Origin of the sequence: Pedobacter africanus (assembly GCF_900176535.1) — a bacterium.
GTDB classification, from domain to species: Bacteria; Bacteroidota; Bacteroidia; order Sphingobacteriales; family Sphingobacteriaceae; genus Pedobacter; species Pedobacter africanus.
The window spans coordinates 1-57671 of the sequence record NZ_FWXT01000003.1; the positions used below are offsets into that span (position 1 = coordinate 1).

Consider the following 57671-nt stretch of genomic DNA (forward strand, 5'->3'; position numbering starts at 1 on the left):
TATGCAGACGACCGCAACATCAAAATGGAGCAGGACAAGATCCACTATTCTGAAATACTGAAACGCAAGACTGACGATCTGGGTTACTGGAACCTTGATTTTCAGGCTACAAAATACGGGTCAAATGCCCAGCCTTTATATGTGCTGGCCGGACATGACCTGGTTCCCCTGGTAAAACCACAGGGCGCCATATTCGATGCCAAAGAATATGCTGCTTACCTGCAAAGTGGTGTAGATGCCTATAAAAAGGGGAAATAAAGAGCCTATTCATAAAAAAACGAAAATAGGTAGTTAATAATTAAACTTAGGTCGGTGGATGCCGACCTTGTTTATTTTATGTGACTGAGGCTTAGGGGTTTGATGTAGATTGACATCATCAGTTGGACTGATGTTTAAAATGTTTGACAGTTAAATAGAGTTTTAGTCGGTAAACTATGTTATTTTTGGCTTTTAATCGCATAAATTAGGAAATAGTTGACAACAAATATGAAAAGAGTAGTAGTAACAGGTTTAGGCGCTATAACCCCATTGGGGAATACGGTAAGTGAATTTTGGAATAATATTGTAGCGGGCAAAAGCGGTGCTGCGGCAATTACAAAATTCGATGCTTCCAAATTCAAAACCAATTTTGCTGCTGAAGTGAAAGACTTTAATGTTGAAGCTTATATTGACAAAAAAGAAATAAAAAAATATGACCTGTATACCCAATATGCGGTTGCTGCGAGCGATCAGGCCATAAAAGATGCCGGGCTTGATTTTCAAAATATGCCTGAAAACGAACGTTACGAGGTGGGCGTAATCTGGGCATCCGGCAATGGCGGTATCGGTACTTTTGAGCAGCAGCTTAAAGAATACCACCTGGGCGATGGAACGCCAAGGTTCAGTCCATATTTTATTCCTAAAATGATTGTTGATATTGCTGCAGGCGTGATCTCTATCCGTCATAAATTGCATGGCCCTAATTATGCCACAGTTTCTGCCTGTGCTTCATCAAATACCGCCATCATCAGTGCTTTTGATACCATTCGTTTGGGTAAGGCCACCATTATGGTGGCCGGAGGTTCAGAAGCAGCCATTACAGAATCATCTGTAGGCGGTTTCAACTCTGCACATGCTTTATCTAAAAACAATGATAACCCGGCCGGCGCTTCGAGGCCTTTTGATAAAGACCGCGATGGCTTTGTGATTGGTGAGGGTGCAGGGGCTCTGATCCTTGAAGAACTGGAGCATGCCATTGCCAGAGGTGCCACCATTTATGCTGAGCTGGTAGGTGGTGGTATGGCTGCAGATGCCTACCACTTAACGGGTACCCCGCCGGACGGGCTGGGTGCATCCTTAGGTATTGCCAAGGCACTGGCCGATGCAGGTATCGGGCCTGAAAAAATTGATTATATCAATGCGCATGCTACTTCTACCGGATTGGGCGACATTGGAGAGCTTCAGGGAATTAAAAAAATATTTAAGGATTTGCCTGTTGCCATCAGTGCCACCAAATCCATGACCGGGCATTTACTGGGTGGTGCAGGGGCGATTGAAAGTATCATCAGTGTGATGGCGATCAGGGATGGCGTTATTCCGGGAACGATCAATACGGAAAATGTTGATCCGGAAATCCCTGCAGGAATGAACCTGGTTATCGGTAAATCAATCCAGCAGCCGGTAAACTATGTATTGAACAATACTTTTGGTTTTGGCGGTCATACGGCAACGTCGATCTTTAAAAAATATACGGCAGAATAAACGTTGCCGGAATGATACGAAGGGCCCGGCTGTTTTTTAACCGCCGGGCTTTTGTTTATGATGCTGCTATACCAAAGCCCGAATTGGACTTTTGCTCTCCATAAAAATAAAATCTAACTTGCCGATATGAACATAGAATTCAATAAGAACGAGGACGTTAACAAGCAGTCTGTTTATGAATTAAAAACACGGCTGAAAAAAATATTTGCAGGCGGAGGAGAGAAAAGCGCAGCCAAACAAAAAGAAAAAGGTAAGCTGCTGGCGCGCGAACGGATTGCCTACCTGATCGACAAAGAAACCCAATTCCTGGAAATAGGGGCATTTGCCGCCGATGGAATGTATGCCGAACAGGGGGGATGTCCTTCCGCCGGTGTGATTTGCGGTATAGGCTATGTTTCGGGCAGGCAATGTATGATTGTGGCCAATGATGCTACGGTCAAAGCGGGAGCTTGGTTTCCGATGACGGCGAAAAAGAACCTTAGGGCCCAGGAAATTGCCATGGAAAACAGACTGCCGGTAATTTACCTGGTAGACAGTGCAGGGGTTTACCTGCCCATGCAGGATGAGATCTTTCCAGATAAGGAACACTTTGGCAGGATGTTCAGGAACAATGCCATCATGTCTTCTGAAGGTATTGTGCAGATTGCTGCCATTATGGGTTCATGCGTTGCCGGAGGGGCCTACCTGCCCATCATGAGTGATGAGGCTATGATCGTTGACGGAACAGGATCTGTATTTCTGGCTGGTTCTTACCTGGTGAAATCGGCTATAGGGGAAGATGTAGACAATGAAACACTTGGCGGTGCCACCACACATTGCGAGATATCGGGGGTGACCGACTATAAACATCCCAATGACCAGGCCTGTTTAGATAGCATCCGTAACATCATCAGTAAAATGGGGGCGCCAGAGGTGGCTGGTTTCGACAGGATCAAACCTGCTCTGCCCAAACTTGATGAGGAAGAACTTTATGGCATTTTGCCTGAAAACAGGGAAAAACCTTATGATATGCTGGATGTCATCCATCGCCTTGTTGATGATTCTGATTTTGAAGAATATAAAAAACTGTATGGGCAAAGCATTATATGCGGACTGGCAAGGATAGATGGCTGGGCAGTTGGCATTGTGGCCAACCAGCGCAAAGTAGTGAAATCTAAAAAAGGGGAGATGCAGTTTGGCGGGGTAATTTATTCCGACAGTGCCGATAAGGCCACGCGTTTTATCATGAACTGCAACCAGAAAAAGATACCGCTGGTATTTTTACAGGATGTGACCGGCTTTATGGTGGGCAGCAGGTCTGAGCAGGGGGGGATTATTAAAGATGGGGCCAAAATGGTAAATGCTGTAGCCAATTCCGTAGTACCTAAATTTACCATAGTGCTGGGGAACTCTTATGGGGCAGGTAACTATGCCATGTGCGGCAAGGCCTATGATCCGAGGTTGATTTTTGCCTGGCCAAGTGCTAAAATAGCTGTAATGGGCGGTGCGCAGGCTGCAAAGGTTTTGCTGCAGATCCAGGAGGCATCACTTAAAGCCAAAGGGGAAACGATCAGCCCTGAAAAAGAGGCTGCGTTGCTGGCTGAAATTACCGACAGGTACAACAGCCAAACTACCCCATATTACGCCGCTGCCCGCCTTTGGGTAGACGGGATCATAGATCCAAAAGATACGCGTAAAGTGATTTCTATGGGCATAGAGGCGGCAAACCAGTCGCCCATAAAAAAGCAGTTTAACGTTGGGGTAATCCAGACCTGATTGGAATTATAATCTATACATCACAATGTTGCATTTGTTACATCAATGTTGTTTGTGTATAGCGGGATAAAGCGTAATTTTGTATAACAATAGATAAATATATGTCACAAGAACAAGAAACAGAACACGTTCAATGTTTAATTATAGGTTCAGGACCTGCAGGATATACTGCTGCGATCTATGCAGCAAGGGCAGATCTGAAACCAGTTATGTATACAGGTATGGAGCCTGGTGGACAGTTGACACAAACTACTGATGTGGACAACTTCCCTGGTTACCCGACCGGGATTATGGGCCCGGAAATGATGGAAGATTTTCGCAAACAGGCGGAGCGTTTTGGTACCGATATCCGTTTTGGTTACGTTAGTGCGGTCGATTTCTCTTCATTGCCCCATAAAGTAGTGGTAGATGACATCAAAACCATTACTGCTGATACTGTGATCATTTCTACAGGTGCTACTGCAAAATGGCTTGGGCTGCCAAGTGAGCAAAAATACAATGGCTTTGGGGTTTCTGCCTGTGCTGTTTGTGACGGGTTTTTCTTTAAAGGACAGGATGTGGCCATTGTTGGTGCCGGCGATACAGCTGCTGAAGAGGCTACCTACCTGGCTAAACTGTGCAAAAAAGTATATATGCTGGTGCGCAGGGACGAGTTCAGGGCTTCAAAAGCAATGGTACACAGGGTATTGAATACACCAAACATCGAGGTGATCTACAATACAGAAACCAAAGAAATATTGGGCAATGGCAAAAACGTAACTGCAGTGCGGGTGGTGAACAACCAGACCGGGGCAGAGACAGACCTGCCTGTTGAGGGCTTCTTTGTAGCCATTGGTCATAAACCAAATACGGATATTTTTAAAGGACAGTTGGATATGGACGAAACCGGTTACCTGAAAACCATTCCCGGATCAACAAAAACAAATATTGAAGGTGTTTTTGCGAGCGGTGATGTTCAGGATAGCTATTACCGCCAGGCGGTAACTGCAGCAGGATCGGGCTGTATGGCTGCATTGGATGCAGAACGTTATTTAGCGGCCAAAGAGCATGTTTTGAAGTCCGTTTAATAATTAATAACAAATTATAAAAAGGGATAGGGTCTTTTACAGATTCTGTCCCTTTTTTTTTACCTTAGGCATAAAATCAATCTAATATATCAATCACACGGATGAAAAAACTACTATCTATTGTTTTGCTTGCATTTTTATATGTAAACGCTGATGCACAAAGCGACAGCAACATGGGAATTATTCCTGTACCGGTATCCGTTAAAAAGGGAAACGGAACTTTTAAACTTGATAAAACAGTTGTGCTGGTTTCAAACGACCAGAAAAACGCCAAATCGGCAGATCTTTTGAATGCTTTTATAACCCGTCATGGCGGCTTCGCTTTACGTACAGTTAAAGCTGCAGGTGCCAATGAACGTGCCATTATTCTAAATAGCGAAGGAGCAGAAAAACTTCCGGCCGAGGGGTATACGATTGCCATTACGCCAAAAAATATTACCATCACCGGTAAAGATGCAGGGCTGTTTTATGGAGTACAGTCGGTCATACAGCTGATGCCTGAAAAGCGCAACAATGAGATCCTGATCAGCACTGCTGAAATCAACGATTACCCAAGGTTTAAATACAGGGGAATGCACCTTGACGTGTCGCGTCATTTTTTTCCTGTAGCTTTTGTTAAAAAATACATCGACTTGCTGGCCCAGTATAAGATCAATAACTTTCACTGGCATTTAACCGACGATCAGGGCTGGAGGATAGAAATTAAAAAATATCCTAAGCTGACTACAATAGGCGCATCCCGGAACGGAACGATTATTGGTCACCACCCAGGTGTAAATACCGATGGAGAGGAGTATAAAGGCTTTTATACACAGAATGAAGTAAAGGAAGTGGTTGCCTACGCTGCAGCCAGGTTCATCAATGTTGTACCCGAAATAGAATTACCAGGACATGCTTCAGCAGCTATTGCCGCTTATCCAGAGCTCAGCTGTTTTCCCGATCGCGATACTTTTGTAGATGCCAAAACACCATGGTCGGGTTCGCGTAAAGGCAAGCAGGTACAGCAAACCTGGGGCGTATTTGACGATGTGTTTGTGCCCAGCGAGAATACTTTCAAATTCTTAGAAAATGTTTTTGATGAAGTGATCGCACTTTTCCCTTCCAAATATATCCACGTTGGCGGTGATGAATGTCCTAAAGAATACTGGAAACAAAGTGAGTTCTGCCAGAACCTGATGAAAAAGTTGAATTTAAAGGACGAGCATGAGCTACAGAGTTATTTCATTCAGCGCATGGAAAAATACATCAACTCGAAAGGACGCAGGATCATTGGCTGGGACGAGATCCTGGAAGGAGGACTGGCACCGGATGCAACAGTGATGTCTTGGAGGGGCACACAGGGGGGGATTGCTGCTGCCCAGCAGAATCACGATGTGATCATGACCCCTGGCGGTCCTGTTGGTCTGTATTTCGACCATAAACAATCCAATTCGGCAGATGAGCCCACCAATATCGGCGGACTGGCCCCTTATTCCCTGGCTTATGCTTACGATCCGATGCCGAAAGAGTTGAATGCCGATCAGCAGAAATACGTAATCGGTGTACAGGCAAATCTGTGGACGGAATACATACAGTCTACAGAAAAAGTGGAATACATGGTTCTTCCAAGGATGTATGCCTTGGCTGAAATTGCCTGGAGCCCCGTGGCGCGTAAAGACTTTAAAAACTTTTCTGAAGAACGCCTGCCCCTGCACCTGGCGAGGTTAGATCAGACCAATACAAATTACTGGGTACCTACTCCGCTGGGTCTGGACCAGAAGGTGATAAATGGAGAAGATTTTAACATCACTTTAAAAGAGCCGGTACCGGGATCGAAAATTTATTATACGTTTGACCTTACCCGTCCTTCTGAACTCGCCGAACTTTATACCAAACCTATTAAGATTAAAGTGGCGAAAGGGCAAAAACAGGTGTTGAAAACAATTGTTGTAACCAAAAGCGGCAAAAGCAGTGTAGTAACTGAAACTATATTAAACAACGGTAATCCCGACGTAAAAACCAAATAAAGGGGAAGCCTGAAAATAAACAGATAAAGCAATGAGATATTTAACAAAGTTGGCCTTCCTGCTTGGCGGAGTTATTTTAATGGCTTCCTGCAGCGAAAACAAAGAAGAAAAAACCGTAGTGAAACAGCAGAGGGCAACTGCTGAAAAAAAGAGCGGACAATTTCCTTTTTATAAGGACATTAATGTAAAACCAGGACTGAATTTTGAGGTGGTAAGCTGGGGAAAAGGGGTAGACAGCATAGGCGGCTACCTTATCCTGATGTCTGATTCGGTAAGAAACAATTACAATTCTTTCTCCAACGAACGCAAAGGGATCATTACCGATGCATGGAACATGGATATGGACAACGACGGTAATCCGGAGATTTATATTGAACTGCTAAGCAAGAAAAACGTGCTTGACCTGAATGTTTATGAATATTCGGGCGGCGACTTCCGGAAAATTACTTTTCCGCCGTTGAGCAGCAACATGAAAAAGAGCTATGCGGGAAATGATAAATTCATTATCAAAAATGGCGACCTGTTCCGTTCTTTCCCTGTAGTGAACCCTAAAGACACTACAGTTAAAGCGGGGGAAGTAAAAATGATCCAGTATAGCTTAAACGGTAACAGTTTCTCTGTAAATGAAGTAAAACAGGAATAATAAATTTATACCAGACGATTGCTTTTGGCAACTTTTATAGCATCTGCCTTGGAGTTCACATTGAGCTTCAGGTAGATGTTTTTTATATGCGTTTTAACGGTCTCTATTTCTATAAACAGCTCCGTCGCAATCTGGGACCGGTCTTTGCCCCTGGTGATTAAGCTCAGGATTTGTGTTTCCCTTTTTGTAAGTGGTGAATCGGGGTTCTTTTGCAGGGAAATGATCACTTTTTTTGCCACATTGGGGCTCATCGGGCCGCCACCCTGCAATACCTCTCTAATGGCCTCGATCACTTTTGCCGAAGGGGTATTTTTAGTGAAATAGCCGGAAGCCCCGTTGGCCAGTGCCTCGAGAATTATTTTTTCCGTTTCATGCACCGTAAGCATGATAATATAAACCTCGGGCAATAATTTCTTCAAAACAGGAAGTGCATCTATACCGTTGGTCCCGGGCATTTGTATATCCAGGATAATGACATCCGGATTGTCTTTAACGATCTTCTGTCGGGCGGCGTCAAAAGAGGGGTAAGTATTCACTACCTGGTAGGGAGAGGTATTGTTGATCAGGTAGCTGTAGCCTTCCCTGATGGTCTGGTCATCCTCTATAATGACCACCCTGGCTTCTGTCTGGTTATGCATCTTTTGACGGTTTAGATTTAGAGAGCGTATTCAGAGCGAGCATTTTAACAGAGAGCGCTATAATTGTACCTTTTTGATTTGAACTGATGTCTAATTTGCCGTTGATCCGGGCCGCGCGCACATTCATGTTGTTGATGCCATGCCCATTGCCTGCAGATTCGAGATCAAAACCTGCCCCATTGTCTTCAAGCTGAATCTCCAATGTATCCTTATTGATTTTTGCAATGAACTGAACATGATCGGCTTTTGAATGTTTTAAAGCATTGTGTACCGCCTCTTTAAATATCATTAAAATATTCCGGCTAAGCTCTAAAGGAAGTCTTTTGTCCATATCTTCCAGGGGAAGATCTTCCTCAAAAAAGATGTTGGTTTCGTTAAACATCTCATATCCAAATTCCTTTATGCGGCTCAGCAGCTCGTATAAAGTATCATGTTTCGGGTTTAAAGACCATAATATGTCCTTTGTACCGGTATACAGTTCATTCACATTGGTTTTTATTTTTTGAATGATCGCCTTTTTTTCGGTGTCGTTGCTATCCATCATACTGTTCAGTACTTCTGATAAGACTGATATCCGGGTAAGTTTGTTACCCAGATCGTCATGAAAATCTTCGGCGGTTTGTTTTCTGATCTTAAATTGCTCTTCCAGCTTTATTTTTAGCCTCAGTTTACGTTGTCTTTCATTTAGGTTAATGATAACGTATACAGAAAGTATGATCATCAAAACAATAATAGAAAGTATAAAGATCTTGAAAATGGTGGTCTGATAATAAGGCGGTGTAATTTCGAAACTGAAGGCGGCGACATTTGCTGAACTTATACCGTAAGGGGTGACTGCCTTTACCTGGAAAGTATATTTGCCGGGAGGCAGGGCCGTATAATTGACGGATGAATTGCTGGTGGGATGGCCAAACTTGGTGTCGAGCCCTATGAGCCGGTACTGATAGAGTACCGCTTTTGGATTGCTGAAATAAATGCCGGTGAAATTGATGTTGAGGTGATTGCGGTTGTAAGGCAGGGAGATGGTGTTGCGGAGCTCATTTTCGTTATAGGTGGCCTGAAGGTTGTTTTGCCCCCCTTTTTTGTTCTGGGACAATACGCCTGCAGAATTGATGAAAACATAGGGCCTGCTGCTTGCTGAAGGGCTGGCTGTATTGTCGTAAACGATGGCCCCTTTGGTGGTACCTATCCATATGTTGTTCTGATGTTCCAGAATGGCATTCTGGTTGCATTCTACCACGAGCGCATTCTCGTTGCTGTTTCTCATCAGGCTGAAATCTTTTGAATTGAGGCGGTTTATACCCCTGCCTGTTCCTACCCAGATCACCCCTTTGCTGTCGGTCAGCAATGCATAAATATGGTCGGAAAACAGACCGTCGTTTGTACTCAGTTGTTTAACAGCATTGTTTGTCCGGTTCCAGATAACCAACCCGTTGTCGGCCGTTCCAAAAAGTATATATGGTCCCCGTTTGAGCATAGACAGGATGCTTGAACCGGAAAGGGATTTGGGTTTTAAAGGGAGTACATCCTTTTTGTTGCGGATGAGGTAAACCCCATTCTGGGTGCCGCTGAGTACAGAATCCCTACCAATCTCCAACAGGCTGCTGGCAAAATGCCCGGTAATGCGGCTAATTTTATTGGTCTGATGCTCCATTATAAAACAACCATAATTGGTAGATAGCCAGATGTTCCGGCTACTGTCTTCCATAATGCTGTTGCAGGCGACTCCGCGACTCCCGTTGTCTATGCGCCTGAAGCGTTTATTGCTGTATATCCAGAGCCCCCCGCCAACGGTGCCTATCCAGATGCTGCCCTGGCTGTCTTTAAGCAAAAAGTTGATGCGCCGGGTGTCTTCATTATCAGAAGGGATGACTATCCTTTTGATCTGATCGTTTTTATGTACAAAAAGCCCGTCATAGGTCCCCAGCCAGATCTCATCAGGGTTGGGGCCGCTTATGATGCTCATGACAATGCTGTTTTGCAGACCTTGAGACTCGTCATAGGAGACATAACCTCCACTGTTAAACTTAAAAATGCCCGAGCCATCGGTACCCAGCCAGATGTTATTTTCGGCATCTTTAAAAATGTGTTTGACTTCATTATCGGTAAAGCCATTTTTTGCGTTGAAATGGATTTGCAGGTTCTTGCTGAGGTACCAGGCCCCTTTGTTAGTGCCCAGCCAGATATTTCCCCTGGCATCCTGGGCAATTGCAGTAGCCTTTTTGATGATGTCAGCATAAACCCTGCTGAGCTTTCCTTTTTCGGCAATGAATATACCGTCTGTAGTCAACAGCCAGATTTTGTCTTCTGCCAGTCGGTCAACCAGGAAACCGGTGATGATCAGGTTATTTACCTGTTTGTTTAATGATTTCGCATGCCATTTGTGGTTTTTCAAATAAAACAATCCACGCTGGTATACGGCGGCCCACACATTTCCGGAGCCATCGGTGCCCAATGCGGTTACCATTTCTGCACTGTCGGCAGTAATCCTTACCTGCTGAGTCTTTAAGCCGCTTGTTTTAAAAATCCGTCTTTCAGATATACCATAGATCTCACCTGAAGCGCTGCTGACCAGGTCGCCCGTCCAGTTTTTGTTGCCCCTATAATTGTAAAAATTACCATTATTGTAATATGACAGTCCCCGGTCGGAACCTATAAATAAATTGTCTTGTTTGCTGAGGGCCAGGGAAAGGATGAAATTGCTGTTCATTCCGTTGGTTTTGCCCAGGTTAACAAAGCTGCTGCCATTGAAACAGCTGAGTCCGCCCAGGGTGGCTATCCACAATCTTCTTTTCTGATCTTGCACAATGGAAGTGACCTGCGACTGTATCAGTCCGTCCTTAATGTCGTATTGCTCAAAATTATACCTTTGACCAAGGCCTTGCAGGCCAAAGCCAGAGCAGAAAAGGGCAATGAAAACTATTTTGACGAAATGCACGGTTTAAAGGTAAGCGGTTTTATACAACTGTAAATATATTTATCAGGACACAGATAAAAATAACCCTTTAAGGGGTGGTTTTTGTAACAAATTTGTTTGAGTTCAAGTCAAATCTATAATCACTTACGAAAAAAAGATAATCAGCTAAAAATAAAAATACCCCTTAAAGGGTTAGTGTTTTGTACCTGGATTCCATTAAATTTGTTTAATGTTCAGTTAGTTGTAGGGGCTAGCATATATTTAAAGATATGGACTTTAATAAAGGGTATAGGGTAGTTTTTGTTAAGTGTAAAGAAACTTCATTGTCTTTCTTTATGAATGTTCCTGGCTTTGCCTTTTATGAGAACATCGAGATACAGGGTAAAGAATGTCCGATTTTAAAACTAAGCAATGATGATTTTGTGATGCTTGTTGAAAAGGATTGTGCAGAGAAGGAGACTATAGTTTTAAAAACAGATGACTGCCTGAGGGACTACTATTTGTTTAAACAGAAAAGTATAACCAGCCTGACGAAACCAAGGTATGTGGCTAAAGGGCTTGAACTTTGCTTTGCAGATCCAAACGGCAACCAGTTTATCATGCTCGAAGAACGTGACTATACAGATGCCTGAACCATTTTTTAGAAGGGATAAATTAAATGAAGTACAACAGGATATTGGTAAATAAGAACGAGATCATAAGCGAGGTTACTTATGGTGCTTATTATCCAATGCTTACCGGTAAGTACGCATTTAATGCAGTTTTTACAGGAGAGGTGGATTACACCATCGAGAAACGCGCTGTAACGCTGGTTCCGGGAAGCTTTATTTTTCTGAACCACGATACCTGTTACTCCAGCAGGATCGATTCGCCGGTAGAGGTAAATACTTTTTCGGTTTGGTTTGATCCTGAGTTTGTACGGGATTTTGAATACACCAACTTTTCGGATGAAAGAACTTTATTGGATTGCCCGGAAGTATTTAAGCAGCAACAGCCGCGTTTTATAGAATCTATTTACACCCTCAACGGTGACGTTAAATTCAATCTGCTGCACCTGGCCAGGCACCTTGAAAAAGGTACCAACGACCAACTCCTGTTAAATGAATACCTTAACCATTGCCTGATCAATTATTATAGTCTCTACCACTCTGAAATCATCCGAAGGGAAGATGCCCTGAAATTTCTGAGCTGTGCCACAAAAACCGAGATCTTAAGGCGTTTGTCGCTTGCACGGGATTACATGATCAGCAATTACAATAAGAACATACGCCTGGACGACATTGCGCAAATGGCCTGTTTATCAGTAAATCATTTGCTGCGTACTTTTAAACAGGCCTATCAGCAGTCACCCCATCAGTTTTTAACAAAAGTAAGGCTCCAGCAGGCCAAGCACCTGCTGAAGAATACGGACTATCCTGTAAATGAAATTGTAGACATTGTAGGTTTTGAATGCCCAAGTTCTTTCATCCGGCTTTTCAGAAATTCTTTTAACATCACCCCAGGTCAATACAGATAGCTTAATGTATTGATTTTCTTACATTTAAAAGTGTTATCGGCATATCGTTTCTTATCGGATTCCTGGAAATTTAATAAAAAAAGAAACCATGAGAACAACGATTTTAATGAGTCTGGCTGTACTGGGTATAGTCGCATTCACCTCATCAATTGATCCTGTTAAAGGCCTTAATGCAAAACCTGACCTGGTTATTGGTGCCTTTATTGATGCGCAAATGCACAATGATGCAAAACTGATCAAGGTGATCCTGGATGATGATGCGGTGATCAACGTGAGCAGGGGCAAAACAATCATAAAGCATACTAAAAACGAACTGCTGAGTTTTTATAAGAAAATCGGTTATGTGACCCTTAACTGTAAAGCCAGCTACGAAATCCTTTCAGAAAGTGAAAGTGTGATCGTATCGAGGGTCGATTTTAAATTTGACCATTTTACACAGCAGAATTTTTTGACCATTCAGAAGGATAAAGACAATAATTGGAAAGTCGTAAATGTCAACAGATTTAATGTTTAATTAACAATATGGTGATTTTCGCTTATTGGCAAATGACCTGTTACCTTAAATTTGAAACCAGGAAGCCCATTATATAAATTTGGATGAATTTAATTTGGGTTAGTTAATAATAAGGTCATCCGATGAGTCCGGATGACTTTTTTTATTTTAGTGGGAGCTAAACTGCTCTCTCAGACGTTCAAATTTTTCAATCAGCAAGGCAATCCGCTCTTTTTCTTTTTTCATCACCGCTCTCCGCACCAGTGTAGAGCAGAAAATCATCCAGCCAAAGGTCAGGAATATAATTAGATATTGCAGCCAGCTATCGAAATAAGCAAGAATTTCAAAAAAGTAGAGCACGATACCCAGACTTAAGCCAATTGCATATACCCAGTACATTTTATTGTAAAGGTTAAAACGGCTGATCTGGTAGAGTTTTAAACTGACAAGAAACTCATTGGGATGGGTAGTGAAGTCGTTATCCGCTAGGAGTCTGTGGCTCCGGTACAGCATAAAAACCGAGATGGCGATGGCCAGCAGGAACAAGGTGATGCCGGCATGGGTAGTCCAGGAACTGAAATCGAAAAACAACCATAAGCTGGCTACGGCTACAAAAGATATGGCCATGCCAGCAATGTTCAATATGGATTTGCTGCGAATGGCGCTTACTTCTTTTTTTGCCTGTTTCAGCATTTCATCCGACGAGATTTTAACCTCAACAGTATGTGCTTGCCAAAGCGATTGTATGTGATCAAATTCTTGCATGCTGATTGTATAATTCTGTAAGTTTTAATTTAATGCGGTGGATCTTTACCCGGAGATTACCTTCACTGATACCCGAAATGTCTGCGATTTCATTGTAAGGCAACTCATCGAGCACCATCGTAATGATCAGGCGGTCGTTCTCTTCCAGTTTGGATATGGATTTGTAAAGCAATGCAATCTGTTCATTTTTCTCTGAAAGTTCTTCCGGCCTGTTCTCTATGATATTATCCGTAAGTTCGTCTTTTGCCTGTCTTTTCTCTGATCTTAAATAAGTTAAGCAGGTATTTACCGCAATTCTATAGATCCATGTTGAGATCAGGGATTTGTTCCTGAATTTGTCCAGGTTTTGCCAGACCTTTAAAAAGGTTTCCTGCAAAAGATCATTGGCAGCATCTTCGTCTCCCGTATAGCCATAACACAAATGGAATATCTTTTTAGAATTTGTATCGAAAATTTGTTTAAATAACTGATCCTTTTTTTCCATTAATTAAAGGCTAATGGTGGTTAGATAGCTGCGGTTTAAAAATGTTACAGCGTTAATAAGGGCAAAAATAATAAATGTTTGCGGGCTTGGCGCAATTAATTACTTTTGTTGCAAATCAAACAAACCTTGTATATGAAACAAAACCGGGCCGGGTTAATCACTTTGTCGTTTATCACCATTGCAGCATTGTTAGGTGTGCTAAAGGACTTTAACATAGTTAATGTTCCGGAAAATGTAATGATGGCAACCCGCTGGCTGCTGGCCATTGAGCTGGTAGCTTACGCAATAATAAGGAAGAACCTGACTACCTGGATACTGGTATGCATGGTGCTGGGCGTATTTGTGGGGATCGATTATCCGCATGTAGCCGTAGCCTTGCAGCCTTTGAGTAAAGGCTTTATCAAACTGGTTAAAACCATTGTAGGTCCTATTCTCTTTGGTACCCTGGTGTATGGTATTGCCGGTCATTCCGACCTGAAGCAGGTAGGGCGTATGGCCTGGAAATCGATGTTGTATTTCTATTTTGCCACTACAATAGCCCTGTTTATCGGATTGGCTGCCATCAACCTTACCCAGGCTGGTGTTGGTGTAGACATCCAGAATATGCCACATAATGAGCTGCCAAAACCTGTAAAAGATGCGGCAGATGAAAGCATACTGAGCACATTGCCTGAAGGGGTGCACTGGCTGTATAAGACCCTGGCCTTTTTCAGGAATATTTTCCCGGAGAATATTGTGAAGTCTGTTTACGATGCGCAGATCCTGCAGATCGTAATCTTTTCGGTTATTTTTGGTGTTGGTCTGGCGATGGTTGATGAAAAGAAACGCAAGCCTATGGTTGATTTCTGTGAAAGCCTGTCGGAAACCATGTTTAAGTTTACCAATGTCATCATGTATTTTGCCCCAATTGGGGTAGGTGCAGCTATGGCCTATACGGTGGGGCATATGGGAGTAGATATCCTGAAGCACCTCTTTATGCTGGTCGCTACATTGTATATGGCTTTAATAGCCTTTATACTTATTGTATTACTGCCAATCGCCCTGTACATCAAGCTTCCGATAATGAAATTTATCAGTGCCATTAAGGAGCCGGTTTCCATTGCTTTTGCCACCACGAGTTCTGATGCCGCACTGCCTAAGGCCATGAGCCAAATGGAAAAATTTGGTGTGCCCCGTAAAATCGTATCATTTGTAATTCCTACTGGGTATAGCTTTAACCTGGATGGAACCACACTTTACTTATCGCTTGCTTCTATATTTGTGGCGCAGGCTGCAGGGATGCACCTGAGTTTTGGTGAGCAGCTGCTGATTGTATTTACATTGATGATCACCAGCAAAGGCGTGGCTGCCATACCAAGGGCATCATTAATTATTTTGATTGCAACTGCAGACCAGTTTGGCCTGCCAACATTTATCATCGCCGCCATTCTGGGGATTGATGAGCTGATGGATATGGGACGGACCTCTTTAAACGTTATAGGAAATTGTCTGGCCACGGTAGTGATTGCCAAATGGGAGGGTGAGTACAACCCGGATCAGGTTGAAATTAAAGAAGCATAATATATGAGTACCAAAGCAAAAAAAATATTTTTAGCACTAACTATTATTGTCCCTTTTCTGGCTTATTGCATCATTTATTATGTGCCAATGTTCAGGAATGCGCCGTTTAAATTGAAGGAATTTGAGTCTATTGAATTTAAGTGGGGGTTGGGAAACAATCTCGAAAATTCCTACAATTCGGCTACTGGTGACTATCAATATGTAAATGCCCAGGATTCACTGATCAAAACCAATGTAAAACTCAGAAAAGATGATATCCTCTACTTACATTCTAAGGCAAGTGAATTGGGCTTTTGGAACTTTCCGGACCTGATAGCCAATGCGGGTACCAATCTGGACTCTTCTAAGGTATTGCGCTATGTGATGGTGTTCAATTACAAAACCAAGTCTAAAAAGGTAATATATCTTACCGATTATACCGAAATACAAAAGCTGAAGGGGCTGGCCGAGCAGATGAAAACGCTGTTGATGCAGAGCATTAATGATGCAGAAGAACGCTACGGAAAGAAAGAAGCTTTAAAAAACTAAATGAGTTGTGTATTTAGAAAATAAAGTTCTATATTTGCACCTCGATAAAAATAAACAATTTAAAAATAATAATTAATTAACAATGTACGCAATAGTAAATATAGCAGGACAGCAATTCAAAGTTGCAAAAGACCAGCACCTTTTTGTACACCGTTTACAAGGGGATGAAGGCGCTAGTATTGAATTTGACAATGTATTGTTGGTTGAAGACGGTGGTAAAATCTCTGTAGGAGCTCCTGCATTGAAAGGCGCAACAGTTTCAGCTAAAATCGTGTCTCATTTAAAAGGTGATAAAGTAATCGTTTTCAAAAAGAAACGCAGAAAAGGTTACAAGAAGAAAAATGGTCACCGTCAGTATTTCACTAAGATCCAGATCTCTGGTATCAGTTTATAATTATTGTTAAACATAAGGTTACCTGCATTAGGTAGTTGATAAAATATAAAACAAGATGGCACATAAAAAAGGAGCCGGTAGTTCGAGAAACGGACGTGAATCGCATAGCAAACGTTTAGGTATCAAAATCTTTGGTGGTCAGGAAGCTATCGCCGGAAACATTTTGGTACGTCAGCGTGGTACAAAACATCATCCTGATAAAGGAGTAGGTATTGGCAAAGACCATACTTTATTCGCTTTAGTTGATGGTACTGTAATTTTCAAAAAGAAACAAGACAATAAATCATATGTTTCTGTATTACCTGCAGCTGTAGCTGCTCCGGTTGCAGAGAAAAAAGCCCCTGCTGCTAAAGCTGCAAAAGCTGCTGCTCCTGTTAAGGAAGCTAAAGCTGAAAGCGCACCTGCTAAAAAAGCACCTGCAAAGAAAGCTGTTAAAGCTGAAACTGAAGGTACTGAAGCAGAAGCAACTCCTGCAGAATAGTAACTGGCATTTAGTCATAAAAAAGGGTCATAACATTTGTGTTATGACCCTTTTTTATGACTAAATGTTCAGGCCCTTACTTTGGCCCTTCTTGATTTAATGTGGTTTAGTTCCTGCTCCAGCCTTTTTAAAGACATGGTAAAACTCCTGAATGACGTTTCCAGATCATTTATAATAAGGTCTATTTTCGCAGGATGCTCAGCGGCAGTCTTTGCAGGTTCTTCGCCATGCAGCAACCAGTCATAAGTTTTGCTATAATACCTGGCAATTTCATGTAGCGTGTTGAATGTAGGGTACTGATTGCCAAGCTCTATCTGTGAATAATTACTTCTTGATAAATTCAGGATATTGGCAATGAATGCCTGCGAAAGGCCATTTGTTAACCGCAGAACCCTAATGCGTTCCCCGATGTCTTTCTTGGATAGAATTTCTTCCATAAGTAATAATTTATTTGCTCCCATATTCGTCTCGCAATTATGGCTCCATAAAATCTATCATCTATCCGTGTATTGGTGAAAAGTGCAATATATTGTCAAATACTCCATCTTTTTTGAAGAAATGCCGTTGCTACGAAATGTACTGTGCGGCCTGGTTCAACAAAAAAGCCCGCAATTGGGGCATCAATTGTGGAAATCATTGCACAGAATAACAAGCAAAATTAGTGTTCCCTGCTCATCAGTAGGTCTGCAAGTTCATATAACTGAGACTTTCTGTCTTCCTCCACATCCAGATTGTTTAGTGCATTAAATGCCAGATCAGAGTAGTTTCGCATCTCTATGCTGGCCAGTTCCCGGATGTTATACCTGTCGTAAAGTGCTGTGATATTGTTTATCTTCTCTGCATGGTTTTTATTCCTGCTTTGACCTTCCAGTTCAGACAGATCTGCAGGACTGGCAAGCTCTTTGAGTTTTAGGAGCATCAGCGTTTTTTTATTGGCTATGATATCCCCACCAACCTGTTTGCCAAATTTTTCCGGATCGCCATATACATCCAGGATGTCGTCCTGCAGCTGAAAGGCGATTCCGAGATTGACCCCGAACTCGTACAGCTGACTGGCTTGCGCACTGCTGGCTCCAGCCACCTGGGCGCCTAACTTCATGGCCCCACCCAATAGCACTGCGGTTTTAAGGCGGATCATGTTGATGTAGTCGGGGATACTTACTGTTTGCAGTTCTTCAAATTCCATATCCAGCTGCTGTCCTTCGCAAACGCCCTGTGCAGTGGTATTGAAGGTTTCCAATGCGTCTTTCAATACTGTGCTCTCCAACATCGACAGGTGTTTATTGGCTTCTACCATCATTACATCGCCACTGAGGATCGCATTGTTTACGCCCCATTTTTCATGAACGGTCTGTTTGCCCCTGCGCAGAGGTGCATTGTCCATAATGTCATCATGGATCAGCGTAAAATTATGGAAGGTTTCAATGGCCAGGGCAGCAGGCATTGCTTTTTCTATAGCTGCTCCAAACAGATCAGCTGCCATTAAGGTTAATGCCGGCCTTATCCTTTTACCGCCCAGGCTCATAATGTAGCGTATGGGCTGATAAAGTCTTTCCGGTTGGGCCGGGTACCGGATGTTCTGAATAGCGTTTTCTATATTTTCCTGCAATTGGTTTGGAGTATACATTTGCTTAAAAAGGGTTTGCCCTGGGCGGTTTTTATTATTGAATTAAAGAGAAATCAATCTGACGTTTGGAGAGATCTACTTTCTTTACTTTTACCTGTACTTCGTCACCAAGCTGGTATTTTTTCTGTTTGCGCTGACCAACAATGCAGTAGTTTTTCTCATCAAGTACATAAAAATCATCCGTGATGTCCCTTAACCTGATCATGCCTTCGCACTTGTTTTCGGTCAGTTCTACATACATTCCCCATTCGGTAACTCCAGATATGATGCCGGAATAGATATTACCGACATTTTCTTCGAGGTACTCGGCCTGTTTGTATTTAATGGATGCCCGTTCTGCATCAGCAGCGCGTTTTTCCATAGCTGAAGAATGTGAGGCAGCTACTTCGTATTCTTCCTGATTGGCTGATTTCTCGTTGTTCAGGTATGCAGCAAGCAGGCGGTGCACCATTACATCCGGGTACCTGCGAATAGGTGAGGTGAAATGAGTGTAGTGGTCGAAGGCCAGACCATAATGGCTTGTTTTCTTGGTGGTATAAATGGCTTTGGCCATAGATCTGATGGCCAGCTGGGTCAGTACGTTCTGTTCTTTTTTGCCTTCCACATCTTCCATCAGGTAGTTTAAGGATTTTGCAATCTCCTTATCCGACTTCATATTGATCTTGTAACCAAAGCGTGCGGCAAATAAGGCAAAGCTACCCAGATTTTCCAGGTTTGGTGAATCGTGGGAGCGATAAACGAAAGTATATTTCTGTTTGCCTTTGCCTTTTTTAGCGATGAATTCAGCTACTTTTTTATTGGCCAGTAACATAAAATCCTCTATCAGCTTATGGGCGTCTTTACGTTCTTTTACATATACACCAGTGGGTTTGCCATGCTCGTCAAGCTTAAATTTCACTTCGGTGCTTTCAAAACTGATCGCACCGTTTTTGAATTTCCTGTCTCGTAGTATATAGGCCAGCTCATTGAGTTTAAGAATTTCAGGAGCATAATCCCCGGTTTTGGTTTCTATAACCTCCTGAGCTTCTTCATAGCTAAAACGGCGGTCGGAATGGATCACTGTGCGGCCAAACCACTCAGTTATTACATTTGCCTTATCGTCAAGTTCAAATACAGCTGCGAAACAAAGTTTGTCTTCATTTGGCCTTAAAGAACAGACCCCATTGCTTAAACGCTCAGGCAGCATCGGGATTACGCGGTCTACCAGGTATACCGAGGTGGCCCTGGCATAGGCCTCTTTATCCAGGCTGCTGTTAGGCTTTACGTAGTGCGAAACATCGGCAATGTGCACACCTACCTCGTAATTGCCGTTGTCAAGGATTTTAAAGGAAATGGCATCATCAAAATCTTTGGCATCTGCCGGATCTATCGTAAAGGTAACGGTATTTCTGAAATCCCTGCGACCCCTGATTTCGGCTTCACTTACCTGCTCCGGAATGGCATTGGCCTCGTTTTCCACTTCGGCCGGGAAGCTAAGCGGAAAGCCGTACTGGGCCAGGATGGCATTCATCTCGGTATTGTTCTCGCCTTGCTCGCCCAGGATGTGCATGATCCTGCCGATTGGGTTTTTGGCGCCTTCCGGCCATTCGGCAATGCTCACCTGTACTTTCTGCCCGTTCTTCGCCCCGTTTAGATCGCTTAACGGAACAAATATATCGTGCAGCATTTTGCGGTCGTCTATGTTTACAAAAGCATAACGTTCCGATATGCGGATAACCCCTATGAAATCGGTTTTTGCGCGTTCAATGATCTCTACAACTTCGCCTTCATTTTTTCGCCCACTTTTCTTGGCGTAGATATATACTTTTACCCTGTCGCCATGTAGCGCAGTGTGGAGTTTTCGTGCCGAAACAAATATATCTTTTTCAAACTCATCATCAGGAATCACAAATGCAGAACCATCAGTTGTCATATCTACTTTCCCGGTGAGGAATGTTTTGAGGTCTTTTAACCTGTATTTACCTTTCTCCGGTTCAGCAAACACACCTTTCCGGGCTTGTGCCTTAAGTATCTCCTGTATGGTTTCCCTGGATTCAGCATCGGTGATGTTTAATTTCGCCGAAACCTGTTTGTAATTCAGGGCTTCTTTATTGCTTTTCTGCAGTACATCGCTAATCAGTTGGATTAAAACGACTTCCAGATGAGAGGATTTCTTTTTTGCCATAATCTATTTATGAATCTCCCGAAGGTAACAATTTGAAGCGAGTATTGTTGTATTTTGTACCTTTGATTACCTGCATATGGTTTAACTTAAAACGATTAAAAATGATTGAAGACAGAGAAAGAAAAACAGGCAAGGAGCTTTTGATGATTTTTATTAAGGCTGTTGTTTATTTGTTTCTGGTCTATTTTTATATCCACAAGCCGTTGTTATACTTTAATTATCCAAGAGTTGAAAAGGTTGCGGGAGCTTTGATGGTTTTCCTTGGGCCAAGTCTCATTATATCGGTTGTTAGATTGACGATCATTTACTGGTATATCCGCAAGCATAAATTTAAAAGCAATGTGAAGGATAATTTTATACTGGGAATCAACCGCATCGAATCTATATTGAATACTGTGTTTATGGTTGTTGCCGCCGTCACTTTATTTGATATCACCCTTGATCGGTTTATCTTTAGCGTTTCCATAGTTGCGGCTGCTATTGCCGTTACTTTTAAAGAGTACATCAACAATATGATCAATGGATTGATCATTATGTTCTCTGACCGGCTTTCTCTGGGTGACCACATCAGGATAGGGGACCATGAGGGAAAAATCCTGGACATTACGCTGATCAACATGATCCTGCAGAACGAGGACAGCGACATGGTCATTATTCCCAATTCACTGGCCTTTAGTTCGGTGATTGTAAACCAATCTAAGCAAAATACCAAAAAACTGAGCATAGAGTTCGATATGTCGCTCGCCAATGGCTTTACACCGGAATACCTGGAAAACCATTTAAATAAGGTGATCAGCAGTTATTCGGAAAATGTGGTGGAAGGAGGGCTGACCGTAAAAACAATTGCCATCAACAAAGATGTGGTGATATTTAAGGCGATGATCCTGCTCAAAAGGTACGATAAGGTGAAGGAGCGAGAGATCAGGAGGGCCATCAATACTGCTTTGATCAGGTTGTCTGCCACACTTCATGGCACAAAAGAAAACAAACTATCCTAAAGCCCGGTTTCCCGGGATGGCGGCAATCAGACGCTTGGTGTAATCTGCCAGCGGATTATGGTAAATATCTTCGGGAAAGCCTTGTTCTTCTATCTTGCCTTTGTTCATCACCAGCATACGGTCTGAAATGTGTTTTACCACAGCCAGGTCGTGTGAAATAAAAATATAGGTAAGTCCGAATTCCTGCTGTAGTTCTCTGAGCAGGTTGAGCACCTGGGCCTGAACTGAAACATCAAGGGCAGATACAGACTCATCACAAATGATAAACCGGGGTTGTAAAGCCAGCGCGCGTGCAATCACAATACGCTGGCGTTGTCCGCCCGAAAATTCATGCGGGTACCTGTTAAAATATTCGGGCTTCAGATCTACACGCTTCAGTAAATTCAATACATGTGCCCTTCGCTGCTCATTATTTTCGAACATTCCATGCACCTGTAAGGGTTCCATGAGCGCATTACCCACTGTTAAGCGGGGATTAAGCGAGGAATAGGGATCCTGAAAAATGATCTGTATATCTTTTCTCATTTTTCGGAGTGTTGTTGTATTCAGCGAGCCCAGGTCGGTCCCGTCAAACAGCAGCTGGCCGGAGGTAGGCTCCACGAGTCGCAATATACTGCGGCCCAAAGTTGTTTTTCCACATCCGGATTCTCCCACAAGGCCCAAAGTCTCTCCTGGGAATACATCAAAACTGATGTCGTCTACTGCTTTCACATAACTGTTTGTTTTTCCAAACAAGCCTTTATTTACCGGGTACCAGGTACAGAGCTGTTTTACCTGCAACAAAGGGGGCTGGCTGTAAAGTTGGTCCCGTCGTTGGGCAATTTCTGCTGAGGTATAGCTGTTTACTTCCAGCAGGTGGGCAAGGGCAGTGTCTTTGTTATCGTTCAGGAAATCTGCCACTACAGGCAGTTTTTTCAATAGGCGTTGTGGCGAAGGTCTGCAGGCCAGCAAGCCTTTAGTGTAGGGGTGCTGGGGGGTGTTGAATAAGGTTGCAGCAGCCCCTTGTTCAACAATTTGTCCTTTATACATTACAGCTACTTCATCAGCAATTTCGCTGATCACCGCCAGGTCGTGCGAGATAAAGATCATGGCCATTCCGCGCTCTTCCTTAAGTTTTAGCAGTAGTTGCAAGATAGTTTGCTGTACGGTCACATCCAGGGCTGTGGTCGGTTCATCGGCAATCAGCAATTCGGGGTTGCAGCTCAGGGCCATGGCAATCATTACCCTTTGTTTTTGCCCGCCTGAAAGCTGGTGCGGATAACTGTCAAATATCTGTTCCGGTCTTGGCAATTGTACCTCTTTAAACAAGGCAATGGTCTTTTCCTTTGCGATGTGTTTGTTTACATTCTGGTGCAGCATGATGGCTTCTTTAACCTGGTAACCGCATGTAAAAACTGGGTTCAGGGAGGTCATGGGCTCCTGGAAGATCATGGCAATTTTATTACCCCTGTACTTCCTGATCTCTTCGGCAGATAAACTGAGCAGGTTGATGTGCTCAAAATCAATATTGCCCTCAATTTTTGTTCCCTGAGGATCGTGCAGGCGCATGATGGAGAAGGAGGTGACAGATTTTCCCGAGCCCGATTCGCCTACTATACCCAGCACCTTGCCTTTTTCAATTCCGAAATTTACATTACTAACCGCTTTAAACCAGGATTTGTCTTCCTTGTTTAAGAATTGTATGTCCAGATTTTTAACCTTTAGCATCTGAGAACCAAGGTAGTGATTTAGTATGAAACCCGCCGAATTTAAGAAAGCAAAATTCATCGCTGAAATCCGGCCCGTTTGCTTAATTTTGCAGTATGGAAAGAGAAATCCTTGATACCAAGCGCAAAGCTTTAAAGATTAACTTAAACCCCAAGATTTACGGAACCTTTGCAGAGATTGGCGCGGGGCAGGAGGTAGCCCGTAATTTTTTTACAGCTGGTGCTGCATCAGGTACGGTCGCTAAAACCATGTCGGCCTACGACATGACTTTTAGTGATGCGATTTATGGTGTGGAACCTTCGGGAAGGTACGTAAGCCAGTCGAGGTTGTTAAAGATGCTCAGCCATGAATTTAGCCTGCTTACCGAGCGTTTAAATACAGAAAAGTACGAGGAACGTGCATTTTTTGCTTTTGCTGATACGGTTACCACCCTAAACTACAACAAATCCAACGATCCGCATGGCTGGATCGGCATCCGCTTTCAGGCCGAACCGGGCGGGGAACCGAACGAGATCTTTTTTCATGTCCGGCTACTGGATACCGATGCTGCCCTGCAGCAGAATGTCCTGGGAATCATAGGCGTAAACCTCGTCTATGCAGCTTATTATTATAACCACGACCGCAAAGCGATGATTGAATCGCTGGCTGATAATTTAACGGTTGGTTCGGTTGAGATTGACCTGATCTCTGTAAATGGCCCTATATTTAAGGATGCAGATAACATCCTGCTCAACCTATACCTGATCGTTAAGGATTTTTCGGATGCGGCGATATTTGATGCCAATGGCAAGCCGTGTTTACCCAAAGATCTGCTGTACAAGAAGGACATCATGATTTTGCGCACCAAGTATGCACAGAAATCCAATCCTAACTTCAGCATGTTGAACAAGGCGGTGGACCAGTTTGTACGTACCGAAAATGTGCAGGAAGATAACCTGAGCGTACTGATCGAGGTATTGATGTCGAATGTATTATCTGCCGGCGAAGAACTGCACGACATAGACCTGCGCGCTGTTGCCAAGCGGGCCGAGGAAATGTGTAAAACGGGAAACAAGGTTATCGTATCCAATTTTGCACGACACAACAAGCTGGCAAAATATCTGGACCGCTGCAGGCCAAAAAGTGTGGGGATATCGACCAATATCAACAACCTAAAGTTTGTGTTCAATTCCAGCAATTTCGGTGAAAATTATTCCAGTCAGCTGCTGAGTTATGTAAGCGATATGTTCAGTAAAAATGTGAAATTGTTTGCCTATCCTTTCCTCGATAAAAAGACCAATGCCGTAATTACCAGTACCAATATGCCGGTAACACCAGATGCAAAACCCCTGTTCGATTTCTTAATCCTGAACGGCTATATCACAGATATTGAAGACTACAGCGAAAGTGATGTAAAGACCGTCTAGTAGCTGTATAGCAATTGGGTCAGTTTTAAACAAAACTGTCTGTGTAATTATTTTTTTACTTAAGAGTTAAACCCAGTACCAGGTTGCTGTTAGGGTTTTAGTTACGCATATTGATGAACTGTAAAGGCTGACCAAAGTCTTCCTGTCTGCAAAGCGAAATAACCTTCTGTAGCTCGTCGATACTTTTGCTTTGCACACGTACCTGGTCTTCCATCATGGAGGCCTGAACTTTTAGTCCGCTGGCCTTAATTTTTGCTACAATTTTTTTAGCTGTTTCTTTGTCTATGCCTTCTTTTACGGAGATTTCTTTACGGATCATATTACCGGATGCGTATTGCTCCTTGCCGAAGTCCAGGCTTTTGGCATCCAGGTTTTGTTTGATCATCCTGGAGATGATGGCATCCTGAATGGCTTTTAAACGCATGTCATCTTCCGTTACTATGGTAATCACATTGGTCTTCTTATCGTGGTCAATAGTACTTTTTGAAGTGCTGAAATCGTAACGGTTGAGGATCTCCTTTTTGGCATTGTTCATCGCGTTATCAAATGTTTGCGCGTCTACTTTGCTTACAATATCGAAAGTGGGCATGATTATTATAGCTTTAGGGTAAAAAGAACAAATATATAAAAAACAAATTCATAAAACCCCTGTTAGCTTAAGCACTAACAAACTAAAAACCTGTAATTATGAAAACCAAAAAAGCCAAGGCACAAAAAGAAGCAGCACAAAAATCTGCGAAGAAGCAATTGGAGAAAAGTTTAACAGAAAAGATCATGGAAACTGTTAAAAATTTAGGACAGGACGCAGAGAAGATAGGAGAGGATATTGCTATAGTAAGTAAGTTTGTTGCCAAGAAGTTGAGTAAGAAGTTTAAAAGCGTTAAAGCTGCAGTTAACGATAAGATAGATGAGGCCAAGACAGCAAATAAAAAGAGTGTAAAAAAAGCAGAAAAGAAAGTTGCATCGGTTAAAAAAGTAGTGGCTAAGGATGCGAAGAAAGCACAAAAAACTGTAAAAGCTGCGGTAGCCAAAGTTAAACCCGTAGTCCAAAGTGTTAAGGTTGCGGCCATTGCCACAGAAGAGAAAGCGGCCAGCGCCATTGCAAAACCGGTAGCCAAAGTAGCAGCCAAAGCTAAAACAGCGGTCTCTGCAGTGGCAGCAAAAGCTGCAACAGTTAAAAAAGAAGTCAGCGATGCGGTGAAAGCCCCGGTTAAGCCTGCAGCCAAACCCCTTGCAAAAGCACCTGTTAAAAAAGCAGTAACAGCAGCAAAACCAGCAGTTAAAGCAGCAGCCAAGCCAGCTGTAGCTAAATCAGCTGCAACAAAAGCACCTGTTAAAAAAGCAAGTCCGGCGGTGAGCAAACCTGCAGCTGCTAAGCCATCAGCCGCTTCGGCACCGGCAGCAAAACCTGCTCCTGAAAAAGCATCCGCACCAGCGGCCACTGTTCCTGCTTCCAATGGAGCCGTTGCAGCAGCTCCAGCAAAGACTGAAGCAGAAAAGAAATAGCAGATGTTAGTTAAGAATTGCATAATTACTTGATAATTAACAATTACTTAACAATAGAATTCGCAGTTTTGAGCATCCCTGTTTTTAACAGGGATTTTTTTGATTTTTTAAATGACGAAGAAGAAGGCTCCATTTCTAAACAGAGAGATTAGTTGGTTGTATTTTAATGAGCGCGTTTTACAGGAAGCAGCGGATGAAACCGTTCCTCTGATAGAGCGTATAAAATTCTTGTCTATTTTTTCTTCTAATCTGGAAGAGTTTTACCGGGTAAGGGTGGCTACTTTGAGCAGGCTGAGCAATCTGAATGATAAGTCGAAAGCGCTATTGGGCTTCAACCCAAAAAAGATCTTAAATGAAATCAAAAACATTGTTGTAAAACAGGAACGGAAATTTGAGCAGTTGTTTAAAGCCACGCTGATTAATGAGCTTGCCCAAAACCGCATCTTTATTTTAAACGATACCCAGTTAAACGTTTCCAGGGGAGAGTTTGTCAGAAACCATTTCAGGGATAGGATTTTGTCTAACCTGGTGCCCATTATGATTGATCTGGATACGCCCTTTCCGGAGCTTAAGGATCGTTACCTGTATTTTTTTGTACGCATGTCCAAAACATCCGGGGGTAAAACAAAGAGTGAAAAATATGCGCTGGTAGAGCTTCCACCCGATCTTCCCCGTTTCCTGGTCCTGCCTGAAACCAATGGGCTAAAGTTTATCATCCTTGCAGAAGATATCATTAAATATTGTATGGACGATATTTTTTATGTTTTCAATTATGATAACCTGGATGCCTTTTCCATACAGCTTACCCGGGATGCCGAGTTGGATATCGATAAAAACATCAGTGATAAGTTTATTGAAGAGCTGAAGGCCAGTCTGGACAAACGCAAAAAAGGAAAGCCGATGCGTTTGCTGTACGATACGGAAATGCCTTTTGAAATGCTTACCGTGCTGATCAGTAAAATGAAAATAGAGGCCGAGGGCCTTATTCCGGGAAACAGGTACCATCGTTTTGGTGATTTTATAGCTTTTCCGAATGTGGGGAGCAAAGACCTGGAATACAAACCGAATGTACCCCTTAAAGTGCATGGATTGCACCGTACTGAAAGTATTTTTAATAAGCTACAGGGTAAGGATTACCTGATCAATTTGCCCTACCAGTCGTACGACTACATTATCCTTTTCCTGCGAGAGGCGGCCATCGATCCTAAAGTAACCGAGATCAATATTACCCTTTATCGGCTTGCCGAAAATTCGAGGGTCATCAATGCCCTGATCAATGCGGCCAAGAATGGCAAAACAGTAAACTGTCTGGTTGAATTAAAGGCCAGGTTTGATGAACAGGCCAATATATTCTGGACCAACCGTTTGCAGGAAGAGGGAGTAAACGTAAACTACGGACTTACAGATTACAAAGTGCATTCTAAAATATGCCTGGTGAAAAGGATGGAAAAAGGCAGGGCGGTATATTATGCAAACCTGGCCACGGGGAATTTTAATGAAAAGACCGCCAAACTTTATTGCGACCACAGTATTTTTACTTCCAGAAAAGAAATTACCACAGATCTGATCAAGCTCTTTAAGGCGCTGAATAAAAAAACAGTCACCAAAGATTTTAAACATCTGATCGTTTCCCCTCTGGAATCGAGAAGTAGGTTCTATCACCTGGTTGACCGGGAAATTAAGATAGCCAGGCAGGGCAAGCCTGCATACATGATCCTGAAAGTCAATAGTCTGGCCGATGAGGGCATAGTGGAAAAATTATACGAGGCCAGTAATGCAGGGGTTAAGGTAAAGTTAATTGTTCGTGGCATCTGCACGCTTGTACCTGGCGTGCCCGATTTCAGCGCGAACATTACGGTGATCAGTATCATTGATAAATTCCTGGAACATGCCAGGGTATTTATTTTCGGAAATAACGGCAAGGAAGAGATGTTTTTGTCTTCAGCCGATCTGATGAGCCGGAATTTTGAACATAGGGTGGAGGTAGGCTTCCCGGTGCTGGATGAAGAGGTGAAACAGGAGATCAGGGATATCATAGAGTTTCAGCTGCAGGACAACGTTAAGGCGAGGGACATTACCCGTCTGAACAACAATAAATACCATAAAAACAATTTAAAAACGAAAATTAGGGCGCAGGTGCAGACCTATAATTACTTAAAAAACAAACATCAATAAAGCCAATGCTAAGATATGCTGCCATAGATATAGGTTCAAATGCCGTCAGGTTATTAATTGCTGATATTTCCAAAACTGAGAACGGTTATGGATTTAAGAAAAACACCCTGGTAAGGGTTCCGCTGCGTTTGGGGGATGATGCTTTTCTTGACCATCGCATATCAGACCGTAAGGTTGAGGAATTGCTGAAAACCATGACGGCCTTTAAAAACCTGATGGAGGTATATCATGTATCTGCGTACCTGGCCTGCGCTACTTCTGCCATGCGTGAGGCACAGAATGGAGCAGAGATCATTAAAAAGATCAAAAAGCTAACAGATGTAGACCTGGAAATCATAGAAGGGCAGCGCGAAGCCAATATCATCTATGCCAATCATATTGAAGAAAACCTGGACATTAAAAAAAGCTATCTGTATATTGATGTAGGTGGGGGAAGTACAGAACTTTCTGTTTTTGTAAACCGGGTTCCGGTAGCCTCTAAGTCATTTGATATCGGTACTATCCGTATACTGGACAACCAGGATAAAGAGGAAACCTGGGAGGAAATGAAGAGCTGGGTTAAGGAGCATACGAAATCGCTCAAAAACCTGGCGGGTATAGGCACAGGCGGTAACATCAATAAGCTGTTCCGCATGTCGGACGAAAAGGAAGGCATGCCGCTTACCTTTCTCAAACTGAAAGCACTTTACAATCAGCTGAATTCGCATTCACTTAAAGAACGGATCAGTGTATTTGGCTTAAACCCCGACCGGGCCGACGTAATTATCCCCGCTTGTGAGATCTACATCACCTTGTTGAAATGGACAGGCATCAAACAGATTTATGTGCCAAAGGTTGGTCTGGTAGACGGCATCATCAGCCTGCTGATCGAAGAGAACCTGGTAAACGCAGATTAGGGATAGATAAGTGCCAGGTAATTGCCGTGATGGCTTACACAGGCAGGATTGGTGTTTTTATAGTCGATATTTGAGGGGTCATAAGGCTTAATCCGGACGCTGGCTTTCTTAATAGCTGTCTTGTGCTGTGCCGCTATCGTATGAATGTAATTTTCATGGATACTACTTGCTGTAAAATAGGTCCGGTCGTCGTAGCTTACTTTTCCGGTAGCAGTTTCGGATAGCAGAACAAGGTTGCAGCAGGCAATGCTGGCCGGTGTGAAGGTTCTGATTTTAGTTTCCCGGCTATGCACTTTATAAGCAGACTCTTTCATGGTCCAAAGCAGCCATACCATGAGCTCAGGATCTGCTGCCGTACTGATCAGAAGGGCTTCGTCTGTAGTAAAAATCTTTTCAAGATAGCCCTTTCTTTGCCAGTTGCTTTCCTTTCTGGCCCGGTCTAAATCTACGATGTCGTTACCTATCAAGTGCTTTCAGTTTAGCCTCAATAATTTCCAGGGTTGCTGTTACATTCAGCATGCGTGCCATTTCAAGGTTATCGATCTCGATATCGAATTCCTCTTCCACATCCAGCACTACATCTACGAGGTTGGCAGAATTGATTTTAAGGTCTTTAATAAAATCGGTATCGGGGCCAATGTTTGCCAGAGCGGCTGCATCATGGGTGTAAGGCGCAACAATAGCTTTAAGCCTTACGATGAGTTCTTCTCTCTCCATTTTTAGTACTTTTTAAAGATGATACAAGCGTTTACATCACCAAACCCGAAGCTTGCCTTAGCTAATATATCAATGTTTTTGTAAAGAATTTGCTGCGGCACCTTATTTTTATCTATTAAAGCGGTGATTTCTGGATGCAGGTCTTCACAGTTAACGGAGGGGAAAATAAAACCCTGTTGTAATTGTAATACTGAAGCCAGACATTCTATACTTCCTGAAGCACTCAGGCAATGTCCTGTCATGGCTTTCAGACTATTGATGTAAGGGAAATCGCTACCTTTCCTGTTCAGTGCAATGCACCAGTTCTGTATTTCCAGTGCATCTTTTGCTGTGGCGGTTAAATGCCCGTTAATGGCATCAACATCATTGGCATGGATGCCCGCGTTTTGAATGGCAGTTTGTATGCAGCGCTGTACGGCCAGGCTGTTGGGGGCGGTCATACTACCAGTACCTCTTTGCCCTCCTGAGTTGATGTTGCCACCCAGTATTTCTGCATAAATAAAAGCGTCCCTTTCCAATGCACTTTCCAGGCTTTCCAGTAGCAGGGCTGCCGCACCACTGCCAGGTACAAAGCCACTGGCACTGGCACTCATGGGCCTGGACCCATTTTCGGGATCCTGGTTGTGCTTAAAAGTGCAAACCTTCATGGCATCAAAACCGGCCCATATATAGGGGCCGCTATCGCTTGTACTGCCTGCAAGCATCCTTGTCGCCTGCCCGCTTTTGATGCGCTCATAAGCCATTATAATGCTTTCCGTGCCCGTTGTACATGCGGAAGAATTGCTGCTCACCTGATTGCCCAGTCCGAGTTTTCCGCCCAGCCAGGCACTGATGCCGCTGGCCATGGTTTGTGCTACTACACTGCTGCCCAGCTTGCGCACCTGCAGGTCATCCACTTTGTAGATGGATTCCCTGAATTTATCGATACCAGAGGTGCCCATACCAAATATAGTCCCGCTTTCCCAGTCAGGTTCTTCGTTATTTTCTATGGGCAGTTTGGCATCTGCCCAGGCATCCATACCGGCAATAGTGCCATACAGGATGCCAGTACTGTTAAAGTTTTTAAGTTCCAGATCGGTCATGTACCTTGCTATCAGCGCTTGGGGTAATTCAGGTTTTCCTGCAATCTGGCAGGAGAACTGTAGTCGCTCCAGTTCCGGATCGTGCCTGATGCCAGAGGTACCATTTTTAATGGCTTCGGTAAATGCGGTTAAGGAAACCCCATTTGGTGCAACAACACCCAAGCCGGTTATGACCACACGTTTAGCCATTCATCCTGGTGGTTACCATGCCGGCTATGGTCCCTTTACAAACCACTTCGCCGGCAGCATTGGTCATTTGTACGGTACAGTTTAGCTTTTTAAAGCGGAAGTATACTTTCTGGGCAGTTACGGTTACTTTTTCTCCGGGAAAAACCGGCTTCATGAAATCAATGGCGGTAGAGGTCAGCATGACATGCCCCGGCAATCCACCTTCTGCAGTTCCGGATAAGTACGTACCAAGACAAACCAGGCCAATCTGCGCCATCGTTTCGGTTAAAATCACTCCGGGCGTAACAGGGTTGTCTTTAAAGTGGCCTTTATAAAAATCAAGCCCTGCGTCAAATGTATAGGAACCCTTAACGTCATTCTCGTCAATTTCTTCCAGCTCGTCTACAAATAAAAAGGGTTTGGAATAGGGCAGGTGTGCTAAAATCTCTTGTTTGTTCATGTTTTTTTTACCATTTTAATAATATTCTTTGCGCCGAAAAGCCCGGGCCAAAGCTGAGCATCAGGCCAGTGTCACCAGTCTTTGCTGCTCCAAGCATATATCTTTCCAATACATACAATACTGTGGCGCTCGACATATTTCCGTATTCGCGTAAAATATTTTTAGTCTCGTTTATATTTTTGCCTAATTTACCAAATAAGGCTTCAACTGTCTGAATAATTTTCTTTCCTCCCGGATGAAATATCAGGTGGTCAATGTTTTCTATTTTTAAATTATTTTTTGCCAGAAAGGGATGAATGATATCCGGGAAATGTTTTTCAATGTTTTCAGGGACGGTGACGTCCAGCACCATTTTTAAACCCGTATGGCTAAGGTCGAAACCCATCATTTGTGTGGCATTGTAAAAATGGTACATTTCATCGTCAATAATTTCAGGGCCGTTTTCATTTTCATGTGAAGACAGCAATACGCAGGCCGCCCCATCGCCAAAAATTGCAGCGCTTACAATATTGGCCATAGAAAAATCGTTCAGCTGGAAGGTAGCAGTGGGCGACTCGATTGCAATTACAGCAGCCCGGCTGCCTGGATTGGCTTTTAAGAAATTCCTTGCGTAAATGATTCCGGAAACCCCGGCTGCACAGCCCATTTCAGTTACGGGCAGGCGCACAATGTCTTGTTTTAGCTTAAGTTCATTGATGAGGTATGCGTCTATAGAGGGAATCATGATGCCTGTACAACTTACCGTAATGATATAATCCAGGTCTTGGGGCAACCAGCCGGCTTTGTTTAACGCTTGCGCTAAACAATTCTTAGCCAGTGCAATCCCTTCCCTGATGTAGATCCGGTTCCTTTCTTCAAAAGGTGTATTGCTGAAAACCTCTTCGGGCGACATGATGGAGTATCGCCTGTCTACTTCTGCATTTTCAAAGAGCTTCTTTACTTTTCGGATGAAACGCTGGTCCTGCCCTACAAGCCAGCCCTCCAGAAAAGGCAGGATCTCTGCTGTTGTCCTGGAGTATTGTGGGCTCAGGCAGCTCACTGTTTTAATTTTTACCTTCATATAGTTGCAATTACCCATTGGTAGCGGAAAGCCCAGCACCAGCGGAGCGTATAATTTTTGAGGTTTAACTGCTTAGAATAGGAAAGCAGTTCCCCTTTTTTAAAACCCCTTAAAATAGATGTCAGCCCGTCATCTCTTGACATTTTATTGAGCCTGAACACAAAACAAATGGCACTAAACAAGTAGTAGGCTGCGGCACTTCTGTGCAGGTCGTTAACCACTATGCCCATATTTGCTTTGGTTTTGAACACAGCCATCAACTGCAGCAGTTCAGCGTTTTTGAAATGGTGCAGGGTTAATGTACATAGTATAACATCATAAGCCTGGTCTTGTTTAAGTTCCTCAAATATATCTGCACAGCGATAGCTGATATTGGCATAGTCTGCAGACAATTTCCGGGCGTAGCCAATGGTAAATGCATTGGCATCTATTCCTGTTAATTTAAAATTCAGGTGATTTCTGTTTGCATAGTCAGCCAGGAACCTGAGCATATCGCCATTGCCACAACCTACATCCAGAATGCTTATTTCGCGTTCTATTTTGTGTTTATTTATCAGTTGTTTAAGTCCGTTCAGGGTTATGTTATTTCCACCTAACAGCTGGTTTATCCCGGCAATTTTATCAAGGGCATCTTTCAGTATTTCTCCTTCCATGGAAAAATCGTCCATTGTCTCTGCAGCTTCGCTTCTGTTGGTAGTATCTATCATTATCTAATAAATAGGCTTTCCATGTGTACGTTTAACAATTGAAGGCAGTAAAGTAGGAAATGTGTTGAGTACACCTTGCATGGGTTTGAATAAACTGTCCTTTTGCATAATCCCAGACAAAATCCTGCCCATCAGCATGCGGTTTTTAAAGTTGTGGTTCCAGCGGCTAATGTACTGTTGTTCCATATCATGCCTGCAGCTGAGGTAACCTTTCATGTAAGCGACGCTGAGTTCAGCACAAATTTTTGCACTGTGTATGGCCATGGCCATACCGTTACCGCAAAGCGGATGGATGAGCCCTGCGGTATCACCAATCATGAGGATATGCTCACATATCAGTTCTTTTTTTTCGAAAGAAAGCTGGCTGATGCTCATCGGTTGCTCAAAGAGCATCGTGCTTTCTTCAAAAATCTTTTTCAGGCGAGGATTGGCGTACAGGACTTTTTGCTGGAAATCCGAAATGTTTTTGTGTTGCTTAAAGCTTTGGTAAGCTGCAAGATAGCATACGTTGATGCGATTACCTTCTACTAGCGAAACCCCGCAATAGCCACCGGTAAAATTGTGGAGCTGTACCAGGTCAGACGGAATTATTCCGCTGTAATGGGCTTTAACAGCCAGCCAGGGAGATTTCCGTTGTATAAAGCTCCGGGAAAGTTTCTGGTCTAAGGCCGAACGTTTGCCGAAGGCACCAATCACGAGGCTTGTTTTTAAGGTGCCATTGCTGGCTGTTGATATTTCAAATTCGTTGTGCCGAAAGACAACGTCGGTTACCTGATCTTTTACCAGCTTGCATCCCCTTTGTACCGCTTTTTCATATAAAAAGTTATCAAGGGCGAAACGGCTCAGTCCGAAGCCTCCAAGCGGCAGTGCGCTGCCAATAACTTTTCCGTTAAGGGAAGAAACGGAAAGCCGGGTGATGGGAGCAGGATTAAGTGTAATGGGATCTGCATCCAGCCATTGCAGATAGGGTAGTACCTCATTGGAGATATACTCGCCGCAGACCTTGTGGTGGGGATAGCTGTGCTTTTCAATCACAGTGACTTCAAAGCCTTCTTTAAGCAAGTGCAGGGCACAGGCTAGGCCGGCAAGGCCGCCGCCAATGATAATAATGCTGCTTTGGGGTTTTGCGGGCATTGTTTAAAGCTATATCTGTTTAAATATACAATATAGCCGCCCAATAGTTTTACAAAGGCCTAAAACTTATAACATCTCAGCTGTCTGTCGCTGCTGCTGTTTCGCCGGTTGATATAAAAGCCGGCAGATATTTCGTGACTGCCGTAGTTGTAGCTGCGCAGCTTGTTGAGGGAATAATCGTAGGAATAACCGATTCTGAGGTTCTGCGAAGCAAAAACTTCAACAATAGCGCCAATGGCATTTTGCCTGGAAAGATCGGTTTGCTGGTAGTTCTTTTTGTAGAGATCAAAAGATGTCCTGTAAAAACCGCCTATCCAAAAGCTTTCTTTAAATAGAAAAAATGCATTTAAGTCGATAGCGGAAGGCCCTTTGGTATCGTCTTTAATTAAAATGACAGGCTTAAAGCGGATGTCTTCGTTCAGGTCCAGCATGGTTCCGGCGGTAAGGTAAAAATGTGGCTGTGGCACGGGTACCATTCTGTTTTCGGTGTTTTTTTTAGACATATACCTGGCCAGGACATTGGTGGCAGAAAAGCCCGCAAAGAACTTTTCGCTGGCATAATAAACCCCAAAACGTGCATCAGGTACAGTATTGGTTTGCGCGCCAAAAGGGATCAGCCCATCGCCTGTATCGTAGTTGTCGAGCTTGTTGCCATCCATTCCCAGTTGCATCAGGCCGGCAGCAATTCCAAAGGCAAGTCTGGAAGAACCATCGTCGTTCAACCGGATCCGGTAGGCATAATTGGCATATGCGGTAAGGTAACTTTGTGCGCCTACCTGGTCGTTGGAAAGAATGATACCAAGGCCCACATTGCCATCATGAAATGCGCCATCAGCAGCAAGTGAAAAACTTTTCGGAGCGCCCTTAACACCTTCCCACTGTGAGCGGTAGAAGGACTGTACATAGATGTCTTCCTTATAACCTGCATAGGCCGGATTGATGTGGAGCCCGTTGAATACATATTGTGTAAACTGGCTGTCCTGCTGGGCATTGGTGTTAAGCGCCATGCAAATGACAATTATTGACAGGATCAGCTGTTTGATCTTATTTGTTGCGGAGTATCGTAACATAACCTTTATAAACTTCCCATTTATTTGTTGCTGTTTTCACCTTCAGCAGGTAGAAATATGTTCCTTCATTTAAGCCGGTTGCGGCCCAGTCGTTGGTGTATCCTTTTTTATCGTACACCGTACCTCCCCAACGGTTTACTATGGTCAGTTCATTCGCTTCATAGAGTTCCAGACCTGGAATTTTGAAGGTATCGTTCAGCCCGTCGCCGTTTGGTGTAAAAACATTAGGGATGATTATTCCTGCTATAGGCTTATTGTCTGTTGCACTGTTGTTCTGGGGATCGGGGTCGGTTTCGAATGCGGTTACTGTAGCTGTATTTTTGATGATACCAGGTTTGGCGGCTTTTACTTTTATCCTCAGGTCGGCCATCTGTCCATTATCCAGTTTACTGATTTCCCACAAAATGGTACGGTTGCCGGGCGTGTAATTGGCAAAGCCCAGCATGGGGGTAATGAGTTGCTGGAAAATGAGTTCCTCGGGCAGGATATCCCTTATCTTAACCTGGGTGGCATCGGCATTTCCATTGTTTTTAACCTGTATGAGGTATTCAAAAGTATCGTTGATGGTAACAGCTCTTGATTCGGCATTTTTGCTGATCATCAGATCGGCAGTAAGCACCGGGGCAGGACCTATGTTGACCACTACGGGATCGGAGATGTCGGACGCGCAGCCCTGGGCGTTGAAGGAAACGACGTTATATTTGCCACCTTCTAAAACTGTATAATCTGCTGCTGTAGCACCAGCAATAGCTGCACCATCTTTGATCCACTGGAAGGTAGCTGCATTAACAGAATTGGCTTTCAGCTTTACAGACGATCCCTGAGGGACAGTTACTGTTTGCTGGCCACCAGATTGCGCAAAGCCTGCCGTTGCACTAAGCAACAGCAGACTTGACACAAAATTGGTTTTTCTGTTAAACATTTCAGCAATTATGAACTGTGTAAATTAGTTTCCTGCAATGGTAATGGTAGGTCGTGTAGGGCCGTTGGTAACTGTAACTGTTTTTTTATCAGAAGTAACCAGGTCGCAGCTTTTTAAAGCATAAGTTGTTTTAACATATACTTCATAGGTTTCTGCTGTGGTTGGCGAAGTAAGGGCCAGTGTTGATGAAGTACCGCCCGTAGCTACAGCAGTTTCGGTTCCTGCGCTAGCTTTGGTAAACCATTGATAAGTTACCGGGAAAGTTAATCCACCCACTGTGTTATTGGTTACGTTAGATGTGAAATTGAAGGTTTCTGAAACATTGTTACAGGCGGCAACATCAGAAGGAGCAGTAACAGTTACGGTTTGTTCAGGGAGTACAAATACCAGCTGATCGTAAATTTCAGAACAGCCTGTCGATGTGTTGGTTGCTTTTAATTTGTAGGTGTAATATCCGGCTGCAAGTGCTGCTGGTTCGTCAAACGTTCCTGTATTGGCGGCAAGTGCTGTACCTGTTCCACTTCCATCAGCTGAAGCAAAGCGTGTTTCCCATACATAAGTTGTACCGGCAAGGGCAGGAACCTCCAGGTGTATTTTTTTTCCAGTACAGATGACCTGATTTACACTGGTCATATTACCATTTACAGCAGTAAAGTCTCCAATTGTACTAATGGATTGGGCGGATGCATCAATTGTAAATGCAGAGAAAAGGCAGATGATTGCAGTTTTCAAAATTGTCGATTTAGTGTTCATAATAATTTGTTTAAGAGATTTAATGTTTATGATGTATTAATTTAATTTGAACTTATGCTTGTTATTGGATGTAAGGGTTTAGGGTTAATTACCACTGTTGCTGTCCCTGTCTGGCTGTTGCTGCATTGGGTAGCTGAACTTTCCTTCACACTGACCAGGTTATAGTTAAATGTTCCGGCAGTGGCGGTTGGAACCGAAAGGGTGACGGTATTTCCTGTTATAGTTGTAATTGTGGTATTGCTGCCCCCGTTTATGTTATAGGTAAAGGTGTAAGGTGCTGTTCCATTTGCACCGGTAAACGTGATGTTGGGCGAGGTTGCACTCTGGCAAACTGAGGTAGTGCCAGAAATGCCTGCGGTTGGAAGCGGGTTAACAGTTACAGTTGCCGGTACCCTTTCAGATTCTGCTGTGCAGCCCGTTTTTGCAGTTGCCACGTAATAAGTGGTAGTGGCAGTTAAGTTTGGAGTTGGCGTGTAAGTACTGGTGTTGGTTAACGATGTTGTTGAAGTTAAAGAATTATACCACCGTAATTCATTACCAGAGGCAGGAGCAACCGGGCTAAGCGTTACGGGACTGCCAGAGCATATGATAGGGTTTTGCAAAATTGGCGCACTGAATGTTGGTTTTGGTGGGGTTCTTTGAACCTCATGCAAATTCAGAGAACCTAAAACACTGGCCACCGAACTTGTGGAAATTTCAATCCTGTCAAAAACACCTGAGGGTACAAACGATCCTGTATATCTGCTGCCTCCGCCCAGAAATAAGAGGTCCAAAGACAGCAACGAACTAAAAGCTATGGGTGTCCCAACTTGGGTAGGGCCATTGTATGCAGTAAGTGTTATCCCATCAAAAAGTCCCAATGTCAATAATCCAGGTGGAACTGAAAAAGTTACAGTAGCTGCATCTCCAAGGTTTGATTGGCTGGAAAAATAGACCATTTGTTTAATAGAAGCGGCTACGCCTAAAAGACCTACAGAAAGTGTGGAATAGGTAGAGAGATCGTTGTCTATCGCGTTGTTTGGTGAGGTGACTGCACCCCCAAGTGCAATGCCGGTAACACTAACAGATGTAGCCAAAGCCAGGCTGCAACTGGTTGAAGGTTGTTCATAATAACCATAGTAAATGTCTATTGTATTTGTTCCAAGGGCTATAGGCGACCTCAAGGTAACTTTAACAGAATTGACACTAGAGACAGGTGTAACCAATATATATTGATCACCATTGGGGGCCGTAAGAATGGGGGTGGCTGTAGAAGCAACTAACGTTCCTTCTATACCAGGGCTGCCACCGGTACTGCCCGAATAAGCTGCGACGGTAACCTCGCTGCCTAATAATGCTGAGGTAATTACATTTAGTTTAATATATACTGTACCGTTGGCAGGAATGGTTGAACCAAAGATAAGTTGCTCCCAAGCTGTGCTTACCCCAAGCGTACTACTAGCATTTAATCGTGTTGCATTTGTATAATCTCCATCAGTAGCATTATTTGGCGCTGTTACGGTACCTATAGCTGTCCCCAAGCCTCCGTCAGTTTTTCCAGACCTGTTAGTTGTAGCATAGGATCTTTGCCCCTTAACCTCAACCACACCACCTACCGCTACCATTAAAACCAATAGTAAAAGCGAGTATTTTGTTATGATCTTTAGTTTAAGTGAGAGCATGAACCTTTTTCTTTTTAGTCCCATCCCTGATACAATTAGGACAGTTTTTTTCGTCCTTTCAAAATTAGCCCATAAAGGGGGCTTAATCCTTGTTCATGTTGTTCAGTTTAGCGCTGTAAGAAGGGGGCTGGTGTCGTTATAAAACGAGTGGTGTGTTGATAAGAGGCTGTAAGCTAATGAGTTTTGTTAATGTGTGGTTTTTGTTCATTCTGTTCAGTGTGCGCTGTTGCACAGAACTGAAATAAAATGAGGTGTTGTTGAATCCTGAACACATGACTTGCATACTATATTTTATCACAAACCGTTGGCTGGTGCGTCGCAAAAAGAAGTGCCTGTAGCTATGGCATTTTATTTATTTTTGAGCTGGATCTTGAAAACAAAATGAGATGAGAGAAAATAAATACGATGACCCGGCTTTTTTTCAGCAGTACTCAAAAATGAGCCGTTCCCAAAAAGGATTGGAAGGCGCGGGGGAGTGGTATGTTTTGAGAACTATGCTTCCCGGCCTTCGTGAAAAAGCAGTGCTTGACCTGGGCTGCGGTTTCGGATGGCATTGCAGGTATGCCATGGAAAATGGGGCCAGATCTGTGGTAGGTGTAGATATTTCTCACAGAATGTTGGAAAAGGCGAAGCAGATCAACAACATGGAAGGAATGGAGTACGAACGGACAGCTCTGGAAGACCTCAGCTATCCTGCAGAGACTTTTGACCTGGTATTTAGCTCACTCACCTTTCATTATATCCAATCTTTTGACAAGCTCATTCACAATATATATAAATGGCTTAAACCCGGAGGTTCGTTGGTTTTTTCAGTTGAGCACCCCATTTTTACTGCAGAGGGAAAACAGGATTGGGCTTATGATGAATCTGGGCAGAAACTTCATTGGCCGGTCGATAATTACTTTAACGAAGGAAAAAGAGATACCGCATTTTTAGGAGAACAAATCATAAAATACCATAGGACTTGTGCCAGCTACCTGAATGTGCTTATCAGCGAGCAGTTCAAAATTGTGGAAGTTAAAGAACCTATGCCTGATGAGCAAATGTTAAAGGACGTTCCGGAAATGAAAGATGAGCTTCGAAGACCAATGATGCTGTTAATCTCGGCCCGGAAATAGAGGTTGAATCTGATCGGTTTGCATGGGACTTCAAAAACTGTTTACCTGGATATGTGCCAGGTAAACAGTAATCCGTTTATTCTGCTGCAGCCTGTTCGTTAACAGCATTAACTGCAATTTCGGTCAGGGCCACATCTGTAGCTTTTTCATTGTCGAGCGTAAATTGCAATAGCTCTGCCACATCGGTATGTCCCATGTTTTGCGCAAAAACTACGAGTGTGCCATAGGTGGCAATTTCATAGTGCTCAACTTTCTGGGCCGCCAGTATCAGACCTGCATCGCGGATCAATGTCCCCGAATCTGTATCTTCAATGATACTCTCTGCCTCTTTTACCAGGCCTTCCATTGCATCACATTTTTTTGCCTGGGCTTTTTCATCCAGCAGCTGAAAAACCTGCTCCAAAGTAGCAATGTGGTCATTGGTCTCCTGAGCATGCTTTTCAAAAGCGTCAGCAAGCTCTGAGCTGGTAGCTGCTTTTTTCATTTTAGGGAGCGCTTTAGAAAGGTGTTTCTCTGCCCAATAAATGTCTTTCAGTTCGTCCACAAAGAATTCATGGAATTCTGAATTCTCCATTTTTCCGGTTCTTGATTTGCTGGCGCCTTTTGCGCTTGTTTTTGTTGTAGTTGCCATAATTTTAGTTTTTCATGAGTTAAACAATTCGCGTTTTCAGTAGCATTTATTTCTAGCGGTTGTCCGCTATATCCTCGCCACGGGCTAATTAACCAGCAACTGCAAGATTTTGTTTAGACTTTATCAAAAGATTAAAAGAAAAGTTTTTGCTAAAAACAAAGCAGAAGCTTTTTAATTCGCCGAGTATGGATACAACAGTAAAGTGATAAAATTGTTTAAGAAAATATAATAAAAAATTAAACAAAATAAAAGTTAAACAATCTCTATTTCAATATGTTGAATTAGGACTGCATTAATTTTTACCACTTTTTAAATTTATTTCAATGGCAAAAAAAGATACTCAGGTACAACCTGGAACCCAACCTGAAAATGAAAAAACCAGATCCCTGGAGGTGCATACCGCGGATGCAGCTGGGAAACCGATGACAACTGATCACGGTGTGAAGATTAATGACGATCAGCATTCCCTTAAAGCGGGAGAGCGCGGCGCTACCTTACTCGAGGATTTTATCCTCAGAGAAAAGATTACGCACTTTGATCACGAACGTATTCCGGAACGCATTGTACACGCCAGAGGATCCGGTGCCCACGGTGTGTTTAAACTGTATAAATCCCTTGGAAGCGTTACCAAAGCCGGCTTTTTAAATGATACAGAAACCGAAACGCCGGTATTCGTGCGTTTTTCTACAGTTGCGGGTTCCAGAGGATCTACAGATCTTGCAAGGGATGTGCGGGGCTTTGCGGTTAAATTTTATACCAAACAGGGGAATTTTGATCTGGTTGGCAACAATATGCCCGTGTTTTTTATTCAGGATGCGATGAAATTTCCTGATCTGGTTCATGCGGTTAAACCTGAACCTGACAATGAAATACCGCAAGCCGCATCTGCACATGATACTTTTTGGGATTTCATTTCGCTAATGCCTGAATCTACGCACATGATCATGTGGCTAATGAGCGACCGGGCCATTCCCCGCAGTTTGCGTATGATGGAAGGGTTTGGAGTGCATACTTTTCGTTTTATTAATGACAAGGGGGAAGCAAGTTTCGTGAAATTTCACTGGAAACCACTGCTTGGGGTGCATTCCGTTGCCTGGGACGAGGCGCAGAATATTTCCGGAAAAGATCCTGACTTTCATCGCCGGGACCTTTGGGAAGCTATTGAGAGCGGTGCTTTTCCCGAGTGGGAGCTTGGTGTGCAGATTGTACCTGAAGCAGACGAATTTAAATTTGAATTTGACCTGCTTGATCCCACTAAAATTATCCCAGAGGAATTGGTTCCGGTACAACGCATTGGTAAAATGACACTGAATAGAAATCCGGATAATTTCTTTGCCGAGACAGAACAGGTGGCATTCCATGTTGGCCATATTGTACCCGGCATAGATTTTACCAACGATCCTTTATTACAGGGCAGGTTGTTTTCCTATACAGATACGCAGCTAATCCGCTTGGGCGGACCTAATTTCCATGAAATTCCCATAAACCGTCCCGTCGTGCCTGTCCATAATAACCAAAGGGATGGTTACATGCGTCAAACAATCAACAGCGGTAAAACAAGCTACGGGCCAAATTCTTTAGGAAATAATGATCCTCAGCAGGTTAAAGCTGCTGATGGAGGCTTTACCTCGTACCAGGAACGGATTGATGCCAAAAAGGTAAGGTCGAGGAGCAAGAGCTTTTTTGATCATTTCAGTCAGGCAAAGTTATTTTTTAATAGTCAGTCCGATCCGGAAAAGAACCATTTAATTGATGCACTTAGCTTTGAGTTGGGCAAAGTAAAAACTGTAGCGATCCGTCAGCGTATGATCGGTATTTTGTCGCTTGTTGATGAAGGATTGGCTGCTCAGGTGGCTTTTGCACTTGGCCTGAAAAAACCAAAAAAGCCAGAACAGCCGATCAACCATAGCATCCCTGCTGATGGCAAGCCCCTGGATTTCCAACCTTTAATGATTGAGGGTAAACTTAAAACCTCTGCCGCGCTGAGCATGTCCGGAACGATAAAAAACACTATAAAAAGCCGTAAAATTGCAATTCTGGCGGCCGATGGGGTAGATGCAAAATCAATAAAAACAGTTCAGTCTGGACTTATTGGAGCGGGTGCGGTAGTTCAGGTAATTGCGCCAAAACTGGGGCCACTTGTTGCTGCCGATAGTTCTGAGATAGCTGTTGATGAAAGTTTTCTTACTGCAGCCTCGGTATTGTATGATGCAGTTTATGTTCCCGGAGGAACAAACAGTGTGGCCACGCTGGAAGCGGAAGCAAATGCAGTACACTTTTTAAACGAATCGTTTAAACATTGCAAGGCTATTGCAGCAGATGACCAGGCTATGCAGGTACTGGAAGCGACGTATTTTTCTAATAAACTGCCTGAGGATTTTTCAGATGAGACAGTGCTTAAAGAAGGCATTGTAATGGGAAATGATCCTGCGAAACTGGCTAAGCAATTTATCCAGGCCATCATGCAGCACCGCTTCTGGGAACGCGAAAAGCCACGACAGGTTCCTGCTTAATGCACATAAAAAATACCCGGCAATTGCCGGGTATTTTTTATGTGCGAAAGTTTAATTTTGAAGTATTGCAATAGCTGTTTCGTTGCCTTGCTGAGCCGCCAGATCTAAAACAGAAAGTCCCCTGACATCCAGTATGGTTTTATCGGCGCCATGGTCCAATAAGAGTTGTAGGAGGTCGTTTCTTCCAAACATAGCCGCAAACATCAGTGCTGTTCCGCCATTACCATGGCGAAGGTTTAAACTGGCACCATGACTGATCAAAAGAGTGGCGATGTCCTTATATCCTTTAAAAGCTACACCCATTAAAGCTGTATTGCCGCCATTATCCTGTGCATCAACATCCGCACCCGCCTCCAACAACAATTTAGCAGCCTGGTACTGGTTGTTATAACAGGCAATGATCAACGGTGTATATCCTTTTTCATCCCTGGCATCCAGGTCTGTTTTCCGGCGGATTAGCTCTTCAAGCACTTCTATGTTGCCGATCCTTGCTGCGTGAATGATAATCTGAGTAGTTTGTGTCATTTTTTATTAACATTCATAACGATGGATTGTTTTTCCGGCAGTAAAAGGAAAAGGTTGTTTATTTTCCTGAAATTGTATAGCATTGTAAAAGAATGAACCACTATAGTACATCTACCGATAAGGAATTGCTGGATTTGGTTAAAAGCAATGATTATGCTGCTTTTAATGAGTTGTATAGCCGTCATTCAGATGCACTATACGGCTCTGCTTATAATGTACTGCGCAACCGGGAGGCCTGCCGGGATATTATTCAGGATATATTTGTATGGTTCTGGCAAAACCGGGACAAATGGGAGCTGAATTCCTGCAGAGGTTACCTTTTAACTGCGGTTAAATTTAAAACTGCCAATTACATTCGCAACAATAAAGTTGGCAAGAATTTTTTTGCAGAATTGTCTTCAATCGAAATTGAAAGCGATGATGAAGCAGCCGCAATGGAGGTCAGGGAGTTATCTGATTTAATAAAAAGGCTGGCAGAACAGCTTCCGGGTAAGCACGGTGAAATTTTCAGGTTAAGCCGTTATGCTCAATTGAGCAACAAGGAAATTGCGGCACAGCTGGGAATAACTGAAAAGACAGTTGAAAATCAAATGACGATAGCCTTAAAAAAAATGAAAGAAAAATTAGGGCCAGGCAATGCATTTCTGTTGCTGCTCCTTTAATCTTCACTTCATAAAATTATTTCCTGTTTACGCGCTATTAAAAGCAGGTACTGTCAGTTTTTTTAAATATTTTTAATTTCGTTTGGGGGGTAAGGCTGTTTGATGTGCTTTACAGTTATAGCGCAGCATAAACATGATAGACAAAGATCAATATATAGCAATTGCAGGAAAAGTGGCTGACGGGATTGCATCCGACAGCGAACTTGCATTGTATAATGCTTACTACAATACCTACCAGTCGAAATACCCCGCCTGGAATAAACTGGGTAAAGCCCAGAAAAAACATATGCTAGATGAAACAGCTTTGCTGATCCAGGCACAGTTGAAACCAAAAGCATCTCTCAAACAATTTAAATTGTGGTCTCGGGTTACTGTGGTGGCTGCTGCAGTAACAGCAATTATGCTGGGTGTATTTATATATTATATCTCATCTACCCGGCCGACTGCCTTAGGTCCTGAATTTGTTTCAGGGTCTAAGGATATTGCGCCTGGAAAAAACAGGGCTACACTCACATTTGCTGACGGTAAAGTGGTTACACTTAGCGCAGCCAAGCAAGGTGTAGTGGTAGGAGATCACAAGTTGACCTATAATGATGGTTCGTTATTACCGAGTTCGAAGGCTGCAACGCAATCTGAGCATCAAATGCGCATGCTTACTGCTGCTACACCACGAGGTGGTACCTATCATGTTACACTTCCCGATGGAACTGTGGTATGGCTTAATGCGGCCTCTACCCTTAAGTTCCCTTCAACCTTTAGCAAGCAGACAGAAAGAAGGGTAGAACTGACGGGAGAAGCTTATTTCGAGGTATTTAAAAATAAGGATCAGCCGTTTATAGTGCACGCTCGAAATCAGGATGTAAGGGTGCTGGGTACACGGTTTAACATAGAAAACTATCCGGATGTAAGCTTTTGCAGAACAAGCCTGGTTGAAGGATCAATACAGCTGAGCCGTAGTACGCCCGGGCCGGGAACACAGGATGTAATATTGGTACCAGGCCAGCAAGCCTTGTTAACGAATAGCGCCTTAAATGTTGAAATTGCAGATGTAAATGCCGCAATCGCGTGGACAAAAGGTGATTTCGTGTTCTTAAAAGAAGATCTGCCTGGTATCATGAAAGAGCTGGCCAGATGGTACGACATAGAGGTCGAATACCGGGATGCTCCTCAACACCTGCGTTTTGATGCCATTATATCGCGCTCAAAAAACCTTTCAGCGATACTTCAGACCATGCAGATCACGGGAAGGGTCAAATTTAAAATAGATGGCCGTAAGGTAATCGTGACTAAATAAGCAACAATAACCTAAACCAATATTTACTAATAACCTAAACCATGATTATGAAAAAAAGCTAACCTGAACCCATCAGAGGGTTATAAAAAAAGAAGCCGGATAGTGTTCCAGCACTACCCGGCAGGCATTTGGATTAACCCTTCCCGTTAAACGGGAATCAAAAAAATGACAATCTATTCTTGTAATTAACCCAAACTAAACCAAAAGTATGAAAATTAATAGGTTTAACCTAGGTATGCCCTTTTGCCGGCTGCCAAATGTAAGCTACTGCATTATGCGTATTAATATCATTGTATTGATCATTGCTATTTTTGCCGTACAGGTGAGTGCGTCAACAGGCTATGCACAAAAGATCACAATCCATAAAAATAATGTTTCTCTTGCAACTGTTTTAAAGGAAATAAGACTTCAAAGTGGCTATGATTTCATTTATGATGTTGACCTCATCAGGCAGGTTAAGGTTATCAGTATTGAAGTCAGTAATGCAGCCCTGGAAGATGCGCTGAAAGCCTGTTTAAAAAACCAGCCCTTTACTTTTTCCATAGCCAATAATACCATTATCATTAAAGAGAAAAGTAACGGAATACTTGATGGTCTCCTTAGCTATTTTAAGGCTATAGACATCAGGGGTAGGGTTGTATCCGAAGATGGAAAACCCATTCCAGGAGCAAACATCCTGATTAAAGGAACAAAGAACGGAACCAGAACAAATGAGAAAGGTGAGTTCTTCATTAGGGGCATAGAGATGAAAACAACACTTGTGATTTCTTACATTGGATATAAAACCAGGGAAGTTGTGGCTACCGGTAAGGAAAATGAGCTGCTGATCAAAATGGAACTGGAAGAGCAAATGATGAAAGATGTGGTGATCACCGGTATGTTTGAGCGAAAAAAGGAAAGCTTTACCGGAAGTGCAGCTACCATTACCGGCGATCAACTTCGTGCCGTGGGCAATCAGAACGTGGTCCAGATGCTCAGAAGTCTGGATCCTTCATTTATTATTGTGGACAATAATTTAAAGGGCTCCGACCCTAATGCCCTGGCCCGCATAGAGCTTCGTGGAAAAACCAGCATTGCCCAGAACACAAACCTGGGCACGCTGACAGACCAGTTTGCGGTTGACCCTAACATGCCTTTATTTATCCTGGATGGTTTTGAGTCTTCGCTCCGCCAGATCACCGATCTGGATATTAACCGAATTGCCAGTATCACCATCTTAAAAGACGCAGCTTCCACAGCATTGTACGGGGCCAGATCAGCAAACGGGGTAATTGTAGTGGAAACCATCAGGCCTAAAGCCGGAGAATTACGGGTAAGCTATACTGGGGACTTCAGCGTCAGTGCCGCCGATCTTAGCGATTATAACCTGATGAATTCAGAAGAGAAGCTCGAATTTGAGAGGTTAGCGGGACGGTATAACGGTAATGGTGTAGGTAACGAAGATTATGTAATGCTGGAACGTTTTTATAACCAGCGCCTTAAAACTGTACGTGAGGGTATTAATACCTATTGGCTTAACGAGCCCTTACGCAGTACTGCTTTTACACAAAACCATTCGGTATATGCAAGTGGCGGCAGCAACGAATTCCAGTTCGGGGTAGGTGCCAATATGCAAAACATCACGGGCTTAATGAGGGGGTCCGACCGAAAAAACTGGGGCGCCAGGGCTGATCTTACTTACAGAAGCGGCAGGTTCAATGTGTCGAACAGGACATTTATCAGCGGTTCAAGGGCAGATGAATCACCTTATGGCTCATTCACGACCTACGCTAAGATAAACCCTTATTATAAAAAGGAGATCGTAGGAAAATATGTAGAGCAAATCCCTGCGGGGTACGATGGACGGGCATTGGCTAACGTACCTAACCCGCTGTACAATGCACAGTTAAATTCAGAACAATATGTCACAGGTTTAAGTTTGCAGAATAATCTGGGCTTCAATTTTGACCTGAACCGCTCGCTCAGGTTTACCGGTGCCCTGCAATTGTCGAAAAACATCAACACTTCGGTCAATTTCATCTCCCCCTTAAATACAGTTTTTGACAACACCACCGTACTCGAAAAAGGAAGCTACACCAATGGCCGAACAGAAGGTTTTAATTATAGCGGAAATTTAGGAGTTACTTACAATAAAGTGATCAGGGAGAAACATGTATTGACAGGAAATGCCAGGGCTGAAGTACAGGAGACCAATAGCAATTTCATAGGGCTTACCGCTGTGGGCTTTCCGGTAGGTGTTACGGGCAACCCGAGTTTTGCTTACGGTTACCAGCCCAATGCCAAGCCCCAGGTATTAACGCCACCAAAAACACGAAGGGTAAATGCACTGGCCAGTATAAACTATGTATATGATAACCGCTACTTTTTAGATGCGACCTACAGGATTGACGGCTCTACAGCATTTGGTACAGCCAAGCGGTATTCGCCATTCTGGGCAGTCGGATTGGGCTGGAATGTGCGCAATGAAAAATTCCTCAAAGCAGCCGATTGGATCAGTTCACTGATTGTAAGGGGAAATATGGGTTCAACCGGTAACCAGAGTTTTGGCAGCTTTGCCTCTGCCACAGTATACACCCTGGAGGCCAACAGTAATTATTTTGGGCAAGGACTGTACCATACCAGTTTGGGCAATCCGAACCTGGACTGGCAAAAAACCCTGCAGACCAGTATAGGGATAGATATGGGGATGTTTCAGAATAGGTTTACCGCTACCATAGACGCCTACCGTAAGTACACAGATCCGCTGATTGTTACCATCGATGTTCCGGGTTCGAACGGGATATCCAGTTACCCGATGAATGCAGGTAACATGACGGTCAAAGGTATAGAGGCAAACCTCAAATACTCTCCGGTATTCAATTTAAACCAGCGGATCATCTGGACACTGGGCTTAACCGGCAGTATGTACAATAGCAGGTACAATGGTTTTGGGAACATGCTGAACAGTTTGAATGCAGAGCAGCAGCGCAGCAATTCCATACAGCGGTTTACAGACGGGAGAAGTCCGGATGACATCTGGGCTGTGCAGTCGCTGGGTATAGATCCGGGATCGGGCCGCGAGGTATTCCTTAAAAAAGACGGGACCTATACTTTTGACTATGACCCTGCAGACATTAAGGTAATCGCTAATGGCAGGCCTGCTATAGAAGGGGTGGTCAATTCCAGTTTGCGCATTAAGAACCTTACCGTAAGTGCTTATATACGCTATAGTCTGGGGGGATCCAGATTTAATAATGCATTGTATGATAAGGTTGAGAACATCAGCTATGATGACCTTTCTTTTAACCAGGACAAGCGGGCACTGGAGCTGCGCTGGAAACAGCCGGGGGATATTGCACAGTTTAAGGGCATATCCTTAACCGATTATACACCCATATCGTCCCGTTTTATACAGAAGGAGAACATCATTACCGGCGAATCTATAGCTGTAGGCTATGAACTAACACCAGCAAGCGCTTCCTGGTTAAAGCAGGTGCATTTACAAAACCTTAGGTTTTCGGCCTATATGAACAATATTTTCAGGCTCTCCAATATAGTCTCTGAACGGGGTATTGATTATCCGTTTGCCAATACGGTTTCATTTAGTATCAATGCTTCATTTTAACTGATTAAAACTATGCAGAATATGAAAATAACTTTATCGACACTGGCATGCGGGTTCATGCTGATGGCATTGTCATCCTGTAATAAATTTCTGGATATACAGCCCGAGGACAGGTTCCTCTCGGCCGATGTCTTTAAAGATGAACTCTCGGCCAATAATGCGCTGAATGGGATTTACCTGAACCTTGCGAAGCCAGGGCTGTACGGAGGACAACTTAACATGAGCACTGTAGATGTACTGGCCCAATATTATAACCCGGTTACCAGCTGGAAGCAGTTATCGGACTACAATTACAAGGATGCCGGCGTGCAGGCCACTTTTAGTTCCTTATGGCGTTCGGCTTATGTAGCGATTTTAAACACCAATAGTTTTTTAACCCAACTGGGACAGTCAACCAACATCATGAGCAACGAGCGGAAAGACTTATTAAAGGGCGAGGCCTATGGGCTCAGGGCATTCCTGCATTTTGATATGTTAAGGTTGTTTGGGCCGGTGTATTCAACTGATGCTGATAAAACTGCTATTCCTTACCTTACGGTCCCGACCGAAAAGATACAGCCTTTATTGCCGGCAAGAGTTGTAGTGGATAGCATTCTGGCTGATTTGGACCGTGCAGAGCAGCTTTTAAAAAATGATCCGGTACGTACCGAAGGTGTGGTACCAGTAAGCGGAAATGATCCTGGAACTGATTTCTTTAAACTCAGGAACCGCCGGTTGAATTATTATGCTGTACTTGGCATTAAAGCCCGGGTATTGTTGTACAAGAGTGATAAGGCAGGCGCCCTGGCAGCGGCAACGCAGGTGATCAATGAGGCCGGTAAATGGTTTCCATGGACTGCCGGAAACCAGACGCTGCCAGGCATACAGAACCCCGACAGGTCCTTCTCGGCTGAGGTTATATTCGGGGTTCAGAACTACGACCTGTATACACAGCAGCGGAATTTATTTGCTGCCACACTGACCACGACGTCGATATTGGCCCCGGTGCCTGAACGTTTGACGGAGGTTTTTGAAAACAACGAGAATGATTACCGGTTGAGGATCAACTGGGTTTCAGGAGCCGCCAACGGAAAACCATATAAAACCTTTGTGAAATATGATGATGTGGTAACCAAAACCTTGCTTTTCAGAAATCTTCAGCCTCTGCTGCGCCTGTCGGAACTGTATTACATTGCCGCAGAATGTACGGCCGACCAGGGCACCGCTATAAACTATATCAACACAGTACGTAAAAACCGTGGCTTAACCGACCTTGATGGTACAGTTGTAATTAACGACGCACTAAAAATGGAGTATCGGAAAGAGTTCTGGGGAGAAGGCCAAACTTTTTTCTACTACAAGCGAAAAGCAATAAGCAGCATAGCGGGGGGCTTAAAGGATGTAAATGTACCCATGAACCCCGAGAAGTATGTTGTGCCGCTGCCACTTTCCGAAACTCAGAACAGATAAAATTTAATCCTGAAATGATATGAAAACCTATTCAATTTATATGGTGCCACTTTTCATTCTGATCACGTTTTTTTCCTGTAAAAAAAGCGATCTGATTACCTATGAAGGAAAACCAGCCCTTTATTTCTCCATAGCATCTGTGGATTCCTTGAGCGTGAATTTTTCACTGCTGCCTGATGAAAAAAAAGATTCTGTTCTTAAAATTCCGGTGAGTTTGCTGGGCAAGCAGCTGGATGCAGACGCGACTTTTGACGTTTTGGTAAACGGGCAGGTCACTACGGCTGCCGGCGGTACAGATTATGAGCTATCCGGCCAATTTAGCATGAAGGCAAAGAAAAGTACCGATACGGTGCGCATCAAAATTCTAAGGACAGCAAAACTGACGAGCAAGGCCTATGTGGTTGGTCTTGAACTGAAACCTTCTGCACAGTTTAGCAACAACCTGCTGAAGATCAATAATGCAAAAAACCAGGACAGCAGGGTCCGGATTTTTATAACGGATATACTGGCCCCGACAAAAGGTTGGCTTACCACCTCGGGTAAGCTGGGTACCGATTATTACCTGGGCAGATTTACCAAAAAGAAACTGCAACTGGTTGTTAAAATATTTGATTTCTGGACTTTTCAGCAGTTATATGACGATATCGATCAATACCCTGATTATTTCGGAGAACTTTTGTATGACTATCTGAACGAACAGCGTGGAGCGGGAACGCCCGTGTTGGAGGATGATGGTACCCCGATGGAAGCGGGCATATTTTTTAAATAAAACATATAGCATAAATCTTAATATATGATCATGAAATTTTTGAATAAAATGATACTCATGTTCCTGGTTGGGGGCCTTTTTCAGGCCTGTAAAAAAGACCCTGGAAACTATAATTATATCGAAATAAATGAGGCTGTGGTAAGTGGGCTCGATAGCCTTTATAGCGTCAATCAGGGCGAGATTTTACAGATTAAGCCCAAAATTGCCTACAGCAGAGATGCAGCAGGTGACACCCTGAATTACAAATATTCCTGGCTGAGAATCAACAGGGAAGGTTATAATGCCGGTGTCCCCAAGCTGATAGACAGTGCCACCAATTTTAATGTAAGGATGAACGATAATCTTGGTGTATACAACTATTCTTTTCGCATCACAGATAAGAAAACAGGGGTATGGAAAGAGTCTTATTTTAAAATATTTGTAACCAATAAAACCTACGAAGGATGGTACCTTTTATCTGAGACAGGGGGGAAGCAAAGTCGCCTGGACATGCTGAGCTATAAAGTGGCTGCCAAAAAGTATGAATTTATGGAAGATGTATTGGCAGCATCCCGCTCTACTCTCAAACTAAAAGGGACCCCTTCGTTTATAGAATTTTTCAATACCAATGGGGTACCTATTATCAATGGTACCCAGGATGCGCTTGTTGTTGGAACAACAGAAATGGCTACTTTTTTGGGTGTAGATACGCTGGAACATCTTCCGATATATGACTTTTCTGTTTTTATGGAAGGTAATAAAAACCTGGCCATAGGTCCGGGATCGAAAATGGAGACCCTGCCATTCAACGTATTTCTGTGGGCAAACCATATTGTCTACACCCAGTATTATGGAAAACTTTTTCCTATCAACAAGATGTCTTCAGGGAATACAAACCCTTTTAAAACGTCGCGCTCATTCGGTGCTGCATCAGTTGATGCAGTTTTGTTTAATGAGGATGCATCTGAATTTGTATGGTATCCCGGAAATGGGGCAAAATCCTGTATAAAAATTGAGAATGAAACACTTTTTAAGAACAAGATCGATAAGGACCTCCTTTACATGAAATACAGCAGCTATAATGGCGGGGAGTATTTTGCTATTCTGAAGGATAAAACCAGCGATAAGGTATACCTGGCACGATTTACAGTAGGTAAACAGAATTATTTTGCGGAGATTACCGGAACGCCTATTGCACAGGCCGAACAGTTTGAGGTGAGCGGGGATTTTGGCTATGTGTTTTACAGTGTAGGCGGTAAGCTTTACGAATATGATTTTAACCTGAAACTAAACAAGGAAATGGCTGACTATGGTTCCAGGAAAATCAGTCTTTTGAAATTTCAATATGTAGACCCGGGCTACTACACTAAAAACCCACGTTATGTAGACATTAACAGGAGATTGTGTGTTTGTACCTATGATGAGGGCAATATTGATCGTTCGGGTACATTGGACCTATATTTCATTCCGCCAATTAACGGGCAGCTGGTTAAAGAGGAGTCTTTCAGCGGTATGGGAAAAATTGTTAGCATCACTTATAGAAACAGGTCGTAGAAGATAAAAATTAATTTAAAATAAACACATATACACATGAAAAAACTAGTTCCAATTTTATTGATGCTCCCTTTTTTAGGGGTAGCACAAAAGCCATTTTCTATCAACGGAAATGTGAAAGGCCTGAAAACCGGCGACAAAGTTTACCTGACCGACCGAGGGCAATTGTCGGATTCGGCAATGGTAAGCAATGGTACCTTCAAATTTAATGGTACTATTGCAGACCCCGCCCAGGCCTGGTTGTTTCTGAATAAAAATCCTTTTTTGAAAAGACCTGAGAAGGGCGAAAAGGTTGATATGATTTCCCTTTATATTGAACCAGGCCAGATCAGTATAGCTGCGCCGGATTCACTGAGCAAGAGTGTTATTTCTGGTACACCCATTAACGAGGACAATAAAAAACTCAGAAACATGCTGAAGCCCGTTGCTGAAAAACAACAGGCATTATCTGCCAGGTACTATAAATTAACTGCAGACCAGCAAAAAGATGAAAAGTTAACCGCAGAAATTAAGGAGGACTATGGTAAATTATCAGAAGAAGATGCTTTGATAAAACGTGCCTTTATCAAGGCAAACCCTCAGTCGTACCTCAGTTTAATCCTGATGCAGGAACAAATGGAAGATGCTGAATATCTGCCGGAAGCAAAAAAAGCATTCCATATTTTTAACCCTACTTTAAAGGGAACAACTGTGGGTAAGGCAATAGCTGAAAGATTTGTAATTCTGAATAAGACCGCTATCGGGCAGATGGCAATTGATTTTGAACAAAATGATGTAAACGGTAAGCCGGTTAAATTGTCGGATTTTAAAGGTAAATATGTATTGCTTGATTTCTGGGCTTCCTGGTGCGGACCCTGTCGTGGCGAGAACCCGCATGTGGTTGCTGCCTATCAGAAATACAAAAACAAAGGCTTTACGGTTTTGGGCGTCTCTGCAGACAATAAAAAAGAAGATTGGCTAAAGGCAATTGCTGATGATAAATTGGAATGGACGCATCTTTCTGATTTGACTGGCAACAATCCGGTACTGAGATCGTACGGTATTACAGGTATCCCTTCAAACTTTTTAATAGACCCAACGGGAAAAATCGTGGCTTCACAGCTTAGAGGAGATACCCTTGAAAAAACACTGGAGCAGATATTAAATAAATAACTGCTCCCGCTCTACCTATGTATATACCCTGGGCAACCGGAGTCTTGTTTATTCATGTATTAAATTCCCCCGGCTCCGGTGCCATTGGTGTATGGTACGGTTTAATGGTTCATTCAACAAATTATATTTAATAGCATAAGAAAATTGAAAGATAAACTTGTAATACTGATGATATCAGGCTGTATGTCTGCTATTGGTGTAATGAAATCTGCAGCGCAGGCTAGTAACAGTGTTGTAAAACTCGCTCCCGGCTTTAAAATAGAAGCAAACGGAAAACCAATAGCAGCAGATATTGGTCATGCCGCACCTTTTATGATTGATTTTGATGGCGATGGCCGTAAAGACCTGGTGATGGGCGAGTTTAAAGAAGGTAAAGCAAGGGTATACCTGAATGTGGGGACAGATAAAGCCCCTCAGTTTAAAGACTTCAGTTACCTTCAGGCCGGTGGGAAGGATGCTTCTGTACCGCCTGCATGCTGCATAGGTTTTGATCCCTCTTTTATGGATTTGAACGGAGACGGCATTATGGATGTTACTTCCGGACAGTACACGGGCGGGTACATCAATTTTTATGAAGGGATTGCCGCAAAACCTTTTCAGTTTAAAGCTGGGGTAAGCCTCCTGCAGCCGGAATTAGAAAAAGGAGCGGTTAAAGATAGCCATGACTGGAGCATGCGCACTGCTAACTTTATTGACTTTGACGACGATGGCGATTACGACATGGTTTGGGGTAATGTAAGCGGAGCGGTTTTTTATGCCCAGAACACAGGCACTAAAAAAGCCTATAAGTTTGCCGAAAGCATATCCCTTACTACGAATGGAAGCCCGGCAAAAGTAGATTCTAAAAGTGACCCTTTTCCGGTTGACTGGGATGGGGACGGGATTATTGACCTGCTGGTGGGTTCGGAAGCAAGTGATATTGTGTTTTTTAAAGGAAAGAAAAAGGGCAGTACTAATTTTGAACCGGGTGTTTCTATCTGGACAGGAAGGAAGTCGACAGCAGGTGCTGCGGGCTCTTACCAGGAAGTATCGAAATCAATGGAAGCCCTGGGCGAGAAAAGGCCATATCCTGGCTATCGTGTACGATTGGGGGTAACCGATTGGAACGGAGATGGTAAACTGGATTTGATGGTAGGTAACTGCTATAGTCCTGAAAGCAATGATTCACATGCCACATCCGGGAATGTCTATGTTTTTCTTCGGCAATGAACCGTTGCCCAGCTTACAAACAGAATGGCCCCGAATTCATTCGGGGCCATTTAAAATTATTGTACCCGGTCCGGGTGGAAAAACAAGCGCAGCCGATCCAGGCCAGAAACGCCCGGGGTAACAAAATAAGCTTGTACCAGTCCTTTTTCTCCGGCAATGGGGAAGCCCATTCCGAATACTGAAGTTTTACTTTGCTTTTCATCGTCCTGGAAAGCCCATTGATCTGTTGTTCCCGCCTTGGTAAAACAGATGTCAGATTTGCCCAATTCATTTTTGTCATCAAAGTTTGTGGTAGACAGGTAATCGAAATATATCCAGGTTCTCGGCAGCACATTTTTCGCCAGGTATTCCCGGTATTCCTGTCCGCTGCTCTCGTCTTTTCTATAGAGGAAAATATCAACAGGATCGTTGTTTTCTGTGTAATACAGGTAAAAAACCAATTTGTTGGTGCTGGCATCGGCAGCAGGGGTATTGACGTCGATTTCTTTGCCATCTATATAGATGAAATTAAAAACAGCCTTGGTTCCGCTTTCCGGCAGTGGCTTACTGAACAGAATCTTGCCGCTTTCCGGGTTTTTAATGCTTAGGGTACCTGGTTTCTTTGCTGCCGGATAGGTGTACACTACATTAAAGTCGAATGTTAACGCAGGTTTGAGCACAAATTTTCCGTTAGATACGGTTTTGTCATACCTGGTAGTATCTATTACAATTTCAAGTTCATCGGTACCTCCGTTGTACCCGTTTACCACCACTTGCATGGCTTTCTGGCCGGTTAAGTCTTCTTTGTTGCAGGCCAAAAATGTGGCCATCAGCAGTAGTAATGCTATTGTAGTTTTTATATAATGGGTTATTAATCTCATTTTCTGTTTTTTATAGTTCTAAATCTTTGTTAAACCGCATGCTGTTGCCAATAGGGACTTCACTGAAAATATACAGTTTGGCAGCGGCAGCGGATGATGCCGGTTTAGGCGCGGTAGAGGAGGTGGCATGCCAGGTGTAAGCCGTTCCTTCTGTGTAAAGCTCGTTGGTGCCTGCTTTGTATATGTAGACTACAAAAGAAACAATGGTGTTTTGCCCATTGTACTGCTGCCCAACAGTAGAAAAAGTAGGGATGGTAACCGGGTCACTGAATTCATAAGGCTTTGCATTTTTAATCCGGCCCAGCTCTTCAAATACCTTAGGCGTCCAGTAGTATTTTCCCAGAACAATGTCTACCGGTTCTGAATAATTGGTAACCGTTGGTTTAAACATATAGCTCACTTTAATTTTACCTTCTTCTGCAGCCGGTATTTCAGGCATATCATTTACCTTTCCGTTCATGTAAAAGAAGCTGATCGTTGCTGCTCCATCTGCCTTTTTTAGTTCCTTTTCCAATACAGGTTTTCCGCTTTCCTTTTCCCTGATGCTCAGCTTTACTGTATTCTGGTTTGCCGGAAAGAGATAGGCTTCGCTCATATCGAAACGGCCACTGTTGATGTACGATTGAAACCTGATCGTATCCAGTTTAACCAGTAGCTCTTTGTTGTCGCTGTTGTACCCCTTTACCGTAACGGGCAGCATATCTCCTTTGTATAAAAAGTTATCCTCGCCTTTATTGCAGGCAGTTTGTGCCAGCAGTACAACTGCTGTAAATACGGCATAAAATATATTTCTGATTTTCATGGTCTTCATTTTATGGATTGAAATTGTTTAGAAGGCATAAGAAACTGATAGGCTGAATGAGCTGCCTACTTTACGGAAAAATGTATCCTTGTCGCCAACCCTTGTTTTGGTTTTTCCATCAGCTGAGGTCTCGTAGTATCCCTCTTCATATTTCTGTGAGAACCCATATTTCCATTCGTAGATATCGGCCCAGTCGGACACACCTGTTGCGGTAATTGCAGACATATTCATACCTTTCCATTTATCCAGTAGTTTATAGGTCTCATCGCTGTTGATATAGAAACGGTAAGGATTGTTCATCAGGTTGCTCATGTTCAGCTTTGCCTTTAATTTTTTGTCTCTTAAAAAAT

General features: G+C 43.3%; 52 protein-coding genes and 1 pseudogene (1 of these 53 running past the window's edge). 28 read left to right on the forward strand and 25 right to left on the reverse strand.

Going from position 1 to position 57671, the window contains the following annotated elements:
- The 6 genes and pseudogenes from B9A91_RS17175 to B9A91_RS17200 all read left to right on the forward strand — a co-directional run.
- Positions 1-258, forward strand: a pseudogene (locus tag B9A91_RS17175) (hypothetical protein); the annotation flags it as partial.
- Positions 259-486: 228 nt separating this feature from the next.
- On the forward strand, positions 487-1740 hold the full coding sequence (gene fabF / locus B9A91_RS17180; RefSeq protein ID WP_084240268.1) for a beta-ketoacyl-ACP synthase II: 1254 nt from the start codon (positions 487-489) through the stop codon (positions 1738-1740).
- A gap of 126 nt (positions 1741-1866) precedes the next feature.
- Positions 1867-3495 (forward strand): acyl-CoA carboxylase subunit beta, encoded by a 1629-nt coding sequence (locus B9A91_RS17185; protein WP_084240269.1) that lies wholly within the window; start codon positions 1867-1869, stop codon positions 3493-3495.
- Positions 3496-3596: 101 nt separating this feature from the next.
- Positions 3597-4562 (forward strand): thioredoxin-disulfide reductase, encoded by a 966-nt coding sequence (gene trxB / locus B9A91_RS17190; RefSeq protein WP_084240270.1) that lies wholly within the window; start codon positions 3597-3599, stop codon positions 4560-4562.
- Between the two features lie 101 nt (positions 4563-4663).
- Positions 4664-6568: a beta-N-acetylhexosaminidase gene (locus B9A91_RS17195; protein ID WP_084240271.1), complete on the forward strand. Its 1905-nt coding sequence runs from the start codon at positions 4664-4666 to the stop codon at positions 6566-6568.
- Between the two features lie 31 nt (positions 6569-6599).
- Complete coding sequence (locus tag B9A91_RS17200) at positions 6600-7211, forward strand: hypothetical protein (RefSeq protein ID WP_084240272.1); 612 nt, start codon at positions 6600-6602, stop codon at positions 7209-7211.
- A 5-nt stretch (positions 7212-7216) separates the two neighbouring features.
- On the opposite strand, the gene B9A91_RS17205 is transcribed toward B9A91_RS17200, so the two are convergent.
- Together B9A91_RS17205 and B9A91_RS17210 are read right to left on the reverse strand one after the other, a co-directional pair.
- Positions 7217-7849: a response regulator transcription factor gene (locus B9A91_RS17205; protein WP_084240273.1), complete on the reverse strand. Its 633-nt coding sequence runs from the start codon at positions 7847-7849 to the stop codon at positions 7217-7219.
- Positions 7842-10787, reverse strand: coding sequence for a ligand-binding sensor domain-containing protein (locus B9A91_RS17210; RefSeq protein WP_235012594.1), 2946 nt, complete (start codon positions 10785-10787; stop codon positions 7842-7844). The genes B9A91_RS17205 and B9A91_RS17210 overlap by 8 nt, the downstream gene beginning before the upstream one ends.
- A gap of 248 nt (positions 10788-11035) precedes the next feature.
- Between B9A91_RS17210 and B9A91_RS17215 the strand changes: the two genes are divergently transcribed.
- The 3 genes from B9A91_RS17215 (at position 11036) to B9A91_RS17225 (ending at position 12796) form a co-directional block, all read left to right on the forward strand.
- Complete coding sequence (locus tag B9A91_RS17215; protein WP_144008983.1) at positions 11036-11398, forward strand: hypothetical protein; 363 nt, start codon at positions 11036-11038, stop codon at positions 11396-11398.
- A 26-nt stretch (positions 11399-11424) separates the two neighbouring features.
- Positions 11425-12282, forward strand: coding sequence for a helix-turn-helix domain-containing protein (locus B9A91_RS17220; RefSeq protein ID WP_084240275.1), 858 nt, complete (start codon positions 11425-11427; stop codon positions 12280-12282).
- An 88-nt stretch (positions 12283-12370) separates the two neighbouring features.
- Positions 12371-12796: a hypothetical protein gene (locus B9A91_RS17225; protein ID WP_144008984.1), complete on the forward strand. Its 426-nt coding sequence runs from the start codon at positions 12371-12373 to the stop codon at positions 12794-12796.
- 147 nt (positions 12797-12943) lie between these two features.
- Here the strand turns inward: B9A91_RS17225 and B9A91_RS17230 are convergent, their stop codons facing one another.
- Positions 12944-13540, reverse strand: a complete 597-nt coding sequence (locus B9A91_RS17230; RefSeq protein ID WP_084240277.1) for a hypothetical protein — start codon at positions 13538-13540, stop codon at positions 12944-12946.
- Positions 13527-14024 carry an RNA polymerase sigma factor gene (locus tag B9A91_RS17235; RefSeq protein ID WP_084240278.1) on the reverse strand — a complete coding sequence of 166 codons (498 nt, stop codon included), beginning with the start codon at positions 14022-14024 and terminating at the stop codon, positions 13527-13529. The genes B9A91_RS17230 and B9A91_RS17235 overlap by 14 nt, the downstream gene beginning before the upstream one ends.
- 132 nt (positions 14025-14156) lie before the next feature.
- Between B9A91_RS17235 and B9A91_RS17240 the strand changes: the two genes are divergently transcribed.
- The 4 genes from B9A91_RS17240 (at position 14157) to rpmA (ending at position 16987) form a co-directional block, all read left to right on the forward strand.
- Positions 14157-15584, forward strand: a complete 1428-nt coding sequence (locus tag B9A91_RS17240; RefSeq protein WP_084240279.1) for a dicarboxylate/amino acid:cation symporter — start codon at positions 14157-14159, stop codon at positions 15582-15584.
- Between the two features lie 3 nt (positions 15585-15587).
- Positions 15588-16112, forward strand: a complete 525-nt coding sequence (locus B9A91_RS17245) for a hypothetical protein (RefSeq protein WP_084240280.1) — start codon at positions 15588-15590, stop codon at positions 16110-16112.
- 82 nt (positions 16113-16194) lie between these two features.
- Entirely contained in the window at positions 16195-16506 is a 312-nt protein-coding gene (gene rplU, locus B9A91_RS17250) for a 50S ribosomal protein L21 (protein ID WP_008241463.1), read from the forward strand.
- A 55-nt stretch (positions 16507-16561) separates the two neighbouring features.
- Complete coding sequence (rpmA, locus tag B9A91_RS17255; protein ID WP_084240281.1) at positions 16562-16987, forward strand: 50S ribosomal protein L27; 426 nt, start codon at positions 16562-16564, stop codon at positions 16985-16987.
- Between the two features lie 68 nt (positions 16988-17055).
- Here the strand turns inward: rpmA and B9A91_RS17260 are convergent, their stop codons facing one another.
- The 3 genes from B9A91_RS17260 to rnr all read right to left on the reverse strand — a co-directional run bounded on the left by B9A91_RS17260 (position 17056) and on the right by rnr (position 20778).
- A complete protein-coding gene (locus tag B9A91_RS17260; RefSeq protein WP_084240756.1) occupies positions 17056-17424 on the reverse strand; it encodes a helix-turn-helix domain-containing protein in 369 nt (122 codons plus the stop codon).
- 221 nt (positions 17425-17645) lie between these two features.
- Positions 17646-18614 carry a polyprenyl synthetase family protein gene (locus tag B9A91_RS17265; RefSeq protein WP_084240282.1) on the reverse strand — a complete coding sequence of 323 codons (969 nt, stop codon included), beginning with the start codon at positions 18612-18614 and terminating at the stop codon, positions 17646-17648.
- A gap of 34 nt (positions 18615-18648) precedes the next feature.
- Entirely contained in the window at positions 18649-20778 is a 2130-nt protein-coding gene (gene rnr, locus B9A91_RS17270) for a ribonuclease R (protein ID WP_084240283.1), read from the reverse strand.
- A 101-nt stretch (positions 20779-20879) separates the two neighbouring features.
- On the opposite strand from rnr, the gene B9A91_RS17275 reads away from it, so the two are divergent.
- Positions 20880-21776 carry a mechanosensitive ion channel family protein gene (locus B9A91_RS17275; protein WP_084240757.1) on the forward strand — a complete coding sequence of 299 codons (897 nt, stop codon included), beginning with the start codon at positions 20880-20882 and terminating at the stop codon, positions 21774-21776.
- Here B9A91_RS17275 and B9A91_RS17280 read toward each other — a convergent pair.
- Positions 21768-23483, reverse strand: coding sequence for an ABC transporter ATP-binding protein (locus B9A91_RS17280; RefSeq protein ID WP_084240758.1), 1716 nt, complete (start codon positions 23481-23483; stop codon positions 21768-21770). The genes B9A91_RS17275 and B9A91_RS17280 overlap by 9 nt on opposite strands.
- Positions 23484-23578: 95 nt before the next feature.
- Between B9A91_RS17280 and B9A91_RS17285 the strand changes: the two genes are divergently transcribed.
- Positions 23579-24889, forward strand: coding sequence for a nicotinamide mononucleotide adenylyltransferase (locus tag B9A91_RS17285; protein WP_084240284.1), 1311 nt, complete (start codon positions 23579-23581; stop codon positions 24887-24889).
- Positions 24890-24986: 97 nt separating this feature from the next.
- Here B9A91_RS17285 and B9A91_RS17290 read toward each other — a convergent pair whose 3' ends face one another.
- Positions 24987-25478: a YajQ family cyclic di-GMP-binding protein gene (locus B9A91_RS17290; RefSeq protein ID WP_084240285.1), complete on the reverse strand. Its 492-nt coding sequence runs from the start codon at positions 25476-25478 to the stop codon at positions 24987-24989.
- Between the two features lie 98 nt (positions 25479-25576).
- Here B9A91_RS17290 and B9A91_RS17295 point away from each other — a divergent pair, with 98 nt between their 5' ends.
- From B9A91_RS17295 to B9A91_RS17305, 3 genes are all read left to right on the forward strand, one after another.
- A complete protein-coding gene (locus B9A91_RS17295) occupies positions 25577-26395 on the forward strand; it encodes a hypothetical protein (protein ID WP_084240286.1) in 819 nt (272 codons plus the stop codon).
- A 111-nt stretch (positions 26396-26506) separates the two neighbouring features.
- A complete protein-coding gene (gene ppk1 / locus B9A91_RS17300; protein ID WP_084240287.1) occupies positions 26507-28570 on the forward strand; it encodes a polyphosphate kinase 1 in 2064 nt (687 codons plus the stop codon).
- Between the two features lie 5 nt (positions 28571-28575).
- A complete protein-coding gene (locus tag B9A91_RS17305; RefSeq protein WP_084240288.1) occupies positions 28576-29466 on the forward strand; it encodes a Ppx/GppA phosphatase family protein in 891 nt (296 codons plus the stop codon).
- Here B9A91_RS17305 and B9A91_RS17310 read toward each other — a convergent pair.
- The 11 genes from B9A91_RS17310 to B9A91_RS17360 are packed head-to-tail and all read right to left on the reverse strand — an operon-like array spanning position 29463 to position 39224.
- Positions 29463-29933 (reverse strand): 4'-phosphopantetheinyl transferase family protein, encoded by a 471-nt coding sequence (locus tag B9A91_RS17310; RefSeq protein ID WP_084240289.1) that lies wholly within the window; start codon positions 29931-29933, stop codon positions 29463-29465. The two genes, B9A91_RS17305 and B9A91_RS17310, sit on opposite strands and share 4 nt — an antisense overlap.
- A complete protein-coding gene (locus tag B9A91_RS17315; protein ID WP_084240290.1) occupies positions 29923-30183 on the reverse strand; it encodes an acyl carrier protein in 261 nt (86 codons plus the stop codon). The genes B9A91_RS17310 and B9A91_RS17315 overlap by 11 nt, the downstream gene beginning before the upstream one ends.
- Before the next feature lie 2 nt (positions 30184-30185).
- A complete protein-coding gene (locus tag B9A91_RS17320) occupies positions 30186-31454 on the reverse strand; it encodes a beta-ketoacyl-[acyl-carrier-protein] synthase family protein (protein ID WP_084240291.1) in 1269 nt (422 codons plus the stop codon).
- On the reverse strand, positions 31447-31893 hold the full coding sequence (locus B9A91_RS17325) for a 3-hydroxyacyl-ACP dehydratase FabZ family protein (RefSeq protein WP_084240292.1): 447 nt from the start codon (positions 31891-31893) through the stop codon (positions 31447-31449). The genes B9A91_RS17320 and B9A91_RS17325 overlap by 8 nt, the downstream gene beginning before the upstream one ends.
- Positions 31894-31900: 7 nt before the next feature.
- Entirely contained in the window at positions 31901-32953 is a 1053-nt protein-coding gene (locus B9A91_RS17330) for a type III polyketide synthase (protein ID WP_084240293.1), read from the reverse strand.
- The gene (locus tag B9A91_RS17335; RefSeq protein ID WP_200815685.1) at positions 32950-33660 is read right to left on the reverse strand and encodes a methyltransferase domain-containing protein; all 711 of its coding nucleotides are present in this window, start codon (positions 33658-33660) and stop codon (positions 32950-32952) included. The genes B9A91_RS17330 and B9A91_RS17335 overlap by 4 nt, the downstream gene beginning before the upstream one ends.
- Before the next feature lie 3 nt (positions 33661-33663).
- A complete protein-coding gene (locus tag B9A91_RS17340; RefSeq protein WP_084240295.1) occupies positions 33664-34794 on the reverse strand; it encodes an NAD(P)/FAD-dependent oxidoreductase in 1131 nt (376 codons plus the stop codon).
- A 59-nt stretch (positions 34795-34853) separates the two neighbouring features.
- On the reverse strand, positions 34854-35864 hold the full coding sequence (locus B9A91_RS17345) for a PorP/SprF family type IX secretion system membrane protein (protein ID WP_084240296.1): 1011 nt from the start codon (positions 35862-35864) through the stop codon (positions 34854-34856).
- The gene (locus B9A91_RS17350) at positions 35839-36786 is read right to left on the reverse strand and encodes a T9SS type B sorting domain-containing protein (protein WP_084240297.1); all 948 of its coding nucleotides are present in this window, start codon (positions 36784-36786) and stop codon (positions 35839-35841) included. The genes B9A91_RS17345 and B9A91_RS17350 overlap by 26 nt, the downstream gene beginning before the upstream one ends.
- A 24-nt stretch (positions 36787-36810) precedes the next feature.
- Entirely contained in the window at positions 36811-37539 is a 729-nt protein-coding gene (locus B9A91_RS17355; RefSeq protein WP_144008985.1) for a hypothetical protein, read from the reverse strand.
- A 41-nt stretch (positions 37540-37580) separates the two neighbouring features.
- On the reverse strand, positions 37581-39224 hold the full coding sequence (locus tag B9A91_RS17360; RefSeq protein WP_144008986.1) for an immunoglobulin domain-containing protein: 1644 nt from the start codon (positions 39222-39224) through the stop codon (positions 37581-37583).
- 362 nt (positions 39225-39586) lie between these two features.
- On the opposite strand from B9A91_RS17360, the gene B9A91_RS17365 reads away from it, so the two are divergent.
- The gene (locus tag B9A91_RS17365) at positions 39587-40318 is read left to right on the forward strand and encodes a class I SAM-dependent methyltransferase (RefSeq protein WP_084240300.1); all 732 of its coding nucleotides are present in this window, start codon (positions 39587-39589) and stop codon (positions 40316-40318) included.
- A 76-nt stretch (positions 40319-40394) separates the two neighbouring features.
- Here the strand turns inward: B9A91_RS17365 and B9A91_RS17370 are convergent, their stop codons facing one another.
- A complete protein-coding gene (locus B9A91_RS17370) occupies positions 40395-40949 on the reverse strand; it encodes a YciE/YciF ferroxidase family protein (RefSeq protein ID WP_084240301.1) in 555 nt (184 codons plus the stop codon).
- Between the two features lie 323 nt (positions 40950-41272).
- On the opposite strand from B9A91_RS17370, the gene B9A91_RS17375 reads away from it, so the two are divergent.
- A complete protein-coding gene (locus B9A91_RS17375) occupies positions 41273-43462 on the forward strand; it encodes a catalase (RefSeq protein WP_084240302.1) in 2190 nt (729 codons plus the stop codon).
- Positions 43463-43513: 51 nt separating this feature from the next.
- Here B9A91_RS17375 and B9A91_RS17380 read toward each other — a convergent pair whose 3' ends face one another.
- Positions 43514-43987 (reverse strand): ankyrin repeat domain-containing protein, encoded by a 474-nt coding sequence (locus B9A91_RS17380; RefSeq protein ID WP_084240303.1) that lies wholly within the window; start codon positions 43985-43987, stop codon positions 43514-43516.
- Positions 43988-44079: 92 nt separating this feature from the next.
- Here B9A91_RS17380 and B9A91_RS17385 point away from each other — a divergent pair, with 92 nt between their 5' ends.
- The 8 genes from B9A91_RS17385 to B9A91_RS17420 all read left to right on the forward strand — a co-directional run bounded on the left by B9A91_RS17385 (position 44080) and on the right by B9A91_RS17420 (position 55659).
- The gene (locus B9A91_RS17385; RefSeq protein WP_084240304.1) at positions 44080-44649 is read left to right on the forward strand and encodes an RNA polymerase sigma-70 factor; all 570 of its coding nucleotides are present in this window, start codon (positions 44080-44082) and stop codon (positions 44647-44649) included.
- A 133-nt stretch (positions 44650-44782) separates the two neighbouring features.
- On the forward strand, positions 44783-45943 hold the full coding sequence (locus tag B9A91_RS17390) for a FecR family protein (RefSeq protein WP_084240305.1): 1161 nt from the start codon (positions 44783-44785) through the stop codon (positions 45941-45943).
- Positions 45944-46151: 208 nt separating this feature from the next.
- Positions 46152-49547, forward strand: a complete 3396-nt coding sequence (locus B9A91_RS17395) for a SusC/RagA family TonB-linked outer membrane protein (RefSeq protein WP_084240306.1) — start codon at positions 46152-46154, stop codon at positions 49545-49547.
- Between the two features lie 21 nt (positions 49548-49568).
- A complete protein-coding gene (locus B9A91_RS17400) occupies positions 49569-50996 on the forward strand; it encodes a RagB/SusD family nutrient uptake outer membrane protein (protein ID WP_159451733.1) in 1428 nt (475 codons plus the stop codon).
- A gap of 19 nt (positions 50997-51015) precedes the next feature.
- Complete coding sequence (locus B9A91_RS17405) at positions 51016-51765, forward strand: DUF4843 domain-containing protein (RefSeq protein WP_084240308.1); 750 nt, start codon at positions 51016-51018, stop codon at positions 51763-51765.
- 30 nt (positions 51766-51795) lie between these two features.
- Positions 51796-53298, forward strand: coding sequence for a PKD-like family lipoprotein (locus B9A91_RS17410; protein WP_159451734.1), 1503 nt, complete (start codon positions 51796-51798; stop codon positions 53296-53298).
- Positions 53299-53334: 36 nt separating this feature from the next.
- A complete protein-coding gene (locus B9A91_RS17415) occupies positions 53335-54450 on the forward strand; it encodes a TlpA disulfide reductase family protein (RefSeq protein ID WP_084240310.1) in 1116 nt (371 codons plus the stop codon).
- 168 nt (positions 54451-54618) lie between these two features.
- Positions 54619-55659 (forward strand): FG-GAP and VCBS repeat-containing protein, encoded by a 1041-nt coding sequence (locus tag B9A91_RS17420; protein ID WP_144008987.1) that lies wholly within the window; start codon positions 54619-54621, stop codon positions 55657-55659.
- Positions 55660-55715: 56 nt separating this feature from the next.
- On the opposite strand, the gene B9A91_RS17425 is transcribed toward B9A91_RS17420, so the two are convergent.
- The 3 genes in view from B9A91_RS17425 to B9A91_RS17435 are tightly spaced (at most 27 nt apart) and all read right to left on the reverse strand, a layout consistent with a single transcriptional unit that may run on beyond the window.
- Positions 55716-56519, reverse strand: coding sequence for a hypothetical protein (locus B9A91_RS17425; RefSeq protein ID WP_144008988.1), 804 nt, complete (start codon positions 56517-56519; stop codon positions 55716-55718).
- A gap of 10 nt (positions 56520-56529) precedes the next feature.
- Positions 56530-57321, reverse strand: coding sequence for a hypothetical protein (locus B9A91_RS17430; RefSeq protein ID WP_084240313.1), 792 nt, complete (start codon positions 57319-57321; stop codon positions 56530-56532).
- 27 nt (positions 57322-57348) lie between these two features.
- A protein-coding gene (locus tag B9A91_RS17435; RefSeq protein ID WP_235012595.1) for a TonB-dependent receptor domain-containing protein crosses the window boundary here: on the reverse strand, positions 57349-57671 show its 3' portion. The gene runs 3082 nt beyond the window's last position; only the last 323 of its 3405 coding nucleotides appear in the window; its start codon lies off the right edge, out of view — the gene reads right to left on this strand; the stop codon is at positions 57349-57351.

Excerpts from the sequence above, each read along its gene's own strand:
- B9A91_RS17340 (WP_084240295.1), bottom strand. The coding sequence starts at position 34,794 with ATGCCCGCAAAACCCCAAAGCAGCATTATTATCATTGGCGGCGGCCTT.
- B9A91_RS17220 (WP_084240275.1), top strand. The coding sequence starts at position 11,425 with ATGAAGTACAACAGGATATTGGTAAATAAGAACGAGATCATAAGCGAG.
- B9A91_RS17230 (WP_084240277.1), bottom strand. The coding sequence starts at position 13,540 with ATGCAAGAATTTGATCACATACAATCGCTTTGGCAAGCACATACTGTT.
- B9A91_RS17390 (WP_084240305.1), top strand. The coding sequence starts at position 44,783 with ATGATAGACAAAGATCAATATATAGCAATTGCAGGAAAAGTGGCTGAC.
- rnr (WP_084240283.1), bottom strand. The coding sequence starts at position 20,778 with ATGGCAAAAAAGAAATCCTCTCATCTGGAAGTCGTTTTAATCCAACTG.
- B9A91_RS17215 (WP_144008983.1), top strand. The coding sequence starts at position 11,036 with ATGGACTTTAATAAAGGGTATAGGGTAGTTTTTGTTAAGTGTAAAGAA.
- B9A91_RS17295 (WP_084240286.1), top strand. The coding sequence starts at position 25,577 with ATGAAAACCAAAAAAGCCAAGGCACAAAAAGAAGCAGCACAAAAATCT.
- B9A91_RS17425 (WP_144008988.1), bottom strand. The coding sequence starts at position 56,519 with ATGAGATTAATAACCCATTATATAAAAACTACAATAGCATTACTACTG.
- B9A91_RS17325 (WP_084240292.1), bottom strand. The coding sequence starts at position 31,893 with ATGAACAAACAAGAGATTTTAGCACACCTGCCCTATTCCAAACCCTTT.
- B9A91_RS17280 (WP_084240758.1), bottom strand. The coding sequence starts at position 23,483 with ATGCTAAAGGTTAAAAATCTGGACATACAATTCTTAAACAAGGAAGAC.
- rpmA (WP_084240281.1), top strand. The coding sequence starts at position 16,562 with ATGGCACATAAAAAAGGAGCCGGTAGTTCGAGAAACGGACGTGAATCG.
- B9A91_RS17375 (WP_084240302.1), top strand. The coding sequence starts at position 41,273 with ATGGCAAAAAAAGATACTCAGGTACAACCTGGAACCCAACCTGAAAAT.
- rplU (WP_008241463.1), top strand. The coding sequence starts at position 16,195 with ATGTACGCAATAGTAAATATAGCAGGACAGCAATTCAAAGTTGCAAAA.
- B9A91_RS17265 (WP_084240282.1), bottom strand. The coding sequence starts at position 18,614 with ATGTATACTCCAAACCAATTGCAGGAAAATATAGAAAACGCTATTCAG.
- B9A91_RS17420 (WP_144008987.1), top strand. The coding sequence starts at position 54,619 with ATGATATCAGGCTGTATGTCTGCTATTGGTGTAATGAAATCTGCAGCG.
- B9A91_RS17315 (WP_084240290.1), bottom strand. The coding sequence starts at position 30,183 with ATGGAGAGAGAAGAACTCATCGTAAGGCTTAAAGCTATTGTTGCGCCT.
- B9A91_RS17285 (WP_084240284.1), top strand. The coding sequence starts at position 23,579 with ATGGAAAGAGAAATCCTTGATACCAAGCGCAAAGCTTTAAAGATTAAC.
- B9A91_RS17320 (WP_084240291.1), bottom strand. The coding sequence starts at position 31,454 with ATGGCTAAACGTGTGGTCATAACCGGCTTGGGTGTTGTTGCACCAAAT.
- B9A91_RS17235 (WP_084240278.1), bottom strand. The coding sequence starts at position 14,024 with ATGGAAAAAAAGGATCAGTTATTTAAACAAATTTTCGATACAAATTCT.
- B9A91_RS17245 (WP_084240280.1), top strand. The coding sequence starts at position 15,588 with ATGAGTACCAAAGCAAAAAAAATATTTTTAGCACTAACTATTATTGTC.
- B9A91_RS17345 (WP_084240296.1), bottom strand. The coding sequence starts at position 35,864 with ATGTTACGATACTCCGCAACAAATAAGATCAAACAGCTGATCCTGTCA.
- B9A91_RS17430 (WP_084240313.1), bottom strand. The coding sequence starts at position 57,321 with ATGAAAATCAGAAATATATTTTATGCCGTATTTACAGCAGTTGTACTG.
- B9A91_RS17350 (WP_084240297.1), bottom strand. The coding sequence starts at position 36,786 with ATGTTTAACAGAAAAACCAATTTTGTGTCAAGTCTGCTGTTGCTTAGT.
- B9A91_RS17205 (WP_084240273.1), bottom strand. The coding sequence starts at position 7,849 with ATGCATAACCAGACAGAAGCCAGGGTGGTCATTATAGAGGATGACCAG.
- B9A91_RS17370 (WP_084240301.1), bottom strand. The coding sequence starts at position 40,949 with ATGGCAACTACAACAAAAACAAGCGCAAAAGGCGCCAGCAAATCAAGA.
- B9A91_RS17185 (WP_084240269.1), top strand. The coding sequence starts at position 1,867 with ATGAACATAGAATTCAATAAGAACGAGGACGTTAACAAGCAGTCTGTT.
- B9A91_RS17355 (WP_144008985.1), bottom strand. The coding sequence starts at position 37,539 with ATGAACACTAAATCGACAATTTTGAAAACTGCAATCATCTGCCTTTTC.
- B9A91_RS17195 (WP_084240271.1), top strand. The coding sequence starts at position 4,664 with ATGAAAAAACTACTATCTATTGTTTTGCTTGCATTTTTATATGTAAAC.
- B9A91_RS17225 (WP_144008984.1), top strand. The coding sequence starts at position 12,371 with ATGAGAACAACGATTTTAATGAGTCTGGCTGTACTGGGTATAGTCGCA.
- B9A91_RS17380 (WP_084240303.1), bottom strand. The coding sequence starts at position 43,987 with ATGACACAAACTACTCAGATTATCATTCACGCAGCAAGGATCGGCAAC.
- B9A91_RS17405 (WP_084240308.1), top strand. The coding sequence starts at position 51,016 with ATGAAAACCTATTCAATTTATATGGTGCCACTTTTCATTCTGATCACG.
- B9A91_RS17240 (WP_084240279.1), top strand. The coding sequence starts at position 14,157 with ATGAAACAAAACCGGGCCGGGTTAATCACTTTGTCGTTTATCACCATT.
- B9A91_RS17385 (WP_084240304.1), top strand. The coding sequence starts at position 44,080 with ATGAACCACTATAGTACATCTACCGATAAGGAATTGCTGGATTTGGTT.
- B9A91_RS17400 (WP_159451733.1), top strand. The coding sequence starts at position 49,569 with ATGAAAATAACTTTATCGACACTGGCATGCGGGTTCATGCTGATGGCA.
- B9A91_RS17260 (WP_084240756.1), bottom strand. The coding sequence starts at position 17,424 with ATGGAAGAAATTCTATCCAAGAAAGACATCGGGGAACGCATTAGGGTT.
- B9A91_RS17330 (WP_084240293.1), bottom strand. The coding sequence starts at position 32,953 with ATGAAGGTAAAAATTAAAACAGTGAGCTGCCTGAGCCCACAATACTCC.
- B9A91_RS17305 (WP_084240288.1), top strand. The coding sequence starts at position 28,576 with ATGCTAAGATATGCTGCCATAGATATAGGTTCAAATGCCGTCAGGTTA.
- B9A91_RS17360 (WP_144008986.1), bottom strand. The coding sequence starts at position 39,224 with ATGGGACTAAAAAGAAAAAGGTTCATGCTCTCACTTAAACTAAAGATC.
- B9A91_RS17410 (WP_159451734.1), top strand. The coding sequence starts at position 51,796 with ATGAAATTTTTGAATAAAATGATACTCATGTTCCTGGTTGGGGGCCTT.
- B9A91_RS17335 (WP_200815685.1), bottom strand. The coding sequence starts at position 33,660 with ATGATAGATACTACCAACAGAAGCGAAGCTGCAGAGACAATGGACGAT.
- B9A91_RS17395 (WP_084240306.1), top strand. The coding sequence starts at position 46,152 with ATGAAAATTAATAGGTTTAACCTAGGTATGCCCTTTTGCCGGCTGCCA.
- trxB (WP_084240270.1), top strand. The coding sequence starts at position 3,597 with ATGTCACAAGAACAAGAAACAGAACACGTTCAATGTTTAATTATAGGT.
- B9A91_RS17415 (WP_084240310.1), top strand. The coding sequence starts at position 53,335 with ATGAAAAAACTAGTTCCAATTTTATTGATGCTCCCTTTTTTAGGGGTA.
- ppk1 (WP_084240287.1), top strand. The coding sequence starts at position 26,507 with ATGACGAAGAAGAAGGCTCCATTTCTAAACAGAGAGATTAGTTGGTTG.
- fabF (WP_084240268.1), top strand. The coding sequence starts at position 487 with ATGAAAAGAGTAGTAGTAACAGGTTTAGGCGCTATAACCCCATTGGGG.
- B9A91_RS17275 (WP_084240757.1), top strand. The coding sequence starts at position 20,880 with ATGATTGAAGACAGAGAAAGAAAAACAGGCAAGGAGCTTTTGATGATT.
- B9A91_RS17200 (WP_084240272.1), top strand. The coding sequence starts at position 6,600 with ATGAGATATTTAACAAAGTTGGCCTTCCTGCTTGGCGGAGTTATTTTA.
- B9A91_RS17290 (WP_084240285.1), bottom strand. The coding sequence starts at position 25,478 with ATGCCCACTTTCGATATTGTAAGCAAAGTAGACGCGCAAACATTTGAT.
- B9A91_RS17365 (WP_084240300.1), top strand. The coding sequence starts at position 39,587 with ATGAGAGAAAATAAATACGATGACCCGGCTTTTTTTCAGCAGTACTCA.